This window comes from Bacillus luti (assembly GCF_001884105.1).
GTDB lineage: Bacteria > Bacillota > Bacilli > Bacillales > Bacillaceae_G > Bacillus_A > Bacillus_A luti.
Genome location: NZ_MACI01000099.1, coordinates 1 through 57,671 on the forward strand (window position 1 = coordinate 1; position 57,671 = coordinate 57,671).

Genomic DNA, 57,671 nt, shown 5'->3' on the forward strand with positions numbered 1-57,671 from the left:
ATTTCCTATATTTTCTTTCTTCACTTGCGGTGATACTATATTTCCTATATTTTCTTTCTTCACTTGCGGTGACACTATATTTCCTATATTTTCTTTCTTCACTTGCGGTGACACGATGTTATCTTTTTTCGTTTGCGGAGAAATGATGTTATTAGGTTTCATTTTCGTAATTTGCGGAGCAATTAACTCGCTTCCTTTTTTAATGACGTCTGAAATTTTATATTCTTTTTTCTGTTTTATTGGTGGCTGCGGTGGCTGTGGTAATACATTTACCGAAAACTTCGTGTTTTCTTTTTCCGCTGGTTTTTGTTTTTCTATAACAGGTGGTTTTTGAATGACAGACGGTTTTTCAATTGGTTTTTCTTTTTGAATTGGCTGTTCTTTTTGAATTGGCTGTTCTTTTTGAATTGGCTGTTCTTTTTGCGGTTTTACCTGTACTTCTTTTTGCGGCTTCACTTGCATTTCCTTCTGGGGTTTTACTTGCACTTCTTTTTGTGTTTGTTGCATAGCAGGCGCTTGTGTAATTGGCGCTGATTGATACGTAACTTCTTCCTCATCTTCTATTCCAAGCGGAGTTGGTGTTGCTGCAAATTCTTTTTGTTGCACTTCTTTTACGTATTGTTTTGGAGGTGCTGAACCTACTCCAGCATGTTGTTTCACGTGAACGCTGTTTGATGGTACTTTAATTTTCATACCTGGCATGATTAAATCTGGATTACTAAGTTGTGTATTTGTTTTTTTCAACGTGTCAAAATCCACTCCGTACTTTTTCGCAATTTTCCAAAGGGTATCCCCTTTTTGCACGATATGAATTTTCAAATTTTCCCCCTCCTGTATAACTTATCTATAAGTAACAAATCTCATGAAGTAACCCTTTCTAAATAACGTTAACTTCTTTTTACTTGTATCACTTCTTCGATTTTTCATATCATTAGAAGTGGAATAAACATAAAAAAATCACAATGATTTCTTCAAAACAATGTATGCCCATTTCGTTCCCGTTATGATTATATGTATGAAAAAAAGCAACGGGAATCCCGCTGCTTCACACACGCTCTAACATACGATTTAATGCAAGAACCGCTTCTTCGGTCACTTGTTTATCTACGCTAATAACGTTAATTTCTTCTCCTCTTTCTATCGTTTCAAGTGCCCATAATAAATGTGGTAAGTCAATTCGGTTCATCGTTAAACACGGACACATAAAGGGATTAAGTGAAACGATTTCTTTATCTGGATGTTGCTGAATAATTCGGTTCACCAAATTCATTTCTGTACCGATTGCCCACTTACTTCCAGATGGAGCCGATTCAATCATATCAATAATATATTTCGTCGAGCCCGCATAATCTGAAGCTGCTACAACTTCGTAACAACATTCCGGATGTACAATAATATTCATATTCGGATGATTTTTTCGTACATTCTCAATGTTTTTCACTGTAAAGTTTTGATGAACAGAACAATGACCTTTCCATAAAATCACTTGAATTTCTTCTATATCTCCATCGTACTCTAATGAATCTGTATGCGGGTCCCATACTGCCATTTTATCTAATGGGATACCTAAGTCGTACGCTGTATTTCTTCCTAAATGTTGATCCGGTAAAAAGACAAGACGCTCTTTTTGTGTAAAAGCCCAAGATACCATTTGTTTAGCATTAGAAGAAGTTACTGTCGCTCCGCCATTACGGCCACAAAATGCCTTAATTGCAGCCGTAGAGTTTACATACGTTAACGGAATCATCGTATCTCCAAATAATTTCGTGAGCTCTTTCCATGCTCTTTCTGTTTGTTCAATATCTGCCATATCTGCCATCGAACAACCTGCACGCATATCTGGTAAGATGACAACTTGTTCATCTGTCGTTAACATATCTGCTGTTTCTGCCATAAAATGAACGCCACAAAATACAATATATTTCGCCTCTTTATTACTTGCTGCAACTTGTGCAAGCTGCAGCGAATCTCCTGCTGCATCTGAAAATTGTACCACTTCATCCTTTTGGTAATGGTGCCCTGGAATAAATAATGTTCTCCCCATTTTTTCTTTAATTTCACGAACACGCTTTTCCATATCTTCTGTTGACATCGTGTAATAACGCTCAGGTAACATCGTTTCAATCGGTTGCACTTTTTCTAAAATACTCATATTTCTTTCTCCCCCTCTAAGCCACTTTCCTTACGCCTCAATATTGAAACTAATATCAAGTGCTTTCACTGAATGTGTTAACGCTCCAAGTGAAATATAATCTACCCCTGTTTTTCCGTATTTCGATAAATCTTCAATTGTAATGCCTCCTGAAGCTTCTGTAACGATGGCACTTGGAACAATCTTTGAAAACTCTCGAATCTCATCTGGCGTACGGTTATCAAACATAATAATATCCGCACCAGCAGCTACAGCTTCTCTCACTTGCTCCTCTGTTTCTGTCTCCACTTCCACTTTCACCATATGCCCTAATTTTTCTTTCACTGATGTAACGGCTTTCGTAATAGAACCAGCAAAAGCAATATGATTGTCTTTAATCATGACACCGTCATATAAACCGAAACGGTGATTAAATCCGCCGCCACATACAACTGCATACTTATCAAACATACGTAGTCCTGGCATTGTTTTTCGCGTATCACAAATACGAGTATGACTGCTATCTAACGCAAGAACAGCTTTATGCGTCATCGTCGCTATCCCGCTCATACGCTGAATAACGTTTAATATAACGCGCTCTGCCGTTAATAACGATGCGATTGGGCCTTGGACAGTTGCGATTATTTCGCCTTTTTCTACAAGATTTCCATCTTTTTTATGAAGCTCCACTTTAATTCTCTCATCAATTAATTTAAACCCTTCTTCAATTACTAAACGTCCCGCAAAGACCCCTGTATCCTTCGCAAGAAACGTTCCTTTTGAAAGTAAATTGTCCGGAAAAATAAGCTGAGATGTTACATCTCTTTCTCCTATATCTTCTAGAAAAAATCGATTTAATGCTTCTTTAACTTTTATCGTATTCATAAAGCCCCTCTTCCCCTCATTACACAAGTTGTAGTTTTCTTTTCACTCGAACGATCTCTTTCTTCCGTGTATTTCTATCTAGGTAATCACTTCGGTAATGACCGCCAATACTTTCTTCTCTTTGCAGAGCTGATACAACTATAAGCTCACAAACTGTTAACATATTAATAAGCGTTATCTCTTCATTTGTAAGAGCATCATATTGTAATATCATATTTTGAACACCGTACTTACTAAGCCATCTCTGTGCATAAGATAAACTTTGCTCTGTTCGTACAATCCCAACATATTTCATCATGCATTCTTGTATTTCTTCTTTCGCCGGCAAATGCTTCAGAACGATAAATTTGTCTTCCTTCTCTGTTAGACCCTTCATTCTTTCTTTTGCAATTCTAGATAAAATATGTTGTCCGATTCTTTTCCCAAATACAAGGCCTTCTAACAATGAGTTACTCGCTAACCTATTTGCGCCGTGAACACCATTACAAGCTACTTCACCAACTGCGTATAAGTTAGGAATGGATGTTTCTCCATCACAGTTCGTTTTCACGCCGCCCATATGAAAATGTGCACCGGGCACGACTGGAATAAGTTTTTTATTTATATCGACACCATTCGTTTTACATATTGATGACACGGTCGGAAAACGTTGTTCAAAGTTTTGAATCATTTCGATATTTAAGTACACCTTTTCACCCGCAAGTAACTGTTCATGAATAGCCCTTGCCACTACATCGCGCGGTGCTAGATCCTGTTCAGGATGTACACCCATCATAAAACGCTGTCCTTTTCCATTTATAAGGACAGCTCCTTCTCCGCGAACAGCTTCAGAAATGAGGCCGGGGCACCGCCCGCCCGCGTATAACATCGTCGGATGAAATTGTATAAACTCTAAATCTACGAGCTCCCCACCCGCGCGGTACACCATCGCAAGTCCATCGCCTGTGATTGTTTCGTCATTAGAAGTAAAAGCGTATAAACCACCAATTCCTCCTGTTGCTAACACCGTATAATCTGCATCGTAACGCTTCAGTTCTCCTTCACTATTTCGCGTTAGAACTCCAACACATTTATCATTTTCTATAATAAAATCGAGCACCATTTCCTGTTCCACTACTGTAACGTACGGAGCTACTTCTTGTATGAAATGCTCTAATAAATTCTTTCCTGTTGCATCGCCACCTGCATGTAAAATACGACGCTTTCGATGTGCGCCTTCTTTTCCAAGATGAGGACCCGTTTCATCTCCATCAAATTCCATTCCGTTTTCAATGAGATTATTTATTTCTTTCGGCCCTTCCTCGACTAAATAACGGACGACTTCTTCCTTGTTATAATGACACCCTGCTACTAGCGTATCTTCAAAATGATCATGAGGATCATCATATGTAGCAACAGCTGCCGCAATTCCACCTTGGGCTAAATGTGTATTATTATTACGTTCTGTACCCTTTGTGATAATAATCACATTCTTTTCGTGACAAATCTCTTTTGCAACACGAAGTGCCGCAACGCCACTTCCAATAATTAAGACATCTGCACTTGGCATATTCGTTGCCTCCTACTTTACACTTTTCAACTGTCTTGACACCTATATTTACATAGTTTTAAAATAATGACAAGAGTTTTTTTATAATTCTTATTTTCACTACCATTTAAAAAATACAAGAAATGTAACTCTTACTAGAGAGAGGACCTTACATGATGATATATCTCGACTACGCGGCAACTACACCTATGAGCGCGGAAGCGTTACAAACATATACGAAAGCAGCAACACAATACTTTGGGAATGAACAAAGTTTACATGATATCGGAGGGACAGCCTCTTCTTTATTACAAGTTTGCAGAAAAACATTTGCAGAAATGATTGGAGGAAAAGAACAAGGAGTATTTTTTACAAGCGGCGGTTCAGAATCTAACTATCTTGCGATTCAATCACTTCTAAATGCTAGAAGTGGAAAACACATTATTACGACACCTATGGAGCATGCATCCATTCGAAGTTATTTTCAGTCTTTAGCATCACAAGGTTATACGATTACGGAAATTCCTGTTGATAAAGGTGGACTCATTCGTTTAGTAGATGTAGAAGCAGCTATTACAGAAGATACTGTTCTAGCAAGTATACAGCACGGAAACTCTGAAATCGGAACCGTTCAAAACATAGCAGAGATTGGGCTACTTTTAAAAAAATATAATGTTTTATTTCATACAGATTGTGTGCAAACATTTGGCAAACTCCCTATCCATGTTTTTGAGATGGGGATTGATAGTCTGTCTGTTTCAGCACATAAAATATACGGGCCAAAAGGTGTCGGCGCTTGCTATATAAATCCGCAAGTTCGCTGGAAACAAATATTCCCAGGTACTTCTCACGAAAAAGGATTTCGCCCTGGTACAGTGAACGTTCCTGGAATTGCCTCTTTTTTAACAGCAGCTGAGAATATATTAAAAAATCATATGGAAGAGAATTTACGTTTTAAAGCGTTACGGACCTACTTTTTAGAACAATTACGAACACTTCCGCTAGAAATTGAAGTAGAAGGTCATTCTACTTCTTGTTTACCACATATTATTGGGGTTACAATAAAAGGAATAGAAGGTCAATATACTATGCTAGAATGTAATCGCCGCGGTATTGCCATTTCCACTGGCAGTGCATGCCAAGTCGGCAAACAAGACCCTTCGAAAACAATGCTTGCAATTGGAAAAACGTATGAAGAGGCAAAACAATATGTCCGCTTCTCTTTCGGACAGCAAACAACGAAAGATCAAATTGATACTACTATTCATGCACTACACACAATTGGAAATCAATTTTATAGAGGTGTTAAATCATAATGAAACAAAATGAACAAAAAAAGATTTTAGGTGAAGAAAGACGACAACTTATCCTGCAATGGCTTCTTGCTGCAAACGAACCGTTATCAGGGAATGAACTATCGAAAAAGACGAACGTAAGTAGACAAGTTATCGTGCAAGATATTTCCTTACTTAAAGCAAGAAACGAACCAATTATTGCAACTGCTCAAGGCTATTTATATTTAAAACCACAAGAGAAACAACAGACTTTCGAACGGGTAATTGTATGCCAACATAAACCAGCAGAAGTACGTCAAGAACTTACAATGCTCGTTGATCACGGCGTTACGATTAAAGACGTAAAAGTTGAACATCCTGTATACGGTGACTTAACAGCATCCATTATGGTAAGTAATCGCTTTGATGTAGAGCAATATTTACAAAAAATCGAAAACACAAATGCTTCCTATCTTTCGCAACTTACAGATGGTATTCACTTACATACAATTGAAGCAGATTCAAAAGAAAAGTTAGATGCTGCTTGCGAGGCTTTAGATAAAGCAGGATTTCTCGTTTATTAATGTAAAGCACAGAGTTTTTATAATTCTCTGTGCTTTTTTAATGCTATAATATTGTAATCAATTATAAAGGAGATTACATATGGGAATTGAACTCGTTCACTTTAGCATTGGCAAACCGAAACAAATGAAATATGGCGAAGATAAAGAAATGATAACAGGTATATGTAAAGATTCTACGGAAGAAGCTTTTCTCTCAAAAGACGGCTTCCTTGGTGATGATGTAGCGGATTTAAAACATCACGGTGGACCTGATCGTGCAGTTTGTGTGTACCCACACGAGCATTACGCACTATGGGAAGAGGAATTCCAAACAACACTTCCAGCTTCCACATTTGGCGAAAACATTACCGTAACAAATATGTTAGAGCGTGATGTTTGCATCGGAGATACATATCAACTAGGCGAAGCAATCATTCAAGTAACACAAGCAAGAGTACCTTGTAGCACGATTTCAAAACGTCTTGGCATCCCTGGCATACTGCCGCGCATTGTAGCAACCGGATTTACTGGCTACTTATGCCGCGTTCTTCAAGAAGGTATCGTGCGTAAAGATTCTAAAATTACATTACTAGAGCGTCATCCAAACAATATTTCTGTTCTTTTCTCTAATGAAATCTATTTCCATAATAGAAAAGATAAAGATGGCATCGAGAAGATTCTTGCTATCCCAGAACTAGCTGATATTTGGCGTGATCAGTTAGAGGATCGTCTTGCGAAGTTAAAATAAAAAATCCCACCTTCTGCAGGTGGGATTTTATTAATCTAGCACAATTGTTTCTGTTGCTTCGATAGAATAGACAGCTCCTCATCTCTTACAACCAATAAGAAGAATAACTCCCCAGCACCGTAACAGAAAAACCAAGTGCTTCAAGTTCCATCGTTACGCCTGGCAATAATACGTCATCGTATGCTTTATCGACATCGATTAAGAAAAAGTAATTTCCAAGACCTGTTTTCATCGGACGCGATTCGATTTTGGATAAGTTTAATTTTCTCCATGCGAAAGCTGATAACACTTGATATAGCGCTCCTGCATAATCCGCGGGTAACGTTATCATAAGCGTCGTTTTCTCTCCGCGATTTTCTCCGTTATTTGGGAGTACCGCTTTCTTTTTCTTATGCAGAACGAGGAAACGTGTATGATTGTTTTTATGCGTATGAATACCACTTCTTACAATTGCTAATCCGTATTTTTCTGCTGCTGCTTCGTTTGCAATAGCGGCGATTTTTTCTTCAGGATGTTCTTTCACATATTGTGCAGCGGCACTTGTTGATGTCATATCTCGAACGGTTACCCCTTTTAATTGTTCATTTAAAAACTTATGACATTGTGCAATAGCATGCGGATGAGAATGTACTGCATATACTTCTTCCCACACTTCTGCATACTGGGGATGTACAAGTAAATGCTGCTGAATCGGTACTGTAATTTCTCCTACAATGGAAAGCGGCTGTTCATGTACGAGATAATCGACCGTTATGTTTACTGAACCCTCAATCGCATTTTCTAACGGTACAACTGCGAAATCTACATTTTCATTTGCAGCTGCATCTATACAATCTGGAATCGTTCGATACGGTACATGCTCTGCTTCCGGAAAAAAACGACTCACCGCCATATTTGTAAATGTTGCTTCTGGTCCTAAATATCCTACTCGAATCATCGTCTTTTCCCCTCTTTTTCGTTTTCTTACTGTTATACCATACTTTTTTATATTCTTCTATGTAAATTTCGAATATTTAAAAAAGACTAGCATGTGCTAGTCTAAATGTTTCTTATATTCTCTTTGAGCGAAGAAGAAATACATGATGCATGCGGCGATATAAAACAGAATAAACAAAGCTACTTTTCTTAATGAACCATCCATAAAGATTGTATTATGAAACGTATATAAAGCAACTGCACTATGCATACTCCCTACTATAATTGGCGCAAAAAATAGCATACACAATTGCCAGCGAGAAACCTTCCACACTTCTTCCTTCGTCATTCCAAGTTTAGAAAGTGCCCCGTACTGCTTTCGATCGGATGCAATATTATGAAACCATTTAAAATATACGATACTACATGAAGTAAGAAAGAATAATATACTAATGAATGAACCTACAAATAAAGTAATATCGCCAAACTCTTTCATATTCACATATAACTCCATATTACTTCGAAATGCGTTATTATCATCTTGTTTCATATGTTTCCGTAAAGCTTCATTTAATTTTTTCGTATTTTCAATATTTGGTAATGTGTATCCTCTATACATCATTTTTCCAGAATCCGGAACCTTATTTGCTATACTGTCAAAATCTTCATCATTCATAACGAAAAACAAACCGTTAATGTGCGAGAGGTGATAGTTAAATTGCACCCCTTCTTTCTGACCGTTAAATACGAATGGATACGTTTGATTCATTACTTGTAATTGAATCTCTTTTTGATTATATATATTCGAATGATTGTATTTACTATAATAAACAAGTGTAACCGTTCCTTTTTTAGGATGATACGTTTTCTGTTTTTGTTTTCTTGCCTCCTGATTGTATTCACTTTCTTTAATGAGCGGCGCTACTTCTGTTTCTCCCTTGTTGGACTGAAAAGATGCATACACTCCAACAAAACTCATAGATTGAAAATCATCATATCCATATTGATGCAGTAATTGTTCAACCGTACCTTCCTCAAAGACTTCATGGGTAGAAACACCTTTTTCTATGTATGAAAATGAGTGTGCGCCCCCATCTCGCCACATATCTTGCATGCTAGAAAAATATAAGAACACCGTACCTGTTGCCGTAACTACAAATGTCGTTGCCATAGAAAGCATAAAGAAAAAGCGACCATTTTCCTTCATTCGATGTGACAATTGATTCACTATAAATAAATACGGATATGTATACATAATCTTTTTATTTCGTTTAATCATTTCTAACAATTGGATTGTACCGTGTGTAAAAGAAAAGTACGTTCCGAAAAAGACAAGTATAGACACAGGGAAAAAATATAATCCGATCGTTTCCATTGTCACTTGTAGCGCTAACGCATATCCTGTCCCTAAACAAATAAAGCCAAATATACAAAGCCACATTGATGTTTTCTTCTCTTTTTTATCCGTTCGAAATTCTTTCAATAACCGAATGATTTTTATATTCCATATACGTAAAGCACTTATAAAAGATAACAGAATAAAAACAACCATATATGTAATAAACGTTACCCCAATCGCTTTCACGTCAAATATGACAGGGAGTTCTTTTGGAAGACGCATTAGCATGCCAAACACCATAAAAAAGAGTTTCAAAAAGATCATGCCAATCCCTATACCGAAAATATTAGCAAAAATCCCAATCAATATTTGCTCGGTCATAATCACTCCTATTACGTTAGATTTCGTTGCTCCCATTAACATATATAACCCTAATTCTTTCTTACGCGCTTCTATGAAAATAGAAGTAGAGTACAAAATAAATATGACGAAAAAAGAAATGATTATAACATTACATATAATAAGTCCCCAGCGTACGTTTTGATACCACATCGTCTCCTGCATATACGGATGTACAATGACAGACATGTATGCAAAAGACGCAAATATCGCAAAACAACTACTTAAGAAAAATACTTTATAATTACGCCAATTTCCTTTTATATTTTGCAGCGCTAGTTGCCGAGTGTTCATCTATCGTCCCCCTATAACTTACTACATAGGTAAAAAGCTAGAGGTTTCTCTAGCTTTTCACGTGTTTCAAATATCCTCTTTGCGCGATTATAAAGTAAATCGCAGAAGCTATAACGTATGCTCCAATTACAATCGCACCTGATTTCCATAAATCGAGATAAAGCATTTTCCCTAACGTATGAAGAGCAAACCCACTATGAATGGCACCGATCAAAATTGGGATAAAGAAGATAACGCCCATTTGTCGAATTGCAATTTTACGAATTTCTTTATCTGTCATACCGATTCTCTTTAATGATTTAAATTGAATACGATCTTGTTCTTTATCGTTAAACCATTTAAAGTATGTCATACTACAAGCGAAGAAGAAGAACAGTACAGCTACAAAGAAACCGATAAACATCGTAATTGCTCCTGATTCCCTTATATTTTTATAATTGAGCACCGAGTTATTTAATTCCGCTTGCTTATCTGGTGCAATTTCCTTTTTCAAATCTAACACAAGGTCTTCTGTACTTTTCCAGTCTTCTATATAATAACCATAATATTTCGTCTTTTCTTCATCTGGTACGAGTTTTGCGTATTTCTCAAAATCTTGATCATTCACAATGAGATATTCACTATCATTAAAAACAGAAAATGAAGTTGGCTTATTCAGTTGAACAGACTGCGTTTGTCCGTTAATTTTAATTTCATACGGTTTTGAAAGATCTATCTTCATCATATCGTTCGCCATATCCATTATGACCATCGTTGCACTACCTGGTGCATTATGAACTTCTCTAACTTGCTCTCTCTTTTGTTTACGTACTTCAGCGTTATATTCTTTTTCTGAAACAATCGCCATTGGCACTTCATGTTCACTGTTAAACATCGTGATTTTTTGAGTTCCAGGAAGTTTTACGTACGTTACTTCTCGCGCATCTTCAAACCCGTGTTTTTTTATTAATTCTTTTGTTTTTCCTTCTTTGATGACATTATGCGTATGAATGCCTTTTTCCTCATACGAAATAGCATGCGGGGTACTAGTTACTGCCTTATAACTCATATCCTCAAAAAATACGTACAGTGTACCAACTGCTGAAGATACAACGGCCGTAATGATAGAAATTACAAATAGAAAACGAGCATTATCTTTCATTTTATAAACAAGATTGCTAAGTACGAACATATTTGGATATGTATAAAAAGATTGTTTTCGTTTTTGTAACGCCTTTAATACGACTGTACTACCTTGTGTAAATAGTAAATAAGTTCCGCCTATCGTCAACCCTACAATCGGTAAAAACAGAATGATAAAATTCATAAATGTCACTTGGAAGCTAAGTACATATGCAACAATAATACATCCTATACCAACTACACATAACCATGTAAATGCAAAAGGTTCTACTTTTTGTTTTCTCGCTTCTCTTAATAAATCAATAATTTGCAAGCGCCCTACTGTCCAAACGCTAAACAATGATAGGATCAAAAATAGAATAAAGTATACACCCGCTGTAATCAAAACTGCTTTACTATTCCATACGAGTGGCAGTGTTTTATCTATTTTCAATATTACACTTAATGCTTGGAAAAATAATTTTGAACAAAGCATGCCAAGCCCAATACCTACTACAATGGCAATACTACCTAACATAAGTTGTTCTAATATAATCATTCGGCCAAGTTGAGATTTTGTTCCACCTATTAATGTTAATAGACCAAATTCTTTTTTCCTTGCTCGTAAAAATGTTGAATTTGCATATAAAATAAAGAGTGCTGAGAAAATGACTACAATATAATTCATCGATTCTAACCCTTTTGAAATCATATCCCTCATACTAATATTACCGCTTACGACATCTGGATGATAAATGAAGGAAGCATACATGAAAAATACGACAATCGATAAACAGCTACTTATAAGGAACGCTTTATAATTACGCCAATTTCCTTTTACGTTATTAAGCGCGAGCTGGCGAAAGTTCATGATATTCTCCTCCTAACATCGCAAGTACGTCTAGGATTTCTTGGAAAAAGGCTTGTTTCGTTCTTCCTTTATGAATTTCCGAGAAAATTTCTCCGTCGCGAATGAAGAGAATACGTTCGCAATAACTCGCCGCTACTGGATCATGCGTTACCATTGCAATTGTCACTTTCTTTTGTTCATGCAAGTCTTGCAGCGCTCCCATTAATGATTTCGCCGACTTAGAATCTAAATTTCCAGTTGGCTCATCTGCTAAAATTAATGTCGGTTCATGAATGATTGCTCGTGCTGCTGCTGCACGTTGTTGTTGTCCGCCTGATACTTCGTATACTTTTTTATTTAATATTTCTTCGATATTTAAAAATTTTGCGATCTCAAGCACTTTCGCATCGATTTCATTTACAGATTTCTTCGCCATGACAAGCGGTAAAATAATATTTTCTTTAATCGATAACGTATCAAGTAAGTTAAAATCTTGGAAGATGAATCCTAAATGTGTACGGCGAAACTCCGCTAATTTCGCAGCACGCATTTGATTAATTTCTTCTCCATTTACAAGCACATGGCCTGAAGTTTGTTTATCAATTGTCGCTAATAAATTTAAGAGTGTTGTTTTTCCGCTTCCTGAAGGACCCATAATTCCTACAAATTCGCCTTCTTCAATTTTAAAATTTATATCATTTAAAGCAGTCGTCGCTACTGAACCTTTTGATTGATATACCTTTGTTAACCCTTTTACTTCAAGAACACTCATTTCTAATCCCCCTATGTGTTTTCTTCTTACATTTACTATAAGAAAAATAAGAAAAAGAAACGAGTGATTTCCCTTACAAAACGTTTTGTTATCTTACAGTTTTGTCATTTTTCTCATTAATGTATGATATTCTTCATCTTTTGCAAATTGAAACGTAAATGTTGTTCCTTCCCCTTCAGCCGATTGGACGTACATTCCATGATGTAAATTATCGCAAATTTCCTTCGTAATATATAAACCCATGCCAGTCGCTTCTCTCGTTTTACGGCCGTTTGTTCCCGTAAAGAATGGATCAAATATACGCTTTATATCTTGCTTTGGAATACCGATTCCATTATCTTTAATATGTAATAACACCTTTTGATCTTTCTCTTCAATTTGAAATTGAATTTCTTTTTTCTCTGCTTCTGAAATTTTTGTATACTTAATTGCATTTACAACAATTTGACCGATCGCAATACTCAGCCATTTTCTATCCGATGCAACCATACACGCATCTTCTTCAAACATCACTTTCGGAAATACAGAAGATTGAATGAAAGACTTTCTATTTTCATTAATAATACCTCGAATGACATCTATCACATTTACTACTTCTACCTTATAATCTTTCGCAAACTGCTCTAGCCTTGCCATATGTAACGCTAAATCTAAACCATTTAGTATGCGGTTATTTTCTTCACGAATACTTTCAACTGTTTCTCTCGCTTCACGATGCTCTTTACCAAACTTCTGCAATACTAATTCAATAACAGATACTGGTGTTTTCATTTGATGAATCCATTGGTTCATAAATATCATTTGCTGTTGCTCTTTCGCATGTTGTTTATGAATTTCATTCATATATTGCTGCCTTAATAGCGTAAATGATTCCACAACCATCTCTTGCTCTGACGTATAAGAAGTATCAATAAGTAACGAGTCATGTAATGTATTCCCACTAGCAACATATTTTTCGATTCTCTTTAAAAACACACTCCGTTTTCGGTAATCGTAAATGAGGTATACAGTAAACACAACTGTCCCTAATAAAAGTCCATATAACCACGTACTCCAATCAATTGATCTTTTTTCTAAAAGATTTTGCAACTGCAATACGAGCCCGAATAAACAAAGACTAACAATATAAGAAAGAAGTAAAGAAAATCGGTCTATGAGGTAATTTTTAACCTTCATGCCCTTCGCCCCACTCTGTAAGAAGCGCATAACCGTATCCTCTTTTTGTAACAATTGCATTTTTAATGCCTAGCTCCTCTAGCTTCTTTCTTACACGTTTCACATTTACGGTTAATGTATTATCATCAACAAATGCTACTTCGTCCCATAAAGCTTCTAACAGTTCTTCGCGCGTTACATATTGATTCGCCTGTTTCATTAAACACTCTAACAAGTAAAATTCATTTTTAGTTAGTTCTGTTTGTTGTCCTTGCCACTCAACCACATGTTGGGACGGAAATAACAACAATCCATTAACACCTAAACAATCACTTTCTGCCGCAGAAGCATACTCACCATATCCACGTCGAAGTGCACTTTTCACCTTTGCCATTACGATATCTAAATGGAACGGCTTCGTAATGTAATCATCTCCACCATTTTCAATTGCCATTACTTGATCCATTTCCCCTGTTCTTGCAGAAACAAAAATAATCGGCGCATTCGATACACTTCGAATTTGACGACACCAATAGAAACCATCAAAATACGGCAAATTAATATCTAGTAATACGAGATGTGGATTCACTTTCACAAACTCATCTTTAATATGACGTAAATCACTTGCTCTAATTGACTGATAGCCATACCTTTGTAAATGCTCCTCTAATATTCCCGCGATTTTTTCATCGTCTTCTACAATTAATATTTTATACATGTTTTTTCTCCCCATAAAAGAATTCTTCTAAAATTACTCCTTTTTCCATTATAAATTGAAAATTTAATTAGTGGGGATATTTTCCTATAACAATTGGACTTTTGCGATATAAAAAAAGACTGCCCTATTTCGGCAGTCTTAATCGATAAATTCAAATTCATATTCAAGAATTTTTACAATATCTCCGTCTTTTGCACCACGTGCACGAAGCGCTTCATCGATACCCATTCCGCGCATTTGGCGAGCGAAACGACGTATAGATTCATCACGTGAGAAGTCTGTCATTTTGAATGTCTTCTCAATATCGTAACCAGAAATAACAAACGTGCCGTCACTTTCACGTGTAATTTCAAATTTAACACCTTCAGTATCAAATTTGTACATTACACTTGCTTCAGACTCATCGACAACATCATGCATTGGGAATTCTGGTGTTGTTTCTAATAAGTTCGCTACTTCAAATAGTAAGTCACGAACACCTTGTTTCGTTACAGCTGAGATTGGGAAGATTTTTACTTCGTCTCCCACTTTCTCTTTAAATGCTTGTAAGTTTTCTTCTGCATCTGGCATATCCATTTTGTTTGCAACAACAACTTGTGGACGCTCTGTTAGACGCATATTGTATTCTTTTAGCTCATTATTGATTGTAACATAATCTTCATATGGCTCACGGCCTTCTAAACCAGACATATCAATAACATGCACGATTACACGTGTACGCTCGATATGACGTAAGAATTGGTGTCCAAGTCCAACGCCTGCATGTGCGCCTTCAATTAGTCCAGGAAGGTCAGCCATTACGAAGCTGCGGTTATCACCAGTTTCAACAACACCAAGATTCGGAACGATTGTTGTAAAGTGATACTCTGCAATTTTCGGACGTGCTGATGATACAACAGATAATAATGTGGATTTACCTACACTTGGAAATCCGACAAGTCCAACGTCTGCTAGCACTTTAAGTTCTAGGATGACATCACGTTCTTGACCTGGTTCCCCGTTCTCAGCGATTTCTGGCGCTGGGTTCGTAGCTGTTGCGAAACGTGAATTACCACGGCCACCACGGCCACCTCTTGCGATTACAGCTGTTTGTTCATGCGTTACTAAATCAGCAAGGATTTGACCTGTTTTTTCATCTTTTACTACTGTTCCTGGTGGAACCTTTACGATTAAATCTTCAGATTTACGTCCGTGCTGACCTTTACTCATTCCGTGCTGACCGCGATCAGCTTTGAAATGACGTTGGTAGCGGAAGTCCATTAATGTACGTAAGCCTTCTTCAACTACGAAAACAACATCTGCACCTTTACCGCCGTCGCCACCTGCTGGGCCACCTTTAGGAACATACTTCTCACGACGATACGCAACCATACCGTTACCACCGTCGCCGCCTTTTACATATATCTTGACCTGATCTACAAACATTATTTCACCACACTTTTTTCAATTGGTTGTAATATAACTGAGACTTCTTCGTCTCTTACTGTATAAGAAATGGAACACCATTTATTGTTTTGGTTCGCAAGCCAATTCTGTAGTTCTTCTACACTCGTTAGCTTACCACGAAAATCAAAAAAGAAACGAGCATTCTCCGCGTCACATTCAATTGTGATACAAACATAATTTTCAACATATACGTCTAAACTATGCTGAAGTATTGAGAAAAATTGATTCGTCCATGTACACACAGTCTCATCTAAGTGAGATAAGTTATGTAAATTCCCTAATACTTCGTACTCCAATAAGCACGGCTGCTGTTTCCAATTATATGTTAAAATCCACTCTGAAAATAAAGGCATCGATAGCCCCATCAGATTGGATTCTTGTCTCGCTTCTTGGACAAAACGATCGATGAGCTTATGAATCTCTTCCACTTTTCCAAGGGAAAGGTTTCCTTTAACCATCTGCATACGATTGAGCCAATCATGTCTTGAATGACGCAATGCATCTATAATTGTCCATTTTTCATTCATTTAGATACCCCTTAATATAGAAAAACTCTAACCTGCACTCAGGTTAGAGTTTTCCGTGAGTTCTTATGCTTCTTGAGCAACAGGATATACGCTCACTTGTTTGCGGTCACGGCCAAGACGCTCGAAGCGTACTACGCCGTCAACTTTCGCGTATAAAGTGTCATCGCCACCACGACCAACGTTAACACCTGGATAAATTTTTGTACCGCGTTGACGGTAAAGAATTGAACCACCTGAAACCGTTTGACCATCTGCGCGTTTAGCACCAAGACGTTTTGACTGAGAGTCACGACCGTTCTTTGTACTACCTACACCTTTCTTAGATGCGAAAAACTGAAGATCTAATCTTAACATACGTTACACCTCCTGCACTTTTTCTATTAAACGGATATACTTTCCGTAATCAAGTTCGATCGTCTTAAGCGAAACAACCAATCCTTCTAAAAGTATCTGTGCTTTTTCTGCTGTATGAACGTCTAAATCATTAGGCAATTCATACGTTAAGAATCCGCCATCACTTCCGAGTTCAATAGTTGCCTGCACATTACAAAGTTCTTCCACTGCATTTATAGAACCAAACACAACCGCTGTAGTTCCAGCACAGACAAGGTCTTGTCCATGTGGCGCATAATTGGCATGTCCAGTCATTTTAAATGATTGGATACTTCCTAATTTCGTGCGACTTATCGTAATTTTAATCATGTTAACCAGAATTAAGCGTTGATAGCTTCAACAACTAGCTTAGTGTAAGGTTGACGATGACCTTGTTTCTTACGATTGTTCTTTTTCGCTTTGTATTTGAAAACGATGATTTTCTTAGCGCGACCTTGTTTTTCAACTTTCGCAGTAACTGTTGCACCTTCTACAACTGGGCTACCAACTTTAACGTTTTCGCCACCAACGAAAAGAACTTTGTCAAAAGTAACAGTTTCACCAGCTTCAACATCTAATTTTTCAATGTAGATTGCTTGACCAGCTTCAACTTTAATTTGTTTTCCACCTGTTTCGATAATTGCGTACATACTTGCACCTCCTCTTAATTACTAAGACTCGCCAAAAACGAGGTAGACATAAATGCCTTTAGGGAACCTGTCTTGTGCGGTTGTAGCATATAGCCGTTTAGGTGCTATAAACTATAACATAAAGATGTTACCATAATTCGTTGACTATTGTCAATGAATCTTCTACTAACTATTTTTTCCGTTCTATAATTTCTTTTTTACTCCCAAAACGGATAATAGCGTACTTTTCGATCATATCATCTTTGAAATAAATTTCAAATGGAATATTTTTTTGTAATTCTTTTTGTAAAAATTGTTTTTGCAGATTTTTAGGCGCAGCGATTAACACCGCCTCATCTTCTATATTGCCATATGTGATTAGTTCTCTCTCTAGCTCATACGCAATTGTTTCATACGACATAACATATCCCGTCCCTTTGCAAGGCACACACTCCTCTAGTAATACGTCACGTAAAGAATGTTTTTTGCGTTTACGAGTCATCTCCAAAATCCCTAACTCAGTAAATCCAAGCACTCTTGTATACGTACGATCCCCTTGCATAGCAGCTATGAGGCATTCTCTTACCTTTTCTTTATCTTCTTTTCTTTTCATATTAATAAAATCAATTAATATCATACCACCAATATCACGAAGTCTTAATTGACGCGCAATCTCTTCAGCAGCTATTTCATTTGTGCGAAGAACTGTATCTTGTAAGTTTTGTTTTCCAGTAAACTTGCCCGTATTCACATCAATTACAGTCATCGTCTCCATTTGTTCCACAATTAAATAAGCACCATTTGGGAGCCACACAATTTTTTGAAGTGCTTTCTCGATCTCACGCTCTATTCCAAAATGGTTAAACATTGAAGACTTTTCATTATAAAAAGATACCTTTTCTTTACCGACTTTTTCTTCTAATTCTTTTACTATACTTCTTGTATCTACAACTACTTTTTCAATTGTTTCAATTGGGTTCTCTTGAAATACACGATCTAAAAAAGTCGCCGGTCGATGAAGTAATAATGGCGCTTTCCCCTGGCTCTCTTTTCTTTTTAACTCTTCATATAACTGCTGCAACCTTTGCATTTCAGCTTGTATTTCTTCAATTGTTCCTTTTTCAGAAGCAGAGCGGAAAATATATCCTCCTGTTCCTTCTACCTCAATTTGAAGTAATTCTTGCCTTCTTTTATTATTTTTTATTTTCCGAGAAACAGCGCGCATTTCATCAAACGGCATATAAACAACATATTTCCCTGTAAGTTCTATATTCGCTGTCAATTTAGGACCTTTCGTATCAATTGCCTCTTTCACGACTTGTACGAGCACTGCTTGTCCTTCATGTATACGGTAGGAAGGTGGTACATCATCATAAGAAAGGTACGCATGTTTTTCTAAACCTATATTTACAAATGCCGCGTTCATCCCAGCAATTGTCCTTACAATACGTCCAACATAAATATGTCCAACAATTTCTTGCTCTTCATTACGTTGCCATAGAAATTCAACAATTTTTTTCTTTTCTTCAATTGCTACTCTCTTTTCCGATCCAGCATAATTCATATATAACGTCTTCAAAATTATTTCCTCACTTTATAATCTTCTTTGCTTTTACAATAATAAAAGGTTAGTGCTATCGTCAACACTAACCGATTAATTCTTCAACAGATGAAGTTGTTCGTTTTTCAGTAAAATACGCATAGAGTAATTCATTCTCATCCAATGTATAATGCTCTTTATATTCTCCATGGACGATAATAGAGTGCTTATACCCTCTCCGAAATTTTGTAAAGATTGTATATAGACGATCGTCTGATTGCACCTCAATAGGTGCAATCTTTTCAATTCCCCTTTTATTCCCATAATAACGTTCTAATAAGAAGCGCATAAACGCATAGCGTCTTTGTTTCCACTCTTGATATAACGACACTGCCAAAAATATGAGTAATACCCACATCATAATATTGTTACTATTCCAAAGTAACTGCCATCCTAATATTACACCAAAAAAAACACATGACAATTTCATCATCTTTTCATGTGCTTGCAAATAAGGAAAACGATATGAGAGTACATTAAACAGTACTTTTCCGCCATCAAGTGGCCAAATAGGTAATAAATTAAATGCTAAAATCACTATATTGTTCCACATAAAGAAAGAATATAACTCCGCACCCAGCCAACCAGCTTCAAACAGTGCATAACCAACCATCATCATCCAAACGTGTTGAACAGGTCCTGCAATTACGACAACAAGCTCCTCTTTCAACGACTTATTTCCATGTTCCTCAAGCTCAGCTACACCACCAAATGGTAACAGCTGAATTCTTTTAATACGCCAATTATAATATGCTGCTGCAAAAGCGTGCCCAAGTTCATGAATAAGAACAATACAAAATAACAATAGCAATTCTTTAAAACGCGCCGTAAAAATACCAATGACAATAATAACCCAAAACAACGGATGAACTGAAATCTTTGTTAAAACATCCCTATATTTAATCAAATGAAATCACCTGAATCGGGTCAATAAATTTTTCATTCTTTTTTATCGCGAAATAAAACTTGCCATTTTTATTATTTTCATCATTATTCACCGTACCAATTTTTTGTTTCTTTGAAACGTAATCATATAATTTTACCGACATGTCATTTAAATTTGCATACCATGACTCAGTACCATCTGCATGCTGGATTTGAATTGTATTTCCAAGTTCCTCTTTCTTACCTGCAAAAACAACTAATCCTTCATTTACAGACTCCACTGTTGCATTTGTAGCTGTTTGGACAAATACACCTTGGCCATTTTTTTGAAATCCTTGCATTACCTTTCCTGAAGCAGGAATTGCATAATCCTTTTGTTGAATCGTCCCTTCCTTTTTCTCGCTAGGCGAATAAAAGACGAGAGGTTTTCCAAACTGTTTTTCATACCATTTCGCTACCGTAGCAAACTGAAATTCCTCTTTCATCACTCTCTCTGTAACAGCCTTAGCCCCATCGAAAGTTGAAGGAGCATTCTTATATAAAATAGCAACAGAAAGCACTAATATTGCTGATAATAACACTTTGAAGAAAAATATTTCTTTCCGGAACAAAGGGTGAATTTCCTTCTCTCCCTCTTCAACAAATACCGTTTCGCTATCAAAATTCCCTCCAGCAAAATATTGCTCTTCCTCCATCCTTTCTTGCTCTGCCTTCCTCTTCGCAATCCGCTTTTTAATTTCTTCTACACGTCTATTCTTCATACTGTCTCCTTTCTTTCGTTACGCTAATTTAAGTAGAAACAGTTGTATACAGTTTGTACATATGTATGAGCTAGGAAAGAAAGATATTCATGTGAAGAAAAAAGAAAGCACCTCGCGTATGTGCGAAGTGCTTTTAACGGATTCCAAAGAAGTTTTTCACCTTTGTAAATACCGATAATTTTTCTTGTTCAAATGCTTGTAATGGTACATTCTCACCTAACAAGCGTCTTGCAATATTACGATAAGCTAACGCTGCTTTTCCACTCGGTTGCAACGCTACAGGCTCACCTGTATTTGTAGCTCGAATAACTTCATCATCATCTTCAACAACACCAAGAAGCTCAATTGACAATGTACGTACGATTTCATCAACATCTAACATATCCTGTTCATGAAGCATATGACTACGCACACGGTTAATAACAAGTTTCGGTGGTTCAATATCCTCTTTTTCTAAAAGCCCGATAATACGATCCGCATCGCGCATTGAGGATACTTCTGGTGTCGTAACGACGATTGCTTTATCCGCACCAGCTACCGCATTTTTAAATCCCTGCTCAATCCCCGCAGGACAATCAATTAATATGTAATCATAATCTTGACGTAATACTTGTATTAATTCATCCATTTGTTCAGGTGTTACCGCTGATTTATCACTCGTTTGTGCTGCAGGTAATAAATAAAGATCATCAAAACGTTTATCTTTAATAAGAGCCTGAGGTAAACGGCAACGCCCTTCAACGACATCAACAAGATCAAATACAATACGATTTTCCAGCCCCATTACTACGTCTAAGTTTCGAAGACCGATATCTGTGTCAATTAAGCACACTTTCTTTCCAGATAACGCTAGGGCTGTACCAATGTTCGCAGACGTTGTAGTTTTACCTACTCCGCCCTTTCCAGATGTAATTACTATTGCCTCTCCCACAGCTATACAATTCCCCTTTCTAACTTTGTTAAATTAGGTCTAAGATGAGTGAGAAGTTGCAGGCGATCGACAACAATGTGATTATTCTCATTAATATACGCACATTCTGCCGTCTCCGCTCCGTCTTCTTTCTCTTCCGGAGCCCGCATTGTCACATCATTAATTCGAAGTTGCATCGGGTTCATAACAGATGCCGCAATAACAGCTTCGGCATCTCCATCACAACCGGCGTGTGCAATTCCTCTTAATGATCCCACAACAAAAATATTCCCCCCAGCGATAACCGTTCCGCCTGGATTAACATCTCCAATTAACAATAAATTTCCTTTTACGCGTAATACTTGTCCAGAGCGAACAATTTTGGAAATAGGGACAATTTCTGTTTCTTCTTTCCAAGCTATTGCTTCCGCTTTAGTCATAACGTCACTTTCAATTGAATCCACAACGAGATTCTTCTTATTACGAATTAACGTACGAATCTCTTCTTGTTGGACTTCTGTTAAATAACGATTGCCTACTTTCACGTGCACTTCAATTAAAGAGTGCCCGTCGCCACCATAGTAATGTGTAGAAAGCTTTTCGTCCAATTCACTTAGCAATTCAGAGAATGAACAGCAATCATCTAAATGAAGCGTTATCCCGTCTTTTGTCCCTTTTATCGTTACATTTTGTTGCTTTTTTTCTTCCACTAAAGTTCACCCCACCGATTCAATTCGACATAAAATTAGAAAATCCTTTTTTCTTTTTCTTCCATCGCTTTTGAAAGACGCGTTAAATATCGTCTCAGTGGGAAACAAACTATTAATAGGAAAATTCCATTTAGCAATAAAGTAGCTAGGAGACGATCTGTGAAAAAGACATACGCTGACATATGAGTACGTCCTAACAAAGTTAAAAATCCATACACATAATACTCTAGTGCTGCAATGCTAGCTAATACGATAGAAACGACAATAAATAAATTCAATTGCAATATCTTCATTACACTATAGACTAAGTAAGCTAAAATCGGATAAGCAAATATATATACGCCGACAAGTTCTGTGTATACGGTATCAAATAAGAAACCAAATAATAGTCCGTAATAAATCCCTTGGACCGGACTATAATACACTGTAATAAAACATAACACAATTATAAAGAAGTGCGGTGCTGCTATACTGTCTTTCCAAAAAACATCCGTTGGAACAACAGTAGCAAACATATTTTCAAATAGAAAAACAAAAAGGAGCAAAAGAGGAAGAGCTGCTCTTTTTAAAATCTTCATCATCTCTTCTTCTCCCCCTATTCTAATGGCGCTGAAGGCGTTGCACGTTTAGCAACTATAATATGCTCTACGTCATTTAAATCAGCGGCAGGTTTTACATAAGCAGTTTTTGTTAAGCCGTATGGATCTGGCTGAACATCAACGATTTTTCCGATGACAAGACCTTTCGGGAAAATATCACCAAGTCCTGATGTTACAACTAGTTGATCTTTTTCTACCGGTGCATCAGAGCCAATCTTTGTGAAAAGAAGTAATTGTTTTTCTTTATCATAACCTTCAATCAATCCAAAGATTTTCTCTTGCCCTTGTACAATAGCAGAAACACGGTTTGTTCGACTCATAGAACTTAACAGCTCTACTGATGATGTAAACTGAGATACACTTTTCACTCTTCCAACTAAACCTTGTGAAGTGATTACAGCCATATCTTTTTTAATTCCTTGCTGTGCCCCTTTATCAATCCCAATTAAATCGTACCATTTATCTGGATTACGAGAGACGACAGTAGCTGGAATTTCAGTATAATCGCTATTCAACTGTGTTTTACCCGTTAACTCTTGTAATTTCTTTTTGTCATCTTCTAATTGCTTTACGTCACCTGATAACTTTGCATAGTTATCTAATTTTGCTTTTAATTCTTTATTCTCTTCATACGTGCGCTTTACATCTTCTACGTTTTCGAAGAATCCGGCAACATAATTCGCTGGCTTTTGGAATACACGTTCTACAACACCGACAGTATCTTTTATAAACTGCTCTGGCCATGTTAAACTGTTCCGTTCTTTCAATGAAATTCCAATCAATGCCACGAGAAGAATAATACTAACTAACAAAACAATTAATCTTTTGTTTAAGAAAAACTGTGGCACGTTCACACCCTCTTAATTTTACTGATTTTTATTTTGCAATATTATCGAGCAGCAGTTTTGAAAAGGTCGATATTGTCTAATGCTTTACCCGTTCCAATTGCTACGCAATCTAATGGGTCTTCCGCAACAAGAACCGGCATATTTGTTTCTTCACTAATAACTTTATCTAAGTTACGTAGTAATGCTCCGCCACCAGTTAATACGATACCACGGTCCATAATATCTGCCGCTAATTCAGGTGGAGTTTTTTCTAACGTATTTTTAACTGATTCTACAATCGCATCCACTGTATCTTTTAATGCATCTGCAATTTCTTCAGGCTGAATTAGTACTGTTTTTGGTAAACCACTTACTAAATCACGCCCGCGAATTTCCATAGGCTCGATACCTTCTGGCTCGCCTGCAGAACCGATTTCTAATTTTAATGCTTCAGCTGTTCTTTCACCGATCATTAAGTTATAGCTTTTCTTAATGTACTGAATGATTGAATCATCCATATCATCACCAGCAACACGAACTGATTGACTTGTTACAATACCACCTAAAGAAATGATTGCAACTTCTGTTGTACCGCCACCGATATCAACAACCATACTACCAGTTGGTTCCCAAACAGGTAAGTTCGCACCAATTGCTGCTGCAAATGGTTCTTCGATAGGATAAGCATCACGAGCACCAGCTTGACGAGTCGCATCGATTACTGCACGTCTTTCTACAGCTGTAATACCAGATGGTACACATACCATTACGTATGGTTTACGTGAGAAGAATCCATTTGATTTTTGAGCTTGTTGAATGTAATATTTCATCATTGTTGCTGTTGTTTCATAATCAGCAATTACACCGTCTTTCATTGGGCGAAGTGCCACAACGTTTCCTGGTGTACGACCAATCATTTGTTTTGCGTCGCTACCTACAGCAACGATTTGTTTCGTATCAGTTTGTAACGCTACTACTGAAGGTTCACGTAAAACTACACCTTTTCCTTTTACATATACAAGCGTGTTCGCAGTTCCTAAATCTATTCCAAGATCGCGAGTAAAGCCACCAAATCCAAACATATTATTTATCTTCCTTTCTTGTTTTCACGGACTCATTTTTTCTTACTTTATATGATAAAAACAGTACGTTTTTTATATCTGTATCCTTTTTGTAGATAATTTTCTACAAAAAACTCATAAATCACATTATAAAACAAAATAAGTAAAAAGCATAGTCTTAAATATGACCTTTTTCCTTTAAACTCACGAATTTATGGTCACCTATTATAATATGATCAAGCACTTCAATTCCGATAATCTGACCGCATTCTACTAAACGTTTCGTTACTTCAATATCTTCTCGGCTCGGCGTAGGATCTCCTGAGGGATGGTTATGAAGACAGATGATAGAGGCTGCTGCGCGGCGAAACGCTTCTTTAAAAACTTCTCTTGGGTGTACAATTGATGTGTTTAAACTTCCAATAAAAATCGTTTGCCTATGTATAACTTGATTTTTTGTGTTCAGATATAAGCACACAAAATGCTCCTGTTGTAAAAAACGCATTTCTTCCATCATGTATCTCGCACAATCTTCCGGGCTTCGAATGCTATATCTATTTTGATATTCTAAACGCACCATTCTTCTACCTAGCTCAAAGGCTGCCATAAGCTGAGATGCCTTTGCAATCCCAACACCATGTATACTGACTAACTCTTCTAACGTTGCATCTTTCAACATACGTAAGCCATCAAAGTGATGCAAAATTTTATCTGATAACTTTAAAACCGTCTCTTCTTTAGAACCTGTTCTAAGTAACACCGCCAGAAGCTCCCGATTCGATAAACTTCCAGCTCCTTCTAACAATAAACGCTCCCGTGGCTGCTCTTCTCTGACAACATCACGAATACCGTTCATCTCTCCACCCCTTTATTTGTTCTCTCAAAGAAAACCCCATGCAATTTTACGCATGGGTTACATCAATATTAAATTGTTTCAATTCCCGAACGAGACGTGCAATTGGTAAACCAACTACACTGTAGTAGTCCCCTTGGATATGTTGAACAAAAATAGACCCCTTACCTTGAATCCCGTAACTTCCCGCTTTATCAAGAGGCTCCTTCGATGCAACGTATGTATCAATTTCCTCTTCTGTTAATTCCCAAAACGTAACTTCTGTACGCTCATAAAAAGTAACAGTTTTTTCTTTTGCTATAATTGCAACACCAGTATACACTTCATGTGCTTTCCCTGATAATAATTGTAACATTTCTTTCGCCTCAGCCTCACTAGAAGGCTTTCCAAGAATACGTGACTCATATGTAACAATTGTGTCTGCACCTAACACAATGTGATCACTATTATTTTCTGCTACCGCAGATGCTTTTTGCAAGGCAAGAGACATAACAATATCAGAAGGCGATGAATACGCACCAATCGTTTCTTCTACTTCACTTACAACAATTTCAAATGGCACACCAGCTAATTCAAGTAATTCCTTCCTCCGAGGTGATCCCGAAGCTAAAATGATTTTTCTCATATTTTCTCCTTCCTTTCTCACATGAAGCAGAATAATTTACATCAATCGTATCAAAGGAATAGTTTGTCCACAAATGAAAGAAATATTATTTTCCCTAGACAAAATAATATTTCTTTATTGAATACGATTATATTCCAGCCATAGAGAAAGCACTTTGCTCTAAATTCAAAAGAAAAGAAAGAAGCACCTATACTTCTTCCTTCGCCATTTCATTATCCTATCATTTCACTTTTTGTGAAACAATTTTTTCGTACGAAAGTATACCATCAATAATAACTTGATTTAATTTCGCCAAAGATTCCTTATCACCTTTCCCTTCTTTCACTGTTTGTGCAGCCACTGACGTATACATATACAGTTTCTTCGCCTCTTCCTGCTTCATACTTTTCCCTTCTTTTTCAATTACTTTCCATTCTTTTTCAATCGCTCCTATATCCTTTTCATTACTTTTTCCACCGGCCTGCACGCTAGAAATATATTTTGTTAAATGAATATATAATGGCTGCACTTTTGTTAAAAACGCTCCTACTTCTTTATCATCTTTAAGTAACGCTTTATCTGTTATATCCCAATTCTTTTTCAAAACGGAGACACCATTATTTTTATACTGAGTCATTAATTGATTTATGCCCTGTTCATCACTAGCAATACCAACAACTAATGCATACTTATCGCCGCTCGGTTTCAAAGCTGCAATACCCCCGTTAGCTTTCCATTCTTCAAGAGCTGCCTGTCCCTTTTCTTCAGAAGAATAGATCCCTCCTTGAACAAAAAATAGTTTCATCGGATCTAATGACGTTCCTACCTGTGCTTTTTGTTTTTCCTCTTTTGGTGCTGGAGTTTGTTCCCCCGTCCCACCCACCTTTGATTCTTCATTCCCGGTCTGCTTTGAAGCTGTTACTTCACTTCCCCCCGCCGTCCCTTGCTTGGTGACATGAAGCATTCCCATTCCAAGCGCCGTACCCATAACAATAGCAGTAGCAACAATCATAATTAATCTATTACTCCATTTCTTTCGATACTTTTCCATAGACATCGATTTCGCTTTTTGAAACGGAACGACGTTTTTCGGTCTCTCACTTTCTACTACCATCCAGTCAAATTCATCTTTCTTCTTTTCCTCATACTTTGCTTCTGTTCCATTCACTTTCACTGAGATCGTTCGTGATTGCTTGTCCATACACTCACACCTCACCTCTTATCGTTGTCCGCATCATATCATATTCATTTCACAAAAAAACGAGATATTTGTCAGAGAAATTCGCCAAATTATCCTATATTATTATCTTATATGTATGCATTTGACTTCATTTGTAGAACAAAAAAACTAGATAGTAAATACTATCTAGTTTTTTTCGCGGATATACTTTCGAACTTCAGAGATGAAGTAAAGAGAACCTGTTATGATGAAAACATCATTTTCTCCTATCATTTCAAGCTTCGTATCAATTGCCTCTTTCCAATTCTCGAAAACTAATTTTGACTCTTTTTGTGAATATGTTGCAAGCTTATCAGCAGAAATAGCACGATCAAAGGCGAATGTTGTAAAAATAATTTCATCGGAAATAGTTTCTAATTGACCTACCATGTTATGCAGTTGTTTATCCCCAAGAGCTGTAAATAATACTATTACATTTTTATCTTTATAATGTGCTTCTACTGTTTTCACAAGACTTTCAATACCTTCTGGATTATGAGCACCGTCTATTATAACATCCGGATTACTTTGCAACTTTTCAAAGCGCCCAACCCAATACGCTTCCTGTAATCCAGTTCTTATTTCTTCTTCCTCAATTAAAAATGATACATATGTTTTTACATACATTACTGCCATAAGAGCTAGTGCTGCATTTCCTACTTGATGACTACCTTTCATTGAAATTTGCACATCATCAAATGTAGCGAAAGGACAAGTGAAATCAAACTGTTCTCCATCTTCACTAGACTGTTTATGTAACACTGTAAAATGCTTGCCAATCTCATATAAGTTTGCATGATTTTCCTTCGCAACTTTTCGAATGACTTGCAATGCTTCCTCATTTTGTACACCTGTAATTACCGGAACACCTGACTTAATAATTCCTGCCTTTTCATATGCAATTTCTCCTAATGTATTTCCTAAAATATGCATGTGATCGTGACCAATATTCGTAATAATTGTTAGAACAGGGTGAATGACATTAGTAGAGTCAAAGCGCCCTCCAAGCCCCGTTTCAAATAAAACAACATCACAGAAATTGACTTTACCAAAATAACAAATTGCCATAACAGTAATAATCTCAAACTCAGTCGCTTCTCCTAAATCCGTCTCATCTAGTTTTTCAACGACTGGCTTTACCATCTTTACAAGTTCAGTAATCTCTTCATCTGCAATTGGTGTTCCATTCACACTAATACGCTCATTAAATGTTTCGATATAAGGAGAAGTAAACGTTCCTACCTTATATTTCGCCCCTTCTAGCATGTAGCGCATATATGTTAAAGTTGAACCTTTTCCATTTGTACCAGCAAGATGAACACATTTTATGTGACGCTCTGGATTTCCGAGTTCTTCTAGCATCCACCTCATTCTTTCTAATCCTGGTTTAATTCCAAACTTCAATCGGCTATGAATCCATCCTATCGCTTCTTCGTATGTATGTATCACGTATGCTTTTCCCCTTTCAAAAAACCTTCATCATTCTATTATACGCAAAGAAAAGAGACTCACCAATATAGTGAGTCTCTAAAAAACATTTTTATTTCTCAAGATCTGCTAGACGTTGGCGAACTGCTTCGCGTTTTTCTAGGTAATCTTGCTCTTTCGCACGCTCTCCTTCAATAACTGCTGCAGGAGCTTTCGCTACGAAACCTTGATTTGAAAGTTTCTTCTGTACACGTTCTACTTCTTTATCAAACTTCTCAAGTTCTTTCTCAAGACGAGCTCTCTCTTCATCAAGATTGATAAGATCAGCTAACGGTAAGAATAACTCCGCACCTGATACGATTGCAGTCATCGCTTTTTCTGGCGCTTGTAAATCCGTTTGAATTGTTAATTCGCTTGGGTTACAGAAACGCTCAATGTAAGAGCTGTTCTTCGTAAGTTGAGCAAGTACAGCCTCATCTTTTGCTTTAATTTGCATTTGAACTTTTTTGCTCATTGGCGTATTAACTTCTGCACGGATGTTACGAACAGAGCGAATGATATCAACTAGAAGGTGCATTTCTGCTGCCGCTTCTGTATCTTGTAAATCTTCGCGAACTGTTGGCCACGCTGCTACTGTAATAGATTCGCCTTCGTGCGGTAAATGTTGCCAAATCTTCTCAGTTACGAATGGCATGAATGGGTGTAATAGACGCATTGTTTGGTCTAATACGTAAGCTAAAATCGAACGAGTTGTTTTCTTAGCTGCTTCATCTTCACCGTATAATGGAAGTTTCGCCATTTCAATGTACCAGTCACAGAAATCATCCCAAATGAAGTTGTATAATGAACGACCAGCTTCACCGAACTCATATTTATCCATGTTACGTGTTACACTTTCGATTGTTTCGTTTAAGCGAGTTAAAATCCACTTATCTGCAACTGATTTTTCACCAGTTAAATCGATTTCTTCATACTTCATATCATCCATGTTCATTAATACGAAACGTGATGCGTTCCAAATTTTATTAATGAAGTTCCAAGTGGATTCTACTTTTTCCATGCTGAAACGTAAATCTTGCCCTGGTGCACTTCCTGTTGATAAGAAGTAACGCATTGCATCTGCACCGTACTTCTCGATAACATCCATCGGGTCGATACCGTTACCAAGAGATTTACTCATTTTACGTCCTTGCTCATCACGAACTAAACCGTGAATTAACACATCTTTAAATGGACGCTCGCCTGTAAACTCTAAACCTTGGAAAATCATACGAGATACCCAGAAGAAGATGATGTCATAACCAGTTACTAATGCATCTGTTGAATAGTAACGTTTAAAGTCTGCTGAATCTTCATCCGGCCAACCAAGTGTTGAGAACGGCCATAGCGCTGAGCTGAACCATGTATCAAGTACATCATTATCTTGATTCCAGTTTTCAATATCTGCTGGCGCTTCTGTACCTACGTATACTTCACCAGTTTCTTTATGGTACCAAGCTGGAATACGGTGTCCCCACCATAACTGACGAGAAATACACCAGTCATGAATGTTTTCCATCCAGCGTAAGTATGTGTTTTCAAAACGCTCTGGTACGAATGTTACTTTTTCTTCTTCTTTTTGTTGTAACTCTACTGCTTTTTCAGCAAGTGGAGCCATTTTTACGAACCATTGTGTTGATAAGTAAGGCTCAACAACTGCACCGCTACGCTCACTATGACCTACTGAATGCATATGAGGCTCAATTTCTACTAATACGCCAGCCTCTTGTAAGTCTTTCACTAATTCTTTACGGCATTCGAAACGATCCATACCGTTATACTTACCAGCTTTTTCATTCATCGTTCCATCTTCGTTCATTACTAAGATGCGTGGTAAGTCATGACGGTTACCTACTTCAAAGTCATTCGGATCATGAGCTGGTGTAATTTTTACAACACCTGTTCCGAAGTCTTTTTCTACGTACTCATCAGCGATAATCGGAATCTCACGGCCTACGATTGGAAGTGTAACTGTTTTTCCGATTAAGTGTTTGTAACGATCATCTTCTGGATGAACTGCTACTGCTGTATCACCAAGCATCGTTTCTGGACGAGTAGTTGCAAGACGAATATGACCAGAACCATCTGTTAACGGATAGTTCATATGGTAGAATGCACCTTGAACTTCTTTATGAATTACTTCAATATCAGAAAGTGCTGTACGTGTTGCTGGATCCCAGTTGATAATATACTCACCACGGTAAATTAAGCCTTTTTCGTATAATTGAACGAATACTTTATTAACCGCATCAGATAAACCTTCGTCTAATGTGAAACGTTCGCGAGAATAGTCTAGTCCTAAACCAACTTTCCCCCATTGTTGACGAATGTGAGACGCGTATTCTTCTTTCCATTCCCAAGCTTTTTCAAGGAATTTCTCACGGCCAAGATCGTAACGTGAAATACCTTCTTCACGAAGTTTTCCTTCTACTTTCGCTTGTGTTGCGATACCCGCATGGTCCATTCCCGGAAGCCACAATACATCGTAACCTTGCATACGCTTCGTACGAGTTAAAATATCTTGAAGAGTCGTATCCCAAGCATGACCTAAGTGTAACTTACCTGTTACGTTTGGAGGTGGAATTACAATTGTGTATGGTTGTTTCTTCTCATCTCCTGTTGCTTCAAAATATTTGCCTTCAAGCCACCATTGGTACAGGCCTTCTTCAACGGACATATGATCATATTTAGTTGGTAAATTCTTTTCCGTGTTTGACATTATTTTCCCTCCTTAAAATAAAAAAATGTCCCTCATCCAAAAAAAGGACGAGGGACATCGCGGTACCACCTTTATTTACAAACAAATCCAGGAATTTGCTTATACTCTTAATTTGATAACGGACAAATCCGTCTTTTCCTAATGAGAACTATTCCGTTCAGAAAAGATGCTCCAGGGCTACCTTCTAACATAACTATCTAGAGAATCTCCCAGCTAATGATTCTCCTCTCTGAAGACGTTTCTTGTTATACTCTTCCCCTTCAATGCATTTATATGATTGTTAATTATTATATACAATAGTGTAAAAAACGAAACCTTATTCGTCAAGATAAATTTAAGACTACAGCTTTTTGAGTAAAAAAAAAGAAGATAAGTAGCATCCTCTACTCATCTTCTTTATCCGTTCCCTTGCTGGGCAGCTTGTAATTGTGACAGGAAATATTCTATATTGCTAACGAGCCAATGCGATTGTTGCAAACTCTTTACTCCGCGAATTTCATTTTCCTCATTGCGATTCTCTCTTCTTTTCTTATAAGACTGGATTTGCCGAATAAATTGCGATGGATACGTCATATAAGCAAACATGAGAAGTTGCTCTTCTTTCGTAAACGGGAAGTTTTTTTGATACATTTGATACCATTCAAACCGATCATTTCGCGCAATGGGATATGTGTTTAAAGACCGAGAATAAAAGCCTACAATATCTTGCACAGGCGTTGCAAATTTCGATTTTTCTAAACTAATAAAATAGCCATTCCGCTCATAGTCAAATAAAAAATGATTCAGTGACACGTTACCATGTACAAACGTAATGCGTGTTTTTTCTTTTTCTTTCATCGCATCGTTCCACTCATTTAATTGCTTCGTTGCAAATTCCCGCGCCCTCATTACATGATGATAGTACGTACAATATTGTAATTCAAACGGAGACATATACCACTTCGCTTCAGACTCTACAAGAAACTCTTCTAACATCTCACCATCATTTTCCCACCGATCAGATATATTCGTATAATGCTTTTCTAAATCCTCTTCTGTATACGTTTCTTCTTTTACCGTTTTTTGATGCAACGTCCCAAGTGTCTGAAACATTTTATGGTATTGATCATTATCCTCGCCGTTTCCTTCCGCACGCTCTAACCAAGGCATTAAATAATAATTATACGTCCCGTCACTTAAAATATAATTTCCATCCGTCGCATGGTATATAGGTACATAATTTGAAAAACCTTTCTCTTTCAAATATTGAATATGATGCAGAAAATTATTTCGCGCTAATTTTCTATCTTCTATTTTTTTCAAAGCATATGGACCTTGATTCGTGTAAATTTTCGTTACACTTCCGTGTTCTTCCATGTGCTGCGTATCCAATCGATACTGCCTTACAATGGGTTCATAGCGATTTCGTAATTCAATATCCATACGAATTACCCTTTCTATTCAAAGCATAACCTCTAGGAAAACAAGGGGAAACTCCCCCCTTATTTCGCCTTCGCTCTTGAAACAGGAATATAAATAATTTGCCCCTCAGTTAAATAGATATCTTCTGTTTGATTGACACGGTACAAGTTCTGTACTGACGTTTCATAACGTTCTGCAACAGATTCGATCGTATCTCCTTCTTGCACAAAATACATTCTTAACTTTGTAAATTCCTCTTCTGGTTCTTTCGTAAATAATTTCGTTAAATAAAGCGCATTTTCATCTCTCTGTGAGTACACTTCTTCTTGTTCTTCCTGCTTTTTCGCTTTTTCTTTCTTGAAATCTTTTCGTCCGAACAATTCAAATTGCGGCGTTATTTCTTTCTCCTCTTCACGCCCTGCAAATTCATGTTCTTCTATTTCCTCTTCCTCTACTTCTTGCTCTTTTCTTTCTTCTAGTTGGAACGGTTCAAATGCATAATCTTCCCACTCATCTGATTCCTTATAAGCTGGTTCCTTATAAGCTGGTTCCTCTACATGCGGCGCAGGTCTATTTTCATCCTCTTGTGCTGCATCTTCTTCTAACTCCGCATACACCGTTTCTTCTTCTTCTTCTTCTTCTTCCTCGATTCTTTCCTCATCACATAAACCTGTAATAGATATATCCGCTAGTAATTGTAAGCAACCATTTTCCTTTAATTCATAATCGAATTCCTCGATTGATACATATAGTTCTTCAATTACTTTCACCCGGTTTCTCGGTATGGATATTTCAAGCGGGAAGGAATGAACAAGTTCATTAACTCCATCCTCCCTTGTTTCTACATAATCAATTGATTTTGCTGGCGATAGTTCTCTTAATGAATAAACGGAATCATCTTGCCGTGCGACATACTCTCCCGTTAAATCTAATTGCCCTCTCACGATAACTTCATGATCAAGCTCTTCTATTTCAACGTCTGGATCTAACGAAATTGACAAAAGTTCTTCGACTTCCTGTCCTTTTTGGAACCAAACAGATTCTTTTAATGAGAATCGTAATGAATGATCTGTTGTCACTTCTTTTCCCCCTCCCAAACTATATGTCATTACAGATTTATGTTTCGAAAGCCTACTTTATGAATAAAAAAATCGCTCCCCTTATGGAGAGCGATTTTCTTTCATGCATTATGATTATGCTTTTAATTTTGACATTGCAATTTCAGCCGCTTCAATCGTCGCTTCAATATCAGCATCACTATGCGCTGTCGATAAGAATAATCCTTCGAATTGAGATGGTGGTAAGAATACACCTTGTTCTACCATTTCACGATAGTAAGCCGCAAAGAATTGTAAGTTTGAAGATTTTGCTGCCTCATAATTAATAACTGGCTCATCTGTAAAGAAAATACCAATCATAGAACCTGCACGATTAATATGATGAGGAATACCATGTTTTTCCGCCGCTTTACGTAATCCAGCTTCTAACATTTCGGCTTTGCGCTCAAATTCTACATACGATTCTGGCGTTAACTGTACTAACGTTTCATAACCTGCTGCCATTGCAAGTGGGTTACCTGATAAAGTACCAGCTTGGTAAATTGGTCCGCTCGGTGCAACTTGGCGCATAATTTCTGCTTTACCACCGTATGCTCCTACTGGTAAACCACCACCGATTACTTTACCTAAACAAGTTAAATCAGGTGTTACACCGTAATAACCTTGTCCACAATTGTAAGCAACTCGGAATCCTGTCATTACTTCATCAAAAATAAGTAATGAACCGTTTTGCTCTGTTACTTCACGAAGACCTTCTAAAAATCCAGGCTGCGGAGGAACAACTCCCATATTCCCTGCTACTGGTTCTACGATTACACAAGCAATATCATCACCGAATTGTTCGAAAGCGTATTTCACACTTTCTAAATCGTTATACGCTACTGTTATCGTATTTTTCGCTACACCTTCTGGTACACCAGGGCTATCCGGTAAACCTAGCGTTGCTACACCAGAACCCGCTTTAATTAATAACGAATCACCATGACCGTGGTAACAACCGATGAATTTCAAAATCTTATTACGACCTGTATAACCACGAGCTAAACGTAGCGCACTCATTGTCGCCTCTGTCCCAGAGTTAACCATACGTACAATCTCAATTGATGGTACGCGCTCAATAACAAGTTTTGCTAATTTATTTTCAATTTCTGTTGGTGCACCGAAGCTTGTACCTCTTTCAGCAACAGATTTTAACGCTTCAACAACTTGATCATTTGCATGACCATGAATTAAAGGACCCCATGATAATACGTAATCGATGTATTCATTTCCATCGATATCATATACTTTAGAGCCTTTTCCGCGCTCCATAAACAATGGATTCATACCAACAGATTTAAAAGCACGAACAGGGCTGTTTACGCCGCCCGGCATTAAATCTTGAGCCTCTTCAAACGCCGCAATCGACTTATCAAACTTTTTCATTATTTAGCGCCTCCTTCTTGTAACCATCTTGCTGCATCTTTTGCATGATACGTAATAATTAAATCTGCTCCTGCACGTTTCATGCTAATTAACTTTTCAAGTACAACTTCTTTTTCATTAATCCAACCATTTTGCGCTGCCGCTTTGATCATTGAATATTCACCACTCACGTTATAAGCAACAACTGGTAAGTTAAAGTTATTTTTCACATCACGAACGATATCTAAGTAAGAAAGAGCTGGCTTTACAATTAAGAAATCTGCCCCTTCCATTACATCTGATTCAGCTTCACGGAATGCTTCCATGCGGTTCGCTGGGTCCATTTGATATGTTTTACGGTCACCAAATTGCGGCGCACCGTGCGCAGCATCACGGAATGGTCCGTAAAATGCTGATGAATATTTCACAGCGTATGACATAACTGGTACATGTCCAAAACCATTTTCATCTAATGCATGACGAATTGCCGTTACAAATCCGTCCATCATGTTTGATGGCGCAATAATGTCCGCTCCAGCTTTCGCTTGGCTTACAGCTGTTTTCGCAAGAACTGCAAGAGACTCATCATTTAAAATAATCCCATCTTCGATTACGCCGCAATGACCGTGACTTGTGAATTGACATAAACATGTATCCGCAACTACTACTAACTCAGGGAACTCACCTTTAATTTGCTTAATTGCACGTTGTACAATTCCATGATCACAATATGCTGATGATCCAACTTCATCCTTTTCAGCAGGTAAACCAAATACAATAACAGAACGAATACCTAAATCAACAACTTCTTGCATTTCAGCTTGCAATAAATCTAAAGACATTTGATATACGCCTGGCATAGAAGGAACTTCATTACGAACATTTTCACCTTCTAATACAAAAATAGGGTAAATAAAATCTTCCGTATGTAAAAACGTTTCACGCACAAGCGCACGCATATTACCGCTTTGTCTTAAGCGACGATGACGATTAAATTGTAAAGAGTTCATAGATTTCTATCCCCATTCTTTTATTTTATAGATTCACAAATGCATTGTAGCAATGCTTCTACAGTGTACTCTTTCGGCACAATAACATGCGGAAAATAAAGACTCGCCTCTTTTTCCGTAATAGGACCTATACAAGCAATTGTACATTTTTTTGTCCATTCTCTCCAGTTTGTGCCCTCAAGTAAATGAACAAAACTAGTAACAGTTGAAGGGCTCGTAAATGTAATAATGTCCACTTTTCCTACTTCTAACGCTTCTATAAGCTCTTGCTTTTTCTCTACATTTTCTTTCGTACCATATACGATTAATTCATCTAGAGAAACACCAATGCCTCGAAGTGCAACTGGAATGACATCTCTCGCTAAATTCCCTTTTGGAAATAGAATACGCTCGTTTCCACTTAGTTTTTTTATAAACTCTTCTGCAAATACTTCTGCAACAAATGAAGTTGGAACAAAGGCTACTTGATAGCCCCGCTTTTCTAACTCTAACTTTGTTTTCACACCGACAGCAGCAATTTTAATTGTTGCTGGGAGCTTCTTTTTCAAACTATCTAGAAAAAAAGCTACACCATTTTTACTCGTAAAAATAACCCAGTCATATGAATGCAGCTGTTTTGCTATATGTTGAATTTGCCTAGAAGACATACCTTCCATACGCAAAAGCGGAATTTCCAATGGAATTCCGCCCTTTTCTTTTACCGCCACACTCATTTGTTTCGCTTGATGCTGGGCACGTGTAATCAATACCGTTTTGCCAGCGAGAGCGTTCATATTTATTGTTGCCCCTTATTTGCAGCAAGAATAAGTTCTTTTGCGCCTTGTTTAATTAAACGGTCTGCTGCCTCTAGTCCTACTTCCACTGGATCAGTGCCTGCTACTGTCTCTTTCAATAGAACAGAACCGTCCATAGAACCGACAAGAGCTGTTAATTCAATTGCATCATTTTCTGTAAGCGTTGCGTATCCAGCGATCGGAACTTGGCATCCGCCTTCAAGTTTATGAAGAAATACTCGCTCCGCTGCTACTGTTCTTTCTGTTACGGCATCATTCATATGCGATAATAACTGCAGTAAATCCTTATCGTCCTCACGACATTCAATCGCTAATGCCCCTTGTCCTACAGCTGGTACACATAACGTTTCATCTAAATGTTCTGTAATAACTTCCCCGTCCCAGCCCATTCTCTGTAATCCAGCTGTCGCTAAAATAATTGCATCATAATCTTCATCTTTTAACTTACGTAAACGTGTATCGATATTCCCGCGAATCCATTTCACTTGTAAATCTGGTCTCGCAGCTAGTAGTTGTGCACTACGTCTCAAACTACTCGTTCCTAAAATCGCGCCCTCTGCTAAGTCTTTAAATGATTCTCCATTTTTAGAAATAAAAGCATCACGAGGGTCAACACGCTTTGGTGTACAACCAATCATTAATCCTTCCGGAAGTACAGCTGGCATATCTTTCATACTATGTACAGCCATATCGATTTCTTTCGTAAGTAACGCATGTTCAATTTCCTTTACAAATAAACCTTTTCCGCCTACTTTTGAAAGAGTAACATCTAAAATAACATCACCTTTTGTGACGATTTCTTTCACTTCAAATTCATATGGTAAGCCTAACGCTTTTAACTGATCGATAAACCAATTTGTTTGTGTTAATGCTAGTTTACTCTTTCGTGAACCTACAATAATTTTGCGCATAATTCTCTCTCCTCATTATAAATACCAAAAGTGGAAATTAGATAAACTACTTAATAGAAAAATGTTAACTAGCATTACGAGAAATGCCCCGATATTCCACATTACAATTTTTTTCCCTTGTAACACATCTGCCGCTCGTAAATATAAACCTGTGCAATATACAAATAAAACAACAAAAGATCCGATTACTTTCGTATCATACCAATGGAAATTGTCCAATTTTGTATATCCCCATATACATCCTAATAAAATCGCTAATAAGAAAAACGGAACAGAAAATAAATTTAATCCGTAAGACGTAGATTCGAGCTTCGGTAAATTCCCTAACCTTCTTAATCTCGCATTCCACTTTTTCTTTTTTAATAGGCGATATTGCAATAAATACATAATAGAAAAAATAAACGATACAGTAAACGTTGCATAAGAAATAATAGCCATACCGACATGCACATATACAAGTTCTGAAACTAATTGCTCTGCAAGTACTGGCGACATCTTTCCTAGCGGTGTAAAAATAGAAAAAGCGCTTACGCCAAATGCTACAACATTTGTAAAAAAGACTAAAAAATCCACGCGCATAAATCGGTTAATGACTAACGACATCGTAATCAATAACCATACATAAAAATAAATCCCTGATAATAAAGTTAAGATAGGATTTGTTTCCGAATCTGTAGCCCGAAGCAGCATAAAAATAGACTGCAGAACCCACACAATCGAAAGTAACCAAAAAGCAAATCGGTTCGCCTTTCGGTTACTTTGGAAATAATCTATAAAATATAAACTAATGCTACAAGCATATAAAATAATTGCAATATGATAAATAATACTGTTATTTAAAAAGCTCATCCGATCATCCTTCCAAATTATAAAGATGGAACGGATGGTGTCCACGCTCTTTTATGTTTTACTTCTTCCGCATTTCTCTCTACTTCTTCTTCCATTTCTAAATCAAAAATCTTCGCAAATAAAGCGAGTTTTTCTGTCGCTCCATCCTCAGCAGCTATTTCTTTTGCTACTAGAATTGGGTCTTTTAATAATTGATTAATTATACTTTTCGTATGTTTACTAATTACTTTTTTCTCACGATCACTAAGATTTGGTATTTTCCGCTCAAGACTTTCCATCGTATCACTTTGAATCGCTAATGCTTTATCACGAAGAGCCGATATTAACGGAACAACACCAAGTGTACTTAACCACGTTTTAAATAGAACCATTTCCTCTTCAATCATAAATTGAATTTTCTCTGCTTCTTTCAAACGCTCAGCACGGTTTGCTTCCACTACTCCTTGCAAATCATCGATATCATATAAGAAAGAACCTTCTAGCTCATCGATTGCAGGATCAATATCACGTGGCACTGCAATATCAACCATAAATAACGGACGACCAGAGCGCATTTTCTCTACTTTCGTCATCATCTCTTTCGTAATGACATACTCTGATGCACCAGTTGAACTAATTAAAATATCCGCTTCTAATAATGCACATTGTAATTCACTTAAAGATTTTGCATGTCCCATATACTTCTCAGCCATTACTTCCGCTTTCGATAGCGTTCTATTCATGACCGTTACTTTACGAGCACCACTTCCGTATAAGTTTTGCAATGCAAGTTCACCCATTTTACCCGCACCAAGAATAAGCACATGACAATCTGTTAACTCACCAAATATTTTCTTTCCGAGCTCAACAGCAGCATAACTAACAGACATCGCACTTTCACCAATTGTCGTTTCTGAATGGGCACGTTTTGCCAATGTAATGACTTGCTTAAACAATTCATTAAAAATTGTGCCTGTTGCTTTCACTTGCTGTGCTTCTAAAAAGCTATCTTTTATTTGTCCTAAAATCTGCGTTTCTCCAACTACCATAGAATCTAAACCGCACGTTACGCGGAATAAATGATCTACTGCACCATCTTGTTCAAAAATCGTTAAATATGGTGCAACCTCTTCTATTTCAAGCTGAAACCAATCAGCTAAAAATTTCTTAATATAATACCGTCCCGTGTGTAATTGATCAACAACAGCATAAACCTCAGTACGATTACAAGTTGATACAATGACATTCTCTAACACGCTCTTTTGATTTTGTAATGTAGTCATCGCTCGTTCTAGCTCTGCTGCCTGAAATGTGAGTTTCTCACGAAATTCTACAGGGGCTGTTCGATAATTTACACTAACAACAAGAATATGCACGCAGCATGTCCCCCTTCACCCGTTTTATCACTTTATCTACTATCATAATACAACTTTCCTCTTATGAATCTGACAATCGTGTGAACAACCGATTATTTTTTATTTATTCTCCGTATGTAATGAAGGAGATTCAGCAAAACTAATTAAAACTTCCTACTTTATAATGATTATAAATTAACAACTCTATTTGTACGTTACCAAAAAAAGTTCTCATAATCAAGTGATGGAAACTATTCCATATAAATTATAACATCATCTTCCCTATCTTCTTTCATCATGAAGGAAAATATGTATGATTGTTCCAAAATGTAACAAACACTTTCTCAATACAATGTATTTGACATTGTATTTCTTTTTCGTTATATTGGTTTTACAAAATTAAATTGTGCACAACTTAATTAGAAGGGAGTTATTTATGACAGAGGACTCTTTGCATCTAGATAACCAACTTTGTTTTTCTATTTACGCCTGCTCTAGAGAGGTTACTCGTTTTTATCGACCTTATTTAGAAGAAATGGGTATTACGTATCCCCAGTACATTACTTTACTCGTACTATGGGAGCAAGATGGACTAACAGTAAAAGAAATTGGAGAACGTTTATTTTTAGATTCCGGTACGTTAACACCTATGTTAAAACGAATGGAATCATTAAAACTTGTAAAACGTGTTCGTTCCAAAGAAGATGAACGAAAAGTTTGTATTGAATTAACAGAACAAGGCAAAGATTTAAAGGAAAAGGCTTGTTCATTACCGACAACGATGGCTACAAACTTAGGAATTACAGAGCAAGAATATCGCTCTTTATTAATTCAGCTAAATAAACTAATTGAAACAATGAAAACAATTAATGATGGAAAAGGGGAATAAACATGGATAAACTATATACTGCTTCAGTAACAGCAACAGGTGGAAGAAACGGGAAAGTAATCTCAGATGACGGCATATTGAATCTTGATGTAAAAATGCCAAAAGCACTAGGCGGTGCAGGTGGAGAGGCAACAAATCCTGAGCAACTATTTGCCGCTGGTTATGCAGCTTGTTTTGATAGTGCATTACAACTTGTCATTCGTACAAAACGTGTCAAAGTAGAAAGTACAGAAGTAACTGCTCACGTTTCTATCGGAAAAGATACAGATGGTGGTTTCGGCCTATCCGCTGTACTTGATGTACATGTTGCTGGCGTTTCACATAGCGAAGCACAAGAACTTGTAGAAGCTGCTCATGGTGTATGTCCTTACTCTAAAGCGACACGAGGAAATATTGAAGTTACATTAAACGTACGCTAAAAGCGTATAAAGAAAAAAACGCGCGACATTCGTCACGCGTTTTTTGTTTTTGTCATTTTATGAATTGCTTTCCACGCTTCTTCTTTTCCAAGTCCTGTTTCAGAAGAGAATAGAACGATTTCATCGCCAATTTCAACAGCAAGCGTTTCTTTTACAACTTTTAAATGCTTTTGCCATTTCCCTTTCGGAATTTTATCGGCTTTCGTCGCAATAATAATTGTTGGGATTTCATAATGCTTTAAGAAATCATACATCATCACGTCATCGTTTGTTGGTTGGTGACGTAAATCAACTACTAATACAGCTGCGTCTAATTGCTCACGCGTTGTAAAGTACGTTTCAATCATTTTGCCCCATGCTGCGCGCTCCGATTTAGATACTTTCGCATATCCATAACCTGGAACGTCAACAAAATGCATCATCTCATTGATTAAGAAAAAGTTCAGCGTTTGCGTTTTCCCTGGTTTAGAAGAAATACGCACTAACTTTTTACGATTTAAAATTTTATTAATAAAGGAAGACTTCCCGACATTTGAACGACCTGCTAATGCAATTTCTGGTAAATCACTGTCTGGATATTGTTCTGGTTTAACAGCACTAATTACAATATCTGCTTTTGTTACTTTCATTGTTTCACTCCTACTAATGCGTGCTCCAATACTTCATCTAAATGAGATGCAAGCACAAACGTAAGGTTTTCTTTTACGCTCTCTGGAATATCATCTAAATCTTTCTCGTTTTCTGCTGGCAAAATGATTTTTGTTAAGCCTGCGCGGTGAGCACTTAATGTTTTTTCTTTTAAACCACCAATTGGTAATACACGACCACGAAGTGTAATTTCACCTGTCATACCCACTTCTTTACTTACAGGAATACCTGTTAGTGCAGAAATAAGTGCCGTTGCCATCGTAATACCTGCTGACGGTCCATCTTTTGGAACTGCTCCTTCTGGAACATGAATATGAATATCATTTTTCTCATGGAAATTCGGATCAATCTGAAGCTCTTCTGCACGAGAACGAATATAGCTAAACGCTGCTTGTGCGGATTCTTTCATAACATCCCCAAGTTTCCCTGTTAAAATTAATTTCCCTTTACCTGGTGCTACAGATACTTCAATTGCAAGTGTATCGCCACCAGCTGCTGTATATGCTAACCCAGTTGCCATTCCGACTTGGTCTGTTTTCTCTGCTTGCCCATAACGGAATATATGTTTACCAAGTAAATCTACAATATTTTTCTCTGTCACAACAATACGTTTACGTTCTGCTGTAACGATGATTTTCGCTGCTTTACGGCAAACTTTTGCGATTTGGCGCTCTAGCGTACGAACACCAGCCTCACGTGTATAATAACGAATAATTTCAAGAAGTGCTTCATCACGTACTTGTAAATTACCTTTTCGTAAGCCATGCTCTTTTAATTGTTTCGGCAATAAATGCTCACGAGCAATATGAACTTTTTCAAGTTCTGTATAGCCAGCAATCGAAATAATTTCCATGCGGTCAAGTAATGGACCAGGAATACTTGAAAGTGTATTAGCAGTTGCTACAAACATAACTTTCGATAAATCATATGGTTCTTCAATGTAATGATCACTGAAGTTATGGTTTTGTTCTGGATCTAATACTTCAAGTAATGCAGCTGATGGATCTCCTCTGAAATCGTTAGACATTTTATCAATCTCATCTAATAAGAAGACTGGATTAACTGTTTTCGCCTTTTTCATACCTTGAATAATACGCCCTGGCATTGCTCCAACATACGTACGGCGATGACCACGAATTTCAGATTCATCACGTACACCACCAAGAGATACACGGACAAAGTTACGATTCAATGACGTTGCAATTGAACGCGCTAACGAAGTTTTTCCGACCCCAGGAGGGCCTACTAAGCAAAGGATAGGTCCTTTTAATGAATTCGTTAACTTCTGTACAGCTAAATATTCAAGTACACGCTCTTTCACTTTTTCAAGACCGTAATGATCTTTGTTTAAAATCTCTTCAGAATGAGCAAGATCAATCATATCTTCTGTTGCTTCTGTCCACGGAAGTGCTAATAACCAATCAATGTAATTGCGAATAACGCCGCTCTCCGCTGAACTTGCTGGTAACTTTTCATAACGATCTAATTCTTTCAGCGCAGCCTTCATTGTTTCTTCAGGCATTCCTGACTGTTCAATTTTCTCACGAAGCTCTTCAACTTCTCCGCCCTTACCTTCTTTATCTCCAAGTTCAGTTTGAATTGCCTTCATTTGCTCACGTAAGAAGTATTCTTTTTGCGTGCGCTCCATTGAACGTTTCACTTTTTGTCCAATTTTCTTTTCTAAACTAAGTAACTCTTGTTCATCTTGAATAATTGAAATCAGTGTATGTAATCGTTCTTTCACAGATACAATCTCTAAAATCTCTTGTTTCTGCTTCGTTTTAATCGGCAAGTGAGAAGCAATTAAATCAGCTAGTCTGCCTGGTTCTTCTACATCAGCTACCGTTGCAAATGTTTCATTTGAAACTTTTTTCGAAACTTTAATATATTGTTCAAAATGCTCCAGTAACGTACGCATAAGAGCTTTCTCTTCTAGATCATCTTCCACTTCTTCAGTTATCGTTTGAATAGAAACTTGTACAAAATTCTCTTCTTCGATAAACTCTACTACTTCTGCTCTATGTAAACCTTCTACAAGGACACGAAGCGTACCGTTCGGCAATTTTAACATTTGCTTCACTTTCGCAACTGTACCTACACTATATATGTCATCTTCTTTCGGATCATCGATATTCATTTCTTTTTGCATCGCTAAAAAGATGATATTTTCATCCATTGCCGCCTGCTCTAGTGCTTGTATCGATTTATCACGTCCTACATCAAGATGCAGAACCATCGTTGGATATACGAGAACGCCTCTTAATGGTAGGAGGGGTACGATTTTTTCATTCGTATTCATACTAGACATAGCACCTCCATAATAAATTAAACTCCTGTTCAACTATTTTATATTACAATACATCTAGATGCAATTGCAGAGATTCTCCACAATTGTAAATCCCTTGTTTTTTCTCCCTTATGAAACGAAAAAAGACTCCGCTTAAGCATACAAACTTAAACGAAGTCTTGCAAATTTTATTGTCGTCCACCCTCACATTGATTGTGCATCTGTTTCGTCTACAGCAGTATGTACATCCAGCCCACGATGCATATTTTCCTGCATAAACGTTAGCTCAAATACTTCTTTTAACTTACGAACAGGAATGATTTCAATTCCCTTTATTGTATACAAAAGTGGTTGCATGTTTTCAGCAGGGATGATGACTTTCTTAGCCCCTGCTTTTTTCGCAGCTTTTATTTTTGCGTACACACCACCAATCGGCTTCACTTCTCCGTGTATACTTATCTCACCTGTCATCGCTACTTCATTATTCACATACGTACGATGCACTGCTGAATATACACCTGTTGCCATAGCGATTCCTGCCGAAGGTCCATCAATTGGGATACCGCCTGGAAAATTAATATGTATATCGTACCCTTCTGGCAACACATCTAGAGAACGAAGTACTGTTAATACATTGTCTACAGAACCTTTCGCCATACTTTTACGGCGAATCGATTTCGTTTGACTACCAATACTTTCCTCTTCTACAATTCCGGTAACATTTACCGATCCTTTATCTTTCGCCTTGATCGCTGTTACTTCAATTTCTAATAATGCGCCCGTATTCGGACCATATACAGCAAGTCCATTTACAAGACCAATCCTTGGAATCGGATAAATATGTTTTTCATATTTCGGTGTAAGTTGGCTAGAATGAACAACCCATTCTATATCTTCATCTTTAATGAAAGAACGTTCTTCATTTATCGCCATTCCAGCAGAAATTTGCACAAGATTAATCGCTTCTCGTCCATTTCTTGCATACATTCCGATCATTTCAATACCATTTTCACCAATTTGCATTTCCACTTTTTCAGCTGCATTCTTCGCTACTTTTTGAATTTCCTCTGTATCTAACTCACGGAAAAACACTTCTAAACAACGCGAACGAATGGCAGGTGGAATTTCCTCTGGTGAACGCGTCGTCGCACCGACTAAGCGAAAATCCGCCGGTAAACCTTTTTGAAAAATGTCATGTATATATGTTGGAATCATCGTATTCTCTTCACTATAATACGCACTTTCTAAAAATACTTTCCGATCTTCTAATACCTTTAACATTTTGTTCATTTGTATCGGATGCAGTTCACCAATCTCATCAATGAACAAAATACCACCGTGTGCATCTGTTACAGCGCCTTTTTTCGGTTGTGGAATACCAGCTTGCCCCATCGCACCCGCACCTTGATAAATTGGATCATGCACCGAGCCAATTAAAGGATCTGCAATACCACGTTCATCAAACCTCGCTGTCGTCGCATCGAGTTCAATAAACGTTGCATTCGTACGAAATGGAGATTTCGGATTTCTTTTCGCTTCTTCTAATACAAGACGTGCTGCCGCTGTCTTTCCGACACCTGGCGGGCCATATATAATTACATGTTGCGGGTTCGGACCACATAGAGCCGCTTTTAACGACTTAATCCCGTCCTCTTGCCCTACAATATCTAAAAAGGATGTAGGACGTACCTTTTCCGCAAGCGGCTCTGTTAGAGAAATCTCACGCATTTTACGAAGCTGCTCTAATTCTTTTTTCGATTCTCGATCAATTGAAACTTTTTGTGTTCGCTGATTTCGAAGTAAATGCCAAAAATACAATCCTACAATTACTCCAAAAACAAGTTGAACAACTAAAAATATATTTGTCCAGCTCATCATTTATTTCCTCCCGCAATGTTTTATCCCTTAGTATTTCCGCGGAGGAACGTAGCTAAACATAAAGAAAAACAGCAATTATAAAAATTGCTGTTTCTCCTTTGTATTATGCAGATGTTTTTGTATCAAGTACAGTACCGTCTTGTAACACCAATTTTGGTGCTGCATTATCAGCCACTGTTTCTTTTGTCAGAACACACTTCTCGATATCTTTGCGAGATGGAAGTTCGAACATTACATCAAGCATTAAGCCTTCAATAATAGAACGAAGTCCACGAGCACCTGTTTTACGTTCAATTGCTTTCTTCGCAATTTCGATTAGTGCACCTTCTTCAAACTCTAACTCAACATCGTCAAGCTCCAATAATTTTTGGAATTGCTTAACAAGTGCATTTTTCGGTTTCGTTAAAATATCAACAAGAGCATCTTCATCAAGTGGCTCTAGGTTCGCAATAACTGGAAGACGACCAATAAACTCTGGAATTAAACCAAATCTTAAAAGATCCTCTGGTAATACGTGAGATAAAACATGCTTTTCATTTACATCAGCATTTTTCTTCTCAGAACCGAATCCAATTACTTTTTCACCAAGGCGACGTTTAATAATTGGCTCGATGCCATCAAACGCTCCACCACAAATGAATAAGATGTTCGTTGTATCAATTTGAATAAACTCTTGATGCGGATGCTTACGACCACCTTGAGGTGGAACGCTTGCTACAGTACCTTCTAAAATTTTCAGAAGTGCCTGCTGCACACCTTCACCAGATACATCACGTGTAATTGATGGATTTTCGGACTTACGTGCCACTTTATCAATCTCATCAATATAAATGATTCCTTTTTCCGCTTTCTCTACATCATAATCAGCTGCTTGGATTAGTTTTAGTAAGATGTTTTCTACATCTTCCCCAACGTATCCAGCTTCTGTTAAAGATGTTGCGTCCGCGATTGCAAATGGAACATTTAAAATACGCGCTAACGTTTGTGCCAATAATGTTTTACCACTACCTGTTGGCCCGATAAGTGCGATATTACTCTTCGCTAATTCTACATCATCAATTTTGCTGTTAGAATTAATGCGTTTGTAATGATTATATACCGCTACCGCTAGTGCTTTTTTCGCGTTATCTTGTCCGATGACATACTCATCTAAGATTTCACGAATTTCTACCGGTTTCGGTACATCTTTGAATTCTACTTCTTCGTCCTTCGCAAGCTCCTCTTGTACAATTTCAGTACAAAGTTCGATACACTCGTCACAAATGTAAACACCTGGACCTGCAACTAACTTTCGAACTTGCGTTTGTGTTTTACCACAGAAAGAACATTTTAATTGCCCTTTTTCATCATTAAATTTAAACATATTTTCACACCCCTTACAAAGTGCTAACCTCTTGCCTTCGTATGTACACGATAAATGTATCGTATGTAAATACATATTATGTCACTACGTGGCGAGAAATACAAATAATATGACTAGTTATGTACAAATAAAAAATTTTTAAAACTTTTGAAATATGTATATTCGACTTACAAAGGAACTTTTCCTTCTTCATCGAAAAGTTTTATAAATATATTTCTATATTTATAAAACAAGGCACGATTAAAATCGTGCCTTGTTATTTTATTATGCAGCGTTGTCTACTAAGAAGTCTACAGCTTTGCGCACTTTAATATCTTCAGCTAAAGCGTCTACGCTTCCAAGAGCTTGCTTGATAGCGTCTACTGGCATACCGTACATTTCAGCCATTTTTTCAACTTCTGCAGTTACTTCTTCTTCAGTAACTTCGATGTTTTCAGCTTCAATGATAGCTTCAAGAACAAGGTTGATTCTTACGCGTTTTTGAGCGTCTTCTTTCATTTGCTCTTTTAACTTGTCAGCGTCAGTACCTGTGAATTGGTAGTAAAGCTCAAGGTTCATACCTTGTTGGCTTAAACGTTGCTCGAATTCACGAACCATACGATCTAACTCAGTGTCGATCATAGCTTCTGGAATGTCGATTTCAGCGTTAGCAGCAGCTAATTCTACTACTTCGTCACGTACTTTGTGCTCAGCTTCGTGCTTTTTGCCTTCTTCTAAGTTTGTGCGAAGTTTCGCTTTTAATTCATCAAGAGTTGCAACCGCTTCGTCTGCTTCTTTAGCGAACTCGTCGTTTAACTCAGGAAGTTCTTTTGTTTTGATTTCGTGAATTGTTACTTTGAATGTTGCTGGTTTTCCAGCTAATTCAGCAGCATGGTACTCTTCTGGGAATGATACTTCAACGTCTTTAGAATCACCAGATTTAAGACCAATTACTTGCTCTTCGAAACCTGGGATGAATGTACCAGAACCGATTGCAAGAGAGTAGTTTTCGCCTTTTCCGCCTTCAAATGCTTCGCCATCAACGAAACCTTCGAAGTCGATTACAGCTGTATCACCGTTTTCAACAGTTCCTTCTTCTTTAACAACTAGTTCAGCTTGACGCTCTTGTAAAGCTTTTAATTCGTTCTCTACATCTTCGTCAGTTACAGTTGTTTCAACTTTTTCTACTGCTAAACCTTTGTACTCACCTAATTTAACTTCAGGTTTCACTGTAACTTTTGCAGTGAAGATAAGGTTAGCATTTTTTTCGAACTTCTCGATGTCGATTTCAGGATGAGCAACTGGGAAAATACCAGCTTCATCGATTGCTTCACCGTATGCTTTTGGTAAGATGATATCTAAAGCATCTTGGTATAAAGATTCGATACCAAAGCGTTGTTCGAATAATGGACGAGGCATTTTTCCTTTACGGAAACCTGGTACATTAATTGTTTTTACTACTTTTTTGAATGCAGCGTCGATAGAGTTGTTTACTTCTTTAGCATCAACTTCGATTGTTAAAACGCCAACGTTACCTTCTAATTTTTCCCATTTTGTAGACATTTATTCTTTCCCTCCAACTATAATAATGTATGCACATACCTCTATAGATTAAGACCTTCATTATCTCTTTTTTGAAATAACAAATGCACAAATAATCCTCTAGCAAAAGCTTTCAGATATAATGTTTCAATCTATTAATTGTCTAAAAGACAATTACGGTATATTTTGTTCGAGAATAATATGAAACATATTAAGTAAGAGAATTACACTTCTCTTCTCTTACAAACAGACAGATTTCTGCCTTTTGCAACCCTTACATTATAACATAGAATATGCTCGTTTCAAGAACTGAACAACTCTTTTTCATAATTATACGGGCAAATATCCTTCTCTTTCAACACGTAATAACCATTGATAGGCAATATGAAACTCTTCTAATTCAATATTGTACGCTGTCATAAGCTCTTCTTCATCAATAGCCAATCCGAAACGCTTTCTTCCAATTCTCTCTAAAACAGCAGCCCAGATCTCTACTTTATCCATTAATAGAGCGAATGGGAAAACACCAATTTGTAGTTCTTTCCAGTATGTAGCCATCGCATCAAATATATCCGGATAATTTTGCTCTAATCGGCTTGATAATATATGTATAATGTTATCGGATTGCTCCTCATTATGACCTGTAAATGCTGGAATCACCTTGATCGTATTTCCAAACTTTTCTACTTCTATCTCTTCTTCTATTTGATTTTCTATCATTTTATATAAAATAGAACTTTTCAAATAAGGGTGCTGCTGTTCGTCTATTAAAAATTTCTTTAAGACAGGTAATGCAAGATCCAAATCTTTTAACGAAAGTTGCTGAATTGCCCTTAACTTTTGCCCGAAGTTTTCACCAAAAATCTCATTAGTAAACTCGTCCAAATCAAAATTAGAATCCGCTAATGATGCATCTTCCTCATTTAGCATTCCTTCTGCAAATAAAGCGAGCTGCGCTAATTTTTCTTTTTGTTCCGGCATTATGTCTTTCGTTTGCAAAACTTTTTCAACAGTTTCAATAACACCTTCATAATCATTTGTTTGAACTAAAATAGTCACATATGTTTCAAGAATATCACCAAATAGTACAGCTCCTGTTTCAAGTAACTGTTCACATTTGTCTTTCGCTTCTTCCATACGTTTTAATTCTAACAAACAAATAACTGAAGCTAATTCCGTTTGTTCCGTTTCCGCATTATACTGACGTAATATTTCAAAGCAGCGCAATGCATCTTCGAATTTCCGCTCTTTCAGCGCTAAAAAACCTTCATCAATATAACGCTCTGATAGTTGAGGAAACAATACGACCGTATTTTCTTTTTTATCCATACGTCCGCCTCTTTTTCTTGATTTTAATTATGTTCAAAGTAAATATATCAAATGCGTAATGAGAACACAACATCCTGAAAACATTTGTTTGAAATATAAAAATATTCAATTTTTATATTTCAACATGAACAAACCTTTATCAAAAACCAAGATTATATAAATAAAAATCCTCAGCAACAAGCACAGAGGATTCATTATTAATGGAAAGCTTTTATAATAGTGGGGTATATAACAAGGGTAATAATTTGGAGAACAATAATTGCCATAACAATCATGCTAAAATAGAAGATTGGTTTACTTCGCTTCATTAAAAACATAATAATAAGCATCGTACAACCAAACAAACTTAAGAAGAACAAACTCGTTGTCGAACTAAGTATACCACTCGGGACAAAGAACAATAACACTACACTACAAGTACCTATAATTCCAAATAACCATTCCATTCATTCACTCATTCCCTTTCCCTCTCATGGCAGTTTTTTTCTACGCTACTAAATGTTTTACAACATCAATTACATACGTTAATTTCTCATACGCTACAAATCCAAAAGCTACTGTTAAGCCCGTTACGATTAACCCTTTCATCATTTCTTCCTCCTCGTTTTATCGTTGTTACCTTTATTATAAAAGATTAGCAATTTGTTACCATCGAACTACCTTACAGTTACCTTACAGAATTGTAAGATTTCAAAAATTGATTTAAAATCGTGTTAATATATTTTTGAACAATTAAGAATTTATTTTACAAGGGGGATTATATATGTTTAAAAAAATGGCTGCAGATGTTTTAGGATTAAGCGATGTAGGTTCTGTCATTACACCGAAGGATTACGATAAGGTTGATGCTGATGATTACGTGATGCATGAAGATGGCGAGAAAATTTATTTTCTAATTAAATCAAAATCAGATGAATACTGCTTCACAAACAAAGGATTAATCCACCTAGATGGTACAAGTGCAACAAGTAAAAAGCGTACACTACGCCGCTTTAGCTACAGTAAATATCCAATTAAAAACGTAGCACTTGAAACTGCAGGAACGATTGACTTAGATGTAGAAATTAAGTTTCAAATGGGAGATGAGTATTACTCAATTGATGTTCATAAAAAACATATTGAAGAATTAAAAGATTTATATAAGGCTTTACTTAAAATCGAAGAAATTTCATATGACAACGATATTACATTGCAGTATGCACATAAAAGTTTAGATATGGCATCTAACGCTTTCAGCCGTATTTCAAACGCACAAGTAAATTTAGCAGACCAATTTAAAGAGATAAATGAGATCGCCTTTAACTGGCTCGTTGATACGAAGAAGCAATATAACGTGAAAGATTATGGTTTTGTATTTGAGAAGTTTATCAATAACTAAACAAAAAACCTTGTTATCAAAAGATAACAAGGTTTTCTTAGCGTCCCAAGAAAGATTCGAACTCCCGATCCGCCCATTCCCGTACTATTTTATATATTTTGATCGCAGTCTTAATATATCTTCCTCTTCGCGAATGCCTGCCGATCCCTTCCTCACATTTTTTACGACAGTCCAATTCGGGTCAGTTTCATCACCGATGTTCCGTATTGTAAAGTTGCCGTCACCATATTTTCGTTTACCTTCTGCCAATTTTTCCGTTAAATCAGTCTCTTTTGATCTTGCCATCTTTGCGCCATCTCCCTTTTTATACAACCTTCTTAAACTGTCCAATCACACGTCCAGTCAATTGGAGATCCTCGCTTTCCACTTCGATTAATTGTAACACACTGCCAGGGATAAGTTCTGATAACGGCTGCTCAATCGTACTAGAAACGTTATTTCCTTTGAATGTGAATGAACCGACGCCAGTTACGCTAAACGATGCGATTCCTTACCGCTGCATTTTGTTTGTATCGTTATAAACGATTCCTAAGCATGCGTTGAATTCATATATTGCATTATAAGGGATATCATGTCTTTTGAATTGATTGTGCAACGTTCGATCCGCCGAGTTCATTAATCGTACTTTCTTTTGATCGTCCACATCGTGTCAGTCTTCGTTGCTGATAACGTATGTATCAATATGTTCACTGTTTTAACAGAATTCGATAATATAGCTAACGAAATAGAAAGAGCTCCGAAAAATTTCACAGTTCTTTCACATACATCAATTTTTAGACAAACAAAAAACCTTGTTATCAAAAGATAACAAGGTTTTTTTAGCGTCCCAGGAGAGATTCGAACTCCCGACCGTACGCTTAGAAGGCGTATGCTCTATCCGGCTGAGCTACTGGGACATGGAGCGGGTGAAGAGAATCGAACTCTCGACCAGAGCTTGGAAGGCTCTTGTTTTACCACTAAACTACACCCGCATATGTTATTTTATTTTCTTCGTTAGCGCTGTTGCCCTATCGACAATATTTATTATATGTATAACCATACATAAAGTCAACACCTTTTTTAAAAGAGGATAATTTTTCTTATCCTCTTTTAAAAACTGCTTGTTCAACTAGTTGTCCGTCTAATGTTTCAAAGCGAACTTCCATTTGATTTTCATCCATTTCTAATAAAGCAAATGTCTTCTCTACACGCTGACGTGGTAATAAAATACTTCCGGGATTAATAAATAAAACGCCATCGATTAATTCCGCACCTAATACGTGAGAGTGTCCGAAGCATGCAACTTGCGCTCCTGCCTCTTCTGCACGGTACGCTAACGTTTGTAATGTCATTTTCACGTTATGCCGATGCCCATGCACAACTACGAAACGAACGCCATCTACATCCGTTACAATTTCGTCTTGAAAGTTAGCATAATCACAGTTCCCTTTTACAACGTGGAAACCTTGCAGTTCTTCATGAGCAGGTGTTAGCTCTGAATCACCGCAATGAATCATGATATCTACTTTTCCTTCATATTTCGCTTTTAACTGCTGTAATTCCTTCACAGAGCTATGACTATCGCTTACGATTAAAGCTTTCATCAATCTCTCTCCCTTATTCTCCTAAAAACCATTCCGGGATTTTTTCTTCTAACTTACGAAGAGCACGCCCGCGGTGACTAATGGCGTTTTTCTCATCTGAGCTTAGTTCCGCCATCGCTTTTTTATATTCTTCCACATAAAAAATTGGATCATATCCAAAACCGTTTTCCCCGCGGCGCTGTTCTAAAATGTACCCTTCGCACGTTCCATTCACAATTACCGGCTCTTTATCCGCTTCTGGGAATGCAACTGCTAGTGCACAGTAGAAACGCGCTTTACGTTTTTCAAAATCGACATCATTTAATTCTTGTAACACTTTATCGATGTTCGCTTGATCGTCTTTCGGCTCTCCAGCAAAACGAGCTGAATACACGCCTGGTTTTCCGTTTAAAGCATCTACAATGAGACCTGAATCATCCGCAATTACGATAGCATCCAACTGTCTACTTAGACTATCTGCTTTTAAGATTGCATTTTCTTCAAATGTTTCGCCAGTTTCTTCAACTTCTTCAATATGAGGAAAATCGTGTAATGATTTCACTTCTAAATCGAATCGCCCAAATAACTCAGCAAACTCACGTACTTTCCCCAAATTTTTTGTCGCTACAACAACTTGTTTCATATTTTCCACCTCTACTCTATATGAGATACGATGTCACCTAACGCTTCTTTTTGCATATCAATTAGTTGGAAAATCCCTTGTTCCGCAGCATCAAGTAATTCATTTAACTGAGCTCTGCTAAACGTAGCTTCTTCTCCAGTTCCTTGCACTTCAACAAACTGACCTTTTCCAGTCATAATTACATTCATATCAACGTCTGCTTTAGAATCTTCTACGTAGTTTAAGTCTAAAACAACACCTTGTTCTTCAACAATCCCTACTGACGTTGCTGCTAAATAATCTTTCACTGGAATTTTAGATACTTTTTCTGCTTGTAATAACTTCTCAAACGCTAATACCATCGCTACATATGCCCCTGTAATAGAAGCTGTTCTCGTTCCACCATCCGCTTGAATAACATCACAGTCAATCCAAACTGTTCTCTCGCCAAGCGCTTCTAAATCAACTACCGCACGTAATGCTCGTCCAATTAAACGTTGGATTTCCATTGTACGTCCTGTTACTTTCCCTTTACTTGACTCCCTGATTGTACGTTGTTCTGTCGCACGTGGAATCATCGCGTATTCAGCTGTTACCCAGCCCTTTCCTTCTCCACGCATAAACGGTGGTACACGCTCTTCAATTGTCGCTGAACAAATTACCTTTGTATCCCCAACTTCAATTAATACTGACCCTTCTGGATGTTTCAAATAATTCGTATGAATATGTATATGGCGTAATTCTGTTTTCTCTCTACCATCTACTCGCATAAAATAACCTCCTCATAACTACTACTCGTTAGTATAGCCAAATTTAAATGTATGATATGTATACAATAAAAGAAGGAGAACCCAAAAAGCAATTCCCCTTTCTTACATAAGTATATCAAATTATTCGTGATTAAAAACCACCTGTATTCACGTTTTCTGGACGATTTACAGGTTTTGTTAACTTTTCACCCTTCTCATCCATAAGATTTGCTTTCCCATTCACTTGAATAGAAACATTTTTCACACCTTGTTTTTCCGTTAAAGATAAAACTAATGATTTCAATACGTAATTTGAAATCTTACTTTTATCTTTATTCGCAAATATATTTTCATTAAAGTTTAACGTAATATTCCCGTCTTGCAATTTCGGATTCGTAATAAGTTTGACCCCTGGATTAAAGTCACTCAACAGTGAATTTTGATTCGGCCCTTTAACTAGTTCATTTACAACTGTCGTAATATCATTTTCTTTCCCTTCTGCAACGCGGCGCGTAACTGGCACATAATATTGCTGTTTATTATTTTGCGCCATAAAATACAATGTGACTGGTTTTGTATTTGTTACATCGGCTACTTGTTCATCATCAAAGTTAATACCATTCGCGCGGCTCACCCCTTCACCAAGCGGTGTACCACCAACAGGCATCTTCGCTAATTTTTCACCATTTATTTGGAACTGCACTTGTTTTACCTCTTTAAATTGCGTCAACGTCCACGCTATAGATTCAACAATTTGACGCTCTTCTTCTTTGGCATATTTTTTCATCTCACTAGAGAAATCAATGACTGCCGTCCCATCTTTTTTCAAATTCAAAGTCATCATTGTATTTGCTGGAATGACCGCACGGAACCCATTCGGTAACAAATCCGTTACAGGTCCATCTTTCACAAGATATTCTAGCGTTTGCTGCATGACCTCATTTGCTTTCGGAGTTGGTATAGTTAACGTTTGTGGTACAACATAACCATTTTTATCAACAAGGTATAGTTCCCTATTTACCGTTTGCCCTTGTTTATCCTTCTTAGCTACCTCTTTCTTTCCACCCTCTGTATACGTAACTTGTTTTGGTGGATCAATTTGTTCAGTCGCTTTCTCCTGATTTATAAAGCCACACCCTGTTAGTAAAACAGCGCTCACAGTAGCACCAACAACCCATTTAAAAGTGGATTTAGGCATGCCATTCCCCCCTAAAAGCTAAGTTTGTACTATTATGTATACGAGCTGTTTCACATTTTAGAACAAGCCCTGCTGCTTATAAATAAAAAACTCCTGATTTCTCAGGAGTTCACTTATATGAGTCTACTATTATTCTGTTTCTAAATTGATATGCTTCACATTTTCAATCGGCTGACCGAACCACTTGGATGCAATTTCTTTAAATAAGTCTATTTTACCAGTCGTTAAAAAGAGGTGATCACTTTGCTCTTCTCCCTCATTTAACATTTTACTGTGGTATAAAATTGTACTTACTTCACGCGCCGTTTCATCACCCGAACTAATCAATTGCACTTTATCTCCCATTACATTTTTAATAACTGGGCCTAAAATCGGATAATGTGTACACCCTAAAATAAGCGTATCAATATCAGTGCTTTTTAGCGGTTGCAACGTTTCTCTTACAACTTCATACGCCATTTCACTCTCGAAATTCCCACTCTCTACAAGTTCAACGAAAGGTGGGCACGCTAAACTTTCTACCATAACACGGTTATTAATAGACTTTAACGCCTCTTCGTACGCACCACTTTTCACCGTTCCAATCGTTCCAATAATCCCAACATGGTACGTATTTGTCACTTTTAAAGCTGTACGTGATCCTGGATGGATAACTCCTACTACCGGAATCGGTAATTGCTTCTGCATTTCTTCTAGTACAACCGCAGTTGCTGTATTACACGCAATAACTAGCATTTTAATATTTAAATCTAATAAATGCTCTGTCATTTCCCACGTAAATTGACGCACTTCTTCTCGAGAACGCGGACCATACGGGCAACGTGCTGTATCTCCTAAATATATAATACGTTCTTTCGGCAACTGACGAATTAATTCCTTCGCTACTGTTAAACCGCCAACTCCTGAATCGATAACACCGATTGCTCTATTCAACTTCATCACCCGTTTTCTCATTCATCATCTTATTTTATGTTTATCATTATATTTTACGCAATTTAAGTTCGCTCACTAAAATTGCTCCTGTATGAAAATTTTTTATGTGTACCTATATAGACTAGGACCTTTTTTATTTTGCTCCTTTTTTTCATAATTTGCAAGACAGAAAAATAACCGACCTTCTAAATGAAAGTCGGTTTCTTCTATAATAAAGTACGTATTTATTACGCCTCCTTTCTTTGAACAGAAGACATCCCTATCAATAAGAAG

54 protein-coding genes, 2 tRNA genes, 1 pseudogene and 2 other annotated features are annotated in these 57,671 nt (G+C 37.1%); of the genes and pseudogenes, 6 read left to right on the forward strand and 51 right to left on the reverse strand.

Features of this window, described 5'->3' with window-relative positions; all coding sequences use genetic code 11:
• The 4 genes and pseudogenes from exsA to nadB form a co-directional block, all read right to left on the reverse strand.
• Positions 1-819 (reverse strand): annotated as a pseudogene (gene exsA / locus BAQ48_RS26075) (spore coat assembly protein ExsA); the annotation flags it as partial.
• A 226-nt stretch (positions 820-1,045) separates the two neighbouring features.
• Positions 1,046-2,152 (reverse strand): quinolinate synthase NadA, encoded by a 1,107-nt coding sequence (gene nadA, locus BAQ48_RS26080; RefSeq protein WP_071713306.1) that lies wholly within the window; start codon positions 2,150-2,152, stop codon positions 1,046-1,048.
• Positions 2,153-2,182: 30 nt separating this feature from the next.
• Positions 2,183-3,016 (reverse strand): carboxylating nicotinate-nucleotide diphosphorylase, encoded by an 834-nt coding sequence (gene nadC / locus BAQ48_RS26085; protein WP_071713307.1) that lies wholly within the window; start codon positions 3,014-3,016, stop codon positions 2,183-2,185.
• A gap of 19 nt (positions 3,017-3,035) precedes the next feature.
• Positions 3,036-4,565, reverse strand: coding sequence for an L-aspartate oxidase (gene nadB / locus BAQ48_RS26090; protein WP_071713308.1), 1,530 nt, complete (start codon positions 4,563-4,565; stop codon positions 3,036-3,038).
• A 152-nt stretch (positions 4,566-4,717) separates the two neighbouring features.
• On the opposite strand from nadB, the gene BAQ48_RS26095 reads away from it, so the two are divergent.
• The 3 genes from BAQ48_RS26095 (at position 4,718) to BAQ48_RS26105 (ending at position 7,129) form a co-directional block, all read left to right on the forward strand.
• The gene (locus BAQ48_RS26095; RefSeq protein WP_071713309.1) at positions 4,718-5,860 is read left to right on the forward strand and encodes an IscS subfamily cysteine desulfurase; all 1,143 of its coding nucleotides are present in this window, start codon (positions 4,718-4,720) and stop codon (positions 5,858-5,860) included.
• Positions 5,860-6,402, forward strand: coding sequence for a transcription repressor NadR (locus tag BAQ48_RS26100; protein WP_000812275.1), 543 nt, complete (start codon positions 5,860-5,862; stop codon positions 6,400-6,402). The genes BAQ48_RS26095 and BAQ48_RS26100 overlap by 1 nt, the downstream gene beginning before the upstream one ends.
• A 79-nt stretch (positions 6,403-6,481) precedes the next feature.
• Entirely contained in the window at positions 6,482-7,129 is a 648-nt protein-coding gene (locus tag BAQ48_RS26105) for an MOSC domain-containing protein (protein ID WP_071713310.1), read from the forward strand.
• An 85-nt stretch (positions 7,130-7,214) separates the two neighbouring features.
• Here BAQ48_RS26105 and pheA read toward each other — a convergent pair whose 3' ends face one another.
• From pheA to hemA, 32 genes are all read right to left on the reverse strand, one after another.
• Complete coding sequence (gene pheA, locus BAQ48_RS26110) at positions 7,215-8,066, reverse strand: prephenate dehydratase (protein WP_071713311.1); 852 nt, start codon at positions 8,064-8,066, stop codon at positions 7,215-7,217.
• Positions 8,067-8,162: 96 nt separating this feature from the next.
• Positions 8,163-10,076, reverse strand: a complete 1,914-nt coding sequence (locus BAQ48_RS26115) for an ABC transporter permease (RefSeq protein ID WP_071713312.1) — start codon at positions 10,074-10,076, stop codon at positions 8,163-8,165.
• Between the two features lie 49 nt (positions 10,077-10,125).
• The gene (locus BAQ48_RS26120; protein ID WP_071713313.1) at positions 10,126-12,048 is read right to left on the reverse strand and encodes an ABC transporter permease; all 1,923 of its coding nucleotides are present in this window, start codon (positions 12,046-12,048) and stop codon (positions 10,126-10,128) included.
• Positions 12,023-12,799 carry an ABC transporter ATP-binding protein gene (locus BAQ48_RS26125; protein WP_000114529.1) on the reverse strand — a complete coding sequence of 259 codons (777 nt, stop codon included), beginning with the start codon at positions 12,797-12,799 and terminating at the stop codon, positions 12,023-12,025. Before BAQ48_RS26125 ends, BAQ48_RS26120 begins: the two co-directional genes overlap by 26 nt.
• Before the next feature lie 93 nt (positions 12,800-12,892).
• On the reverse strand, positions 12,893-13,975 hold the full coding sequence (locus BAQ48_RS26130; RefSeq protein ID WP_071713314.1) for a HAMP domain-containing histidine kinase: 1,083 nt from the start codon (positions 13,973-13,975) through the stop codon (positions 12,893-12,895).
• A complete protein-coding gene (locus BAQ48_RS26135; RefSeq protein ID WP_071713315.1) occupies positions 13,965-14,672 on the reverse strand; it encodes a response regulator transcription factor in 708 nt (235 codons plus the stop codon). Before BAQ48_RS26135 ends, BAQ48_RS26130 begins: the two co-directional genes overlap by 11 nt.
• A gap of 138 nt (positions 14,673-14,810) precedes the next feature.
• Entirely contained in the window at positions 14,811-16,097 is a 1,287-nt protein-coding gene (gene obgE / locus BAQ48_RS26140; RefSeq protein WP_000497124.1) for a GTPase ObgE, read from the reverse strand.
• Entirely contained in the window at positions 16,097-16,645 is a 549-nt protein-coding gene (locus BAQ48_RS26145; protein WP_071713316.1) for a sporulation initiation phosphotransferase B, read from the reverse strand. Before BAQ48_RS26145 ends, obgE begins: the two co-directional genes overlap by 1 nt.
• A gap of 63 nt (positions 16,646-16,708) precedes the next feature.
• Entirely contained in the window at positions 16,709-16,999 is a 291-nt protein-coding gene (rpmA, locus tag BAQ48_RS26150; RefSeq protein WP_000944957.1) for a 50S ribosomal protein L27, read from the reverse strand.
• 3 nt (positions 17,000-17,002) lie between these two features.
• Positions 17,003-17,347 (reverse strand): ribosomal-processing cysteine protease Prp, encoded by a 345-nt coding sequence (locus BAQ48_RS26155; RefSeq protein ID WP_002008596.1) that lies wholly within the window; start codon positions 17,345-17,347, stop codon positions 17,003-17,005.
• Positions 17,348-17,358: 11 nt separating this feature from the next.
• Positions 17,359-17,667: a 50S ribosomal protein L21 gene (gene rplU, locus BAQ48_RS26160; protein WP_000270907.1), complete on the reverse strand. Its 309-nt coding sequence runs from the start codon at positions 17,665-17,667 to the stop codon at positions 17,359-17,361.
• Positions 17,668-17,681: 14 nt separating this feature from the next.
• Positions 17,682-17,759: a sequence feature (ribosomal protein L21 leader region), on the reverse strand.
• Positions 17,760-17,836: 77 nt separating this feature from the next.
• Entirely contained in the window at positions 17,837-19,225 is a 1,389-nt protein-coding gene (locus tag BAQ48_RS26165; RefSeq protein ID WP_071713317.1) for an Rne/Rng family ribonuclease, read from the reverse strand.
• A 67-nt stretch (positions 19,226-19,292) separates the two neighbouring features.
• The gene (spoIVFB, locus tag BAQ48_RS26170) at positions 19,293-20,153 is read right to left on the reverse strand and encodes a stage IV sporulation intramembrane metalloprotease SpoIVFB (RefSeq protein ID WP_000599062.1); all 861 of its coding nucleotides are present in this window, start codon (positions 20,151-20,153) and stop codon (positions 19,293-19,295) included.
• A complete protein-coding gene (gene spoIVFA / locus BAQ48_RS26175) occupies positions 20,146-20,892 on the reverse strand; it encodes a stage IV sporulation protein SpoIVFA (protein WP_000797470.1) in 747 nt (248 codons plus the stop codon). Before spoIVFA ends, spoIVFB begins: the two co-directional genes overlap by 8 nt.
• 133 nt (positions 20,893-21,025) lie before the next feature.
• Positions 21,026-21,823 carry a septum site-determining protein MinD gene (minD, locus tag BAQ48_RS26180; protein ID WP_071713318.1) on the reverse strand — a complete coding sequence of 266 codons (798 nt, stop codon included), beginning with the start codon at positions 21,821-21,823 and terminating at the stop codon, positions 21,026-21,028.
• A gap of 2 nt (positions 21,824-21,825) precedes the next feature.
• Entirely contained in the window at positions 21,826-22,512 is a 687-nt protein-coding gene (minC, locus tag BAQ48_RS26185) for a septum site-determining protein MinC (RefSeq protein ID WP_000391524.1), read from the reverse strand.
• 35 nt (positions 22,513-22,547) lie between these two features.
• On the reverse strand, positions 22,548-23,093 hold the full coding sequence (gene mreD / locus BAQ48_RS26190) for a rod shape-determining protein MreD (RefSeq protein WP_071713319.1): 546 nt from the start codon (positions 23,091-23,093) through the stop codon (positions 22,548-22,550).
• A gap of 14 nt (positions 23,094-23,107) precedes the next feature.
• Positions 23,108-23,959 carry a rod shape-determining protein MreC gene (gene mreC, locus BAQ48_RS26195; RefSeq protein WP_001135469.1) on the reverse strand — a complete coding sequence of 284 codons (852 nt, stop codon included), beginning with the start codon at positions 23,957-23,959 and terminating at the stop codon, positions 23,108-23,110.
• Between the two features lie 41 nt (positions 23,960-24,000).
• Entirely contained in the window at positions 24,001-25,020 is a 1,020-nt protein-coding gene (gene mreB, locus BAQ48_RS26200; protein ID WP_000466737.1) for a cell shape-determining protein MreB, read from the reverse strand.
• 157 nt (positions 25,021-25,177) lie between these two features.
• Positions 25,178-25,855, reverse strand: coding sequence for a DNA repair protein RadC (gene radC / locus BAQ48_RS26205; protein WP_001013389.1), 678 nt, complete (start codon positions 25,853-25,855; stop codon positions 25,178-25,180).
• A 46-nt stretch (positions 25,856-25,901) separates the two neighbouring features.
• Positions 25,902-26,477: a Maf family protein gene (locus tag BAQ48_RS26210; protein WP_001226283.1), complete on the reverse strand. Its 576-nt coding sequence runs from the start codon at positions 26,475-26,477 to the stop codon at positions 25,902-25,904.
• Between the two features lie 220 nt (positions 26,478-26,697).
• On the reverse strand, positions 26,698-27,657 hold the full coding sequence (locus BAQ48_RS26220) for a stage II sporulation protein B (RefSeq protein ID WP_071713321.1): 960 nt from the start codon (positions 27,655-27,657) through the stop codon (positions 26,698-26,700).
• A gap of 165 nt (positions 27,658-27,822) precedes the next feature.
• Complete coding sequence (locus BAQ48_RS26225) at positions 27,823-29,124, reverse strand: bifunctional folylpolyglutamate synthase/dihydrofolate synthase (protein ID WP_071713322.1); 1,302 nt, start codon at positions 29,122-29,124, stop codon at positions 27,823-27,825.
• Between the two features lie 91 nt (positions 29,125-29,215).
• Positions 29,216-31,861 (reverse strand): valine--tRNA ligase, encoded by a 2,646-nt coding sequence (locus BAQ48_RS26230; RefSeq protein ID WP_071713323.1) that lies wholly within the window; start codon positions 31,859-31,861, stop codon positions 29,216-29,218.
• A 40-nt stretch (positions 31,862-31,901) separates the two neighbouring features.
• Positions 31,902-32,134, reverse strand: a binding site (T-box leader).
• Between the two features lie 123 nt (positions 32,135-32,257).
• Positions 32,258-33,283 (reverse strand): spore coat protein YsxE, encoded by a 1,026-nt coding sequence (gene ysxE, locus BAQ48_RS26235; protein ID WP_000350665.1) that lies wholly within the window; start codon positions 33,281-33,283, stop codon positions 32,258-32,260.
• A 59-nt stretch (positions 33,284-33,342) separates the two neighbouring features.
• Entirely contained in the window at positions 33,343-34,371 is a 1,029-nt protein-coding gene (gene spoVID, locus BAQ48_RS26240) for a stage VI sporulation protein D (RefSeq protein WP_071713324.1), read from the reverse strand.
• 84 nt (positions 34,372-34,455) lie between these two features.
• A complete protein-coding gene (hemL, locus tag BAQ48_RS26245) occupies positions 34,456-35,745 on the reverse strand; it encodes a glutamate-1-semialdehyde 2,1-aminomutase (protein ID WP_071713325.1) in 1,290 nt (429 codons plus the stop codon).
• Positions 35,745-36,734, reverse strand: coding sequence for a porphobilinogen synthase (gene hemB, locus BAQ48_RS26250; RefSeq protein WP_001087076.1), 990 nt, complete (start codon positions 36,732-36,734; stop codon positions 35,745-35,747). The genes hemL and hemB overlap by 1 nt, the downstream gene beginning before the upstream one ends.
• Positions 36,735-36,754: 20 nt before the next feature.
• Complete coding sequence (gene hemD, locus BAQ48_RS26255; RefSeq protein WP_071713326.1) at positions 36,755-37,507, reverse strand: uroporphyrinogen-III synthase; 753 nt, start codon at positions 37,505-37,507, stop codon at positions 36,755-36,757.
• Positions 37,508-37,509: 2 nt separating this feature from the next.
• Positions 37,510-38,439, reverse strand: a complete 930-nt coding sequence (hemC, locus tag BAQ48_RS26260) for a hydroxymethylbilane synthase (protein WP_001226415.1) — start codon at positions 38,437-38,439, stop codon at positions 37,510-37,512.
• Positions 38,440-38,454: 15 nt separating this feature from the next.
• Positions 38,455-39,288, reverse strand: coding sequence for a cytochrome c biogenesis protein (locus BAQ48_RS26265; protein ID WP_071713327.1), 834 nt, complete (start codon positions 39,286-39,288; stop codon positions 38,455-38,457).
• A 17-nt stretch (positions 39,289-39,305) separates the two neighbouring features.
• A complete protein-coding gene (gene hemA / locus BAQ48_RS26270; protein WP_000547871.1) occupies positions 39,306-40,643 on the reverse strand; it encodes a glutamyl-tRNA reductase in 1,338 nt (445 codons plus the stop codon).
• A gap of 415 nt (positions 40,644-41,058) precedes the next feature.
• On the opposite strand from hemA, the gene BAQ48_RS26275 reads away from it, so the two are divergent.
• Together BAQ48_RS26275 and BAQ48_RS26280 are read left to right on the forward strand one after the other, a co-directional pair.
• Positions 41,059-41,511, forward strand: coding sequence for a MarR family winged helix-turn-helix transcriptional regulator (locus tag BAQ48_RS26275; protein ID WP_071713328.1), 453 nt, complete (start codon positions 41,059-41,061; stop codon positions 41,509-41,511).
• Between the two features lie 2 nt (positions 41,512-41,513).
• On the forward strand, positions 41,514-41,930 hold the full coding sequence (locus BAQ48_RS26280) for an organic hydroperoxide resistance protein (RefSeq protein ID WP_000359771.1): 417 nt from the start codon (positions 41,514-41,516) through the stop codon (positions 41,928-41,930).
• A gap of 32 nt (positions 41,931-41,962) precedes the next feature.
• On the opposite strand, the gene ysxC is transcribed toward BAQ48_RS26280, so the two are convergent.
• The 7 genes from ysxC to BAQ48_RS26315 all read right to left on the reverse strand — a co-directional run bounded on the left by ysxC (position 41,963) and on the right by BAQ48_RS26315 (position 51,402).
• Positions 41,963-42,559 (reverse strand): ribosome biogenesis GTP-binding protein YsxC, encoded by a 597-nt coding sequence (gene ysxC / locus BAQ48_RS26285; protein WP_000869114.1) that lies wholly within the window; start codon positions 42,557-42,559, stop codon positions 41,963-41,965.
• Positions 42,556-44,886, reverse strand: coding sequence for an endopeptidase La (gene lon / locus BAQ48_RS26290; RefSeq protein ID WP_071713329.1), 2,331 nt, complete (start codon positions 44,884-44,886; stop codon positions 42,556-42,558). Before lon ends, ysxC begins: the two co-directional genes overlap by 4 nt.
• A gap of 183 nt (positions 44,887-45,069) precedes the next feature.
• Positions 45,070-46,740 (reverse strand): ATP-dependent protease LonB, encoded by a 1,671-nt coding sequence (lonB, locus tag BAQ48_RS26295; protein WP_033665543.1) that lies wholly within the window; start codon positions 46,738-46,740, stop codon positions 45,070-45,072.
• Between the two features lie 106 nt (positions 46,741-46,846).
• Complete coding sequence (gene clpX, locus BAQ48_RS26300) at positions 46,847-48,106, reverse strand: ATP-dependent protease ATP-binding subunit ClpX (protein WP_000472280.1); 1,260 nt, start codon at positions 48,104-48,106, stop codon at positions 46,847-46,849.
• A 264-nt stretch (positions 48,107-48,370) separates the two neighbouring features.
• The gene (gene tig, locus BAQ48_RS26305; protein WP_071713330.1) at positions 48,371-49,648 is read right to left on the reverse strand and encodes a trigger factor; all 1,278 of its coding nucleotides are present in this window, start codon (positions 49,646-49,648) and stop codon (positions 48,371-48,373) included.
• A 309-nt stretch (positions 49,649-49,957) separates the two neighbouring features.
• Entirely contained in the window at positions 49,958-50,956 is a 999-nt protein-coding gene (locus BAQ48_RS26310) for a hypothetical protein (RefSeq protein WP_071713331.1), read from the reverse strand.
• Between the two features lie 197 nt (positions 50,957-51,153).
• Positions 51,154-51,402, reverse strand: coding sequence for a hypothetical protein (locus tag BAQ48_RS26315; RefSeq protein WP_071713332.1), 249 nt, complete (start codon positions 51,400-51,402; stop codon positions 51,154-51,156).
• A 317-nt stretch (positions 51,403-51,719) separates the two neighbouring features.
• Between BAQ48_RS26315 and BAQ48_RS26320 the strand changes: the two genes are divergently transcribed.
• Complete coding sequence (locus BAQ48_RS26320) at positions 51,720-52,334, forward strand: PH domain-containing protein (protein ID WP_071713333.1); 615 nt, start codon at positions 51,720-51,722, stop codon at positions 52,332-52,334.
• Between the two features lie 84 nt (positions 52,335-52,418).
• On the opposite strand, the gene BAQ48_RS26325 is transcribed toward BAQ48_RS26320, so the two are convergent.
• The 8 genes from BAQ48_RS26325 to racE all read right to left on the reverse strand — a co-directional run bounded on the left by BAQ48_RS26325 (position 52,419) and on the right by racE (position 57,419).
• Positions 52,419-52,619 carry a cytoplasmic protein gene (locus BAQ48_RS26325; protein ID WP_071713334.1) on the reverse strand — a complete coding sequence of 67 codons (201 nt, stop codon included), beginning with the start codon at positions 52,617-52,619 and terminating at the stop codon, positions 52,419-52,421.
• Between the two features lie 537 nt (positions 52,620-53,156).
• Positions 53,157-53,230, reverse strand: a tRNA-Arg gene (locus BAQ48_RS26335).
• Between the two features lies 1 nt (position 53,231).
• A tRNA-Gly gene (locus BAQ48_RS26340) sits at positions 53,232-53,305 on the reverse strand.
• Positions 53,306-53,413: 108 nt separating this feature from the next.
• Complete coding sequence (locus tag BAQ48_RS26345; protein ID WP_071713335.1) at positions 53,414-53,917, reverse strand: metallophosphoesterase; 504 nt, start codon at positions 53,915-53,917, stop codon at positions 53,414-53,416.
• Positions 53,918-53,930: 13 nt separating this feature from the next.
• Complete coding sequence (locus BAQ48_RS26350) at positions 53,931-54,539, reverse strand: XTP/dITP diphosphatase (RefSeq protein WP_071713336.1); 609 nt, start codon at positions 54,537-54,539, stop codon at positions 53,931-53,933.
• Positions 54,540-54,550: 11 nt separating this feature from the next.
• On the reverse strand, positions 54,551-55,288 hold the full coding sequence (rph, locus tag BAQ48_RS26355; RefSeq protein WP_016118680.1) for a ribonuclease PH: 738 nt from the start codon (positions 55,286-55,288) through the stop codon (positions 54,551-54,553).
• A 130-nt stretch (positions 55,289-55,418) separates the two neighbouring features.
• Positions 55,419-56,465, reverse strand: a complete 1,047-nt coding sequence (locus tag BAQ48_RS26360; RefSeq protein WP_071713337.1) for a GerMN domain-containing protein — start codon at positions 56,463-56,465, stop codon at positions 55,419-55,421.
• A 129-nt stretch (positions 56,466-56,594) separates the two neighbouring features.
• Positions 56,595-57,419, reverse strand: coding sequence for a glutamate racemase (gene racE / locus BAQ48_RS26365; RefSeq protein WP_116758558.1), 825 nt, complete (start codon positions 57,417-57,419; stop codon positions 56,595-56,597).
• Positions 57,420-57,671 lie beyond the last annotated feature (252 nt).

Coding starts and splice junctions, on each gene's coding strand:
- racE (WP_116758558.1), bottom strand. CDS start 57,419: ATGAGAAAACGGGTGATGAAGTTGAATAGAGCAATCGGTGTTATCGAT.
- hemD (WP_071713326.1), bottom strand. CDS start 37,507: ATGAACGCTCTCGCTGGCAAAACGGTATTGATTACACGTGCCCAGCAT.
- BAQ48_RS26115 (WP_071713312.1), bottom strand. CDS start 10,076: ATGAACACTCGGCAACTAGCGCTGCAAAATATAAAAGGAAATTGGCGT.
- BAQ48_RS26345 (WP_071713335.1), bottom strand. CDS start 53,917: ATGAAAGCTTTAATCGTAAGCGATAGTCATAGCTCTGTGAAGGAATTA.
- BAQ48_RS26230 (WP_071713323.1), bottom strand. CDS start 31,861: ATGTCAAACACGGAAAAGAATTTACCAACTAAATATGATCATATGTCC.
- lonB (WP_033665543.1), bottom strand. CDS start 46,740: ATGAGCTGGACAAATATATTTTTAGTTGTTCAACTTGTTTTTGGAGTA.
- BAQ48_RS26265 (WP_071713327.1), bottom strand. CDS start 39,288: ATGAGCTTTTTAAATAACAGTATTATTTATCATATTGCAATTATTTTA.
- mreD (WP_071713319.1), bottom strand. CDS start 23,093: ATGATGAAGATTTTAAAAAGAGCAGCTCTTCCTCTTTTGCTCCTTTTT.
- rplU (WP_000270907.1), bottom strand. CDS start 17,667: ATGTACGCAATTATCGAAACAGGTGGAAAACAAATTAAAGTTGAAGCT.
- pheA (WP_071713311.1), bottom strand. CDS start 8,066: ATGATTCGAGTAGGATATTTAGGACCAGAAGCAACATTTACAAATATG.
- BAQ48_RS26095 (WP_071713309.1), top strand. CDS start 4,718: ATGATGATATATCTCGACTACGCGGCAACTACACCTATGAGCGCGGAA.
- ysxC (WP_000869114.1), bottom strand. CDS start 42,559: ATGAAAGTAACAAAAGCAGATATTGTAATTAGTGCTGTTAAACCAGAA.
- rpmA (WP_000944957.1), bottom strand. CDS start 16,999: ATGTTAAGATTAGATCTTCAGTTTTTCGCATCTAAGAAAGGTGTAGGT.
- BAQ48_RS26315 (WP_071713332.1), bottom strand. CDS start 51,402: ATGGAATGGTTATTTGGAATTATAGGTACTTGTAGTGTAGTGTTATTG.
- BAQ48_RS26105 (WP_071713310.1), top strand. CDS start 6,482: ATGGGAATTGAACTCGTTCACTTTAGCATTGGCAAACCGAAACAAATG.
- spoVID (WP_071713324.1), bottom strand. CDS start 34,371: ATGACATATAGTTTGGGAGGGGGAAAAGAAGTGACAACAGATCATTCA.
- tig (WP_071713330.1), bottom strand. CDS start 49,648: ATGTCTACAAAATGGGAAAAATTAGAAGGTAACGTTGGCGTTTTAACA.
- nadB (WP_071713308.1), bottom strand. CDS start 4,565: ATGCCAAGTGCAGATGTCTTAATTATTGGAAGTGGCGTTGCGGCACTT.
- lon (WP_071713329.1), bottom strand. CDS start 44,886: ATGTCTAGTATGAATACGAATGAAAAAATCGTACCCCTCCTACCATTA.
- spoIVFA (WP_000797470.1), bottom strand. CDS start 20,892: ATGAAGAATAGACGTGTAGAAGAAATTAAAAAGCGGATTGCGAAGAGG.
- hemC (WP_001226415.1), bottom strand. CDS start 38,439: ATGCGCAAAATTATTGTAGGTTCACGAAAGAGTAAACTAGCATTAACA.
- BAQ48_RS26350 (WP_071713336.1), bottom strand. CDS start 54,539: ATGAAACAAGTTGTTGTAGCGACAAAAAATTTGGGGAAAGTACGTGAG.
- ysxE (WP_000350665.1), bottom strand. CDS start 33,283: ATGGATATTGAATTACGAAATCGCTATGAACCCATTGTAAGGCAGTAT.
- BAQ48_RS26320 (WP_071713333.1), top strand. CDS start 51,720: ATGTTTAAAAAAATGGCTGCAGATGTTTTAGGATTAAGCGATGTAGGT.
- BAQ48_RS26220 (WP_071713321.1), bottom strand. CDS start 27,657: ATGGACAAGCAATCACGAACGATCTCAGTGAAAGTGAATGGAACAGAA.
- BAQ48_RS26125 (WP_000114529.1), bottom strand. CDS start 12,799: ATGAGTGTTCTTGAAGTAAAAGGGTTAACAAAGGTATATCAATCAAAA.
- BAQ48_RS26100 (WP_000812275.1), top strand. CDS start 5,860: ATGAAACAAAATGAACAAAAAAAGATTTTAGGTGAAGAAAGACGACAA.
- mreB (WP_000466737.1), bottom strand. CDS start 25,020: ATGTTTGGATTTGGTGGCTTTACTCGCGATCTTGGAATAGATTTAGGA.
- nadC (WP_071713307.1), bottom strand. CDS start 3,016: ATGAATACGATAAAAGTTAAAGAAGCATTAAATCGATTTTTTCTAGAA.
- BAQ48_RS26210 (WP_001226283.1), bottom strand. CDS start 26,477: ATGAGAAAAATCATTTTAGCTTCGGGATCACCTCGGAGGAAGGAATTA.
- BAQ48_RS26280 (WP_000359771.1), top strand. CDS start 41,514: ATGGATAAACTATATACTGCTTCAGTAACAGCAACAGGTGGAAGAAAC.
- BAQ48_RS26135 (WP_071713315.1), bottom strand. CDS start 14,672: ATGTATAAAATATTAATTGTAGAAGACGATGAAAAAATCGCGGGAATA.
- radC (WP_001013389.1), bottom strand. CDS start 25,855: ATGAACGGTATTCGTGATGTTGTCAGAGAAGAGCAGCCACGGGAGCGT.
- hemB (WP_001087076.1), bottom strand. CDS start 36,734: ATGAACTCTTTACAATTTAATCGTCATCGTCGCTTAAGACAAAGCGGT.
- clpX (WP_000472280.1), bottom strand. CDS start 48,106: ATGTTTAAATTTAATGATGAAAAAGGGCAATTAAAATGTTCTTTCTGT.
- BAQ48_RS26360 (WP_071713337.1), bottom strand. CDS start 56,465: ATGCCTAAATCCACTTTTAAATGGGTTGTTGGTGCTACTGTGAGCGCT.
- BAQ48_RS26275 (WP_071713328.1), top strand. CDS start 41,059: ATGACAGAGGACTCTTTGCATCTAGATAACCAACTTTGTTTTTCTATT.
- BAQ48_RS26155 (WP_002008596.1), bottom strand. CDS start 17,347: ATGATTAAAATTACGATAAGTCGCACGAAATTAGGAAGTATCCAATCA.
- BAQ48_RS26145 (WP_071713316.1), bottom strand. CDS start 16,645: ATGAATGAAAAATGGACAATTATAGATGCATTGCGTCATTCAAGACAT.
- obgE (WP_000497124.1), bottom strand. CDS start 16,097: ATGTTTGTAGATCAGGTCAAGATATATGTAAAAGGCGGCGACGGTGGT.
- BAQ48_RS26120 (WP_071713313.1), bottom strand. CDS start 12,048: ATGAACTTTCGCCAGCTCGCGCTTAATAACGTAAAAGGAAATTGGCGT.
- BAQ48_RS26130 (WP_071713314.1), bottom strand. CDS start 13,975: ATGAAGGTTAAAAATTACCTCATAGACCGATTTTCTTTACTTCTTTCT.
- nadA (WP_071713306.1), bottom strand. CDS start 2,152: ATGAGTATTTTAGAAAAAGTGCAACCGATTGAAACGATGTTACCTGAG.
- BAQ48_RS26325 (WP_071713334.1), bottom strand. CDS start 52,619: ATGGCAAGATCAAAAGAGACTGATTTAACGGAAAAATTGGCAGAAGGT.
- rph (WP_016118680.1), bottom strand. CDS start 55,288: ATGCGAGTAGATGGTAGAGAGAAAACAGAATTACGCCATATACATATT.
- hemL (WP_071713325.1), bottom strand. CDS start 35,745: ATGAAAAAGTTTGATAAGTCGATTGCGGCGTTTGAAGAGGCTCAAGAT.
- BAQ48_RS26310 (WP_071713331.1), bottom strand. CDS start 50,956: ATGGATAAAAAAGAAAATACGGTCGTATTGTTTCCTCAACTATCAGAG.